Consider the following 57671-nt stretch of genomic DNA (forward strand, 5'->3'; position numbering starts at 1 on the left):
GCCGCCAGCAGCCCCGCCGTCCGCCTCATGAACCCGAGCCTCCCGACGCCGCCTTCTCCCGCTCCTTGTCCACGTTGATTTCGGTGACGCCCTTGTTGTCGATGGACAAGAGGAACAGCTGCTTCACCGCCTCGCGCTTCTCGTTGAACGAGGTGCGGCCGGTGGCGCCGTCGAAGTCCTTCAGGTTGGACAGCGCGTCACGCATCTGCGCGCGCGTGCGGGGCCCGCCCTCCTTCTTCTCCACCAACTGCCGAAGCATGCGCCCGGAGTCGTAACCAATGGCCTCCAGGAGCCCCGGGTCCTTGCCCGTCTCCTGCTTGTAGGCCTCCCGGTACTTGCGCACGAAGGTGCGCGTCGCCGGCCGCTGCGAGTCCACGAAGAAGCCGTCCACGTACACCGAGCAGGTGACGAACTTGCCGCCGCGCTCAATCAACTCCGGCAGGCCCGAGCGCCCCTTGGGGCTGCTCCACTGGTTGGCGCCGAAGAGCGTCACCGTCTTCAGCTCCTTCTTGCCCGTCGTCTTGCGGATGCGCTCCAAATCGCGCGGGTCGCACGCGTTGGTGACGATGTCCTCCACCGCCAGCGCCGGGGCGACCAGGCTCACCCGCCGCCAGTCGTCCGGCATGAAGATGGCCTCGAAGTCGATGATGGGCTCCACGCCACTCTTCACCTTCTCCAGCGCCTTGCGGCGACGGAAGGCGTCCAGGTTCTCGCCCTGCAAGTCCCTCACGCCCTCGACGTAGTCGCCGCGGTCCTCCAGGTAGTAGCGGCCCACCAGCTTCTTCGCCTCGGTGGTGAAGGTCGTCTGGTCATGCGAGTAGCGCTCCGCGCCCCGCACGACTCCGCCGCGCTCCGTCACCTGGTCCCAGAACGAGTCCGCCAGCTCCACTCCGTAGGGGATGTTCGGGTACAGGAGGGCGAACTTCTTGTAGCCCTTCACGTTGATGGCGTAGTCCGCGATGGCGTCCGCCTGCGCGGCGTTCGTCAGCATGTTGCGGAACACGTAGGGGCCCAGGTCCGTGACGCCCTCCTGGCGCGTCATGGTGAGCAGCGGAAGCTGGAGCTCCTCGGCCACCAGCGCCGCGCGCTTGGAGTCGTCACCGAGCAGCGGCCCCAGCACCGCGATGGCGCCGTCGTCGAAGGCGAGCTGCTCCATCGCCTGGCCCGTCTTGTTGACGTCGCCCTGCGTGTCCTTCACCACCAGCTCGATGTCGCTGCCCTCCAGGCCCAGCTGGATGCCGCGCAGCACCGCCTCGCCGATGGGCTGGTAGCGGCCCGTCATGGGCAAGAGCACGCCCACCGTCTTCGGCTTCGCCTCCACGCGCCGCGTGGCTCGCGCGAGCAGCTCCCGCGCCTGGGGCGCGAAGGGGCTCTGCGGCGCCTCCGCGAGGAAGCGGTTGAGCGTCTCCTCCAGCCGAGTCCACTCGCGCAGGTGGTAGTAGACGCGCGCCAGCTTGAAGGTGAGCACGGGCCACGCCGGGTTGGACGCGGGCAGGCCCTCCGCCACGCGCGCGATGTCCACGAAGTCCGCGCGGCCCTCCACCAGCGCCTCCACCCGGGCCACCGCCGCGTCGCGCTCCTGCTGCGTCTTCGCCTGCCCCGCCTGCTCCACCGCCAGCGTCAGCGACTGCCCATACAGCCCCGCGCCCTCGGCCGCCCGGGCCGCGTCGCGCAGGAGCTGCTCACGCTCGGCGCCCTCGGCGCGCTCGGCGAGGCTGGACAGCGTCTGGTACGCGTCGCGGTAGGCGCCCACCTCCATGGCGGACAGCGCCAGCTTGCGCTTGGCGTCCTCGGCCTGGTTGTAGAGGGGGTTCTCGAAGAGCAGTTCGTTGAAGGACTTGCGCGCGTTGACGTAGTCCTTCGACTCGAAGAAGAGGACGCCGGCCTGGTAGAGCGCGTCCTGGCCCGCCGTCGTCGCGGGGTACGCCTTGCGCACGGACAGGTAGGCCTCGGCGGCCTTCTTCTTGTCGGGCGTGGCCTGGGCCGTCTGCCTCGCCTGGGCGAGCGCCGCGTCCGCGGTCGCGTCCTTCCTCGCCTCGACGGCGGGCCGCTTGGGGAACGGATCTCCCGTGGGGACATCCTCTCCCGTGTCGCCACCGGCAGGCGGGGTGCGTGAGGGTCGAGGACAGGCCGTCAGCAGCAGGGCCAGCGCGACGAGGAGCGAGCGGCGCAAGGTGGGCAGGACTTCCATGGCAGTGGGGTGCATAGCAGCGGCGATGCGCCTCCGTCGACAACGGAGCGGGGAGAAGATTCCGCGTGGAACCCCTCCCGCTGTGCACCCCTCGTGCCCGACCGCCCACGGCCCCTGGACGTTGACTTCCTCACGTTGGCGCGGCGCCAGGGCCACACGCACGCGGCCCCTGGGCCACGACGGGCCGGCCCAGGCCCTGCTCCCAGGGCGAGCGGCCGGCCGTGGCTCACCCGCGCACCGCGGCTTCGCTCAGCCGAACAGCTCCTTCACCTTGGCGAAGAAGCTCTTGGACTGCGGATGGGACTCCTCACCGGACAGCTCCGCGAGCTTCTCCAGGAGCTCGCGCTGCTTGGAGGACAGCTCCGTGGGCGTCTCCACGACGACGCGCACGTGCTGATCTCCCCGCTGCTGGCTGTGCAGGTGGGGGATGCCCTTGCTCTTGAGCCGGAAGACCTTCCCGGACTGGGTGCCCGCGGGGATGGTCATCTTCACCTTCCCATCGAGCGTGGGGACGTCGATCTTCGCGCCCAGCGCCGCATGGGTGAAGGAGATGGGCACCTCGCAGAAGACCTCGTACTCCTCACGCTGGAAGAGCGGGTGCTCCTTGACGATGACGGTGACGTAGAGGTCTCCGGCGGGGCCGCCGCGGTCTCCCGGCTCGCCCATGCCCGTCAGCCGCACCCGCGTGCCGTTGTCCACGCCCGCGGGGATGGCGACCTCAATCACCTCTTCGGAGGGCGTCTTCCCGGAGCCCTTGCAGCGCGCGCAGGGGTCCGGCACCACCGCGCCCGTGCCGCCGCAGTCCCCGCAGGGACGCGACACCGCGAAGAAGCCCTGCGTGTAGCGCAGCTCTCCGCTGCCTCCGCACGTTCCACACGCGCGAGGGCCCGCGCCGCTCTTGCTGCCCGAGCCCGTGCACGTCTCACACTTCTTCGGCCGCGGAATCGTCACCTTGGGACGGCTGCCGAACGCGGCCTCCTCGAAGGTGATTTCCAGGTTGTAGCGCAGGTCCGCGCCACGCGAGCTGGTGCGGCGCCCACCCCCGCGGCCACCGCCGAAGATGTCGCCGAAAATCTCGCCGAAGATGTCGTTGATGTTGACGCCCTGGAACCCGCCGCCGGCGCCACCAAAGCCCTCGAACGGGTTGCCCGAGTGCCCGAAGCGGTCGTACTTCGCCCGCCGGTCAGGGTCACTGAGCACTTCGTAGGCTTCCGAGGCTTCCTTGAACTTCTCCTCGGCCTCGTTGTTTCCCGGGTTGCGATCCGGATGGTACTGGAGCGCCACTTTGCGAAACGCGCTCTTCAGCTCCTGCGCGGAGACGGTCTTCTGGACGCCCAGGATCTCGTAATAGTCGCGTTTCTGACCGGCCGCCGCTGCTGGCATTCGCTTCAACCCCTGGAATTTGCTGGACTTTTTGACGCCGCGAAAAACTCTGAGTCACTATAACGCAGCGGAACGCGCCAGCAATCCAAGGGGCAAAACCAAGGCCGCCCGGGGGCCATGGAGGCCACCGGGCGGCTTGAAGAGAGACGGGGCGGTCAGGGTAGGGGCGGGAGGACTAGACGGTCCACACGCGGTTGGCGGTCAGCTCCATCCGGGCCAGCCTGCGTTTGAGCGCCGGATCCACCGCTCCGTTGGACGCCCACTTGGGCACCACGAAGTGCAGCTCCGCGTTGTAGAGCTTGGCGGCGCTGGCCAGCAGGCTCCACCGGTTCTCCGCGGTCGGCTCGTCCACCATGCCCGGGGTGACAATCTCCAGGATGATGGGCGTGCGCGCCGAGTCGGACTGGCGGCAGGTGAAGTCGGGACGATGGTCCTCGATGGTGCCCGACAGGATGGGAGGCGGCATGAATCCAGGGAGACGGGCCTTGATGTCCGTGTACCCGATGGTGCGGAAGTACTCGGCCATGAGCCACAGGAGCCGGCGACGCTCCTCGTCTTCAACCACCGGCTCGCAGCCCGGATTGAAAAGGACCTCTTTTTCGTTATTGGTGTCCATGGCTCCCCTGAACCTGTCCGCAGGGATGGAGGGGGGCAACGGAACGGGCCTGCCTGCTGATGACGGCTGGTGGGAAAGCAGGCGGCAAGGCACGACGTTTCACGTCCCTCTAGACTTGGACCTCTTGGCGACTCGGTGACAGAGTCCGCCGCCAAACAGTGGCTCCTCGTCCCTCCCCACACGTCTACCGCCGACTCCTCGGCTACCTGCGCCCCTACCGCCAACTGCTGGCGGCGGGTGTCTGCGCGTCACTCGTCGCCGCCGCGGCGACCTCCGCGTATGCCTGGGTCGTCGGGCCGCTGTTGCGCGCGGTGCTCACGGACCAGCCCGTCACCGTGGCCGGCGTGTCACTGCCTGGCGATGTGTTGTTGCGGCGACTGCCGCTGGTGGTGGTGGCGCTCGCGCTGGTGAAGGCCCTGGCCCAGTTCCTCCAGGGCGGGCTCATGCAGCGGCTGGGCCAGCGCGTGATGGCGGACCTGCGCGGATTTCTCTACGGGCGACTGCTCGGCCAGCCGCCCGCGTTCTTCGAGCGGCGACACTCCGGCGAGCTGTTGTCTCGCTTCACGTCGGACGTGCCGTTGGTGGAGTTCTCGATAACGCAGGCGTTGTCATCGTACGTGAAGGATGGGCTGCAAGCGGTGGCCCTGCTGACGACGTGCTTCCTCATCGACGCGAAGCTTTTCCTCTTCACGTTCATCGTGGTGCCGGTGACCGTGCTGCCCATCAATCGCTTCGCCCGCTCGCTGAAGAAGGTCGCCGCCCGCTCGCTGCAGAGCCTGGGCGCGCTGACGTCGCTGACGGCCGAGCAACTGCAGAACCTTCCGGTGGTGCAGGCCTACGGCGGGCAGACACGCGCGCTCGAGTCCTTCGACGTGGAGGCGGACAAGTACCTGGGCGAGATGCGCCGCTCGCTGTTCCTGCGCGGCGCGGTGAGCCCCACGGTGGAGCTGCTCGGAATCGCCGGCGTGGCCATGGCGGTGGCGTGGGGCGCGCGCGCGGTGTCCGCGGACCCCGAACTCGCGGGACGGCTCTTGTCCTTTCTCGCAGCCGCGTTGCTGTTGTATCAGCCGGTCAAATCCCTGAGCGGCACGCTGTCCCAGGTGCTCACGGGGCTGGCGGCGGCGGAGCGGCTGTTCGCCATCGCGGATGAGCCCTCGCCTCCAGACACGGGGGATGCGGCCCATCCGCTGTCACAGGCGCTGGTGCTGGAGGGCGTGAAGGCCACGTATCAGGACGGGCGCGAGGCGCTGCGGGGCGTGGACCTGGTGGTGCCCGCGGGCAAGCGCGTGGCGCTGGTGGGGCCGTCGGGCGCCGGCAAGACGACGCTGTTCTCCGTGCTGCTGGGCTTCCTGCCATCGTCGGGCGGACGGGTGCTGTGGGACGGCGCGCCGCTGGAGTCGCTGAAGCCGTCGAGCGTGCGCGGACAGGTGGCGTGGGTGCCGCAGGAGCCGGTGCTGTTCTCCGGGACGGTGCGCCACAACCTGCGGCTGGGCCGGCCCGAAGCGACGGACGCGGAGTTGTGGGAGGCGCTCGCGCTGGCGCACGCGGAGGACTTCGTGCGCGCGCTGCCTGGAGGGCTCGACGAGTCCGTGGGCGAGCGAGGCAGCCGGCTGTCGGGCGGGCAACGGCAGCGGCTGGCGCTGGCGCGCGCGTTCCTGTGCAAGCCGTCGGTGCTGCTGCTGGACGAGCCCACCAGCGCGCTGGACGCGGCGAGCGAGGCGGCGGTGGGCGCGGGGCTGGAGACGCTGATGCGCGGCCGCACGGTGCTGGTGATTGCACATCGGCTGTCCACCGTGCGCGACGCGGATGTGATTGCCGTGGTGGAGGAGGGCCGCGTGGTGGAGTCAGGCACACACGCGGAGCTGCTCGCGCTGCGGGGCCGCTACCTGCGGCTGCTGGGCGAAGGCGCCGTCGCGGCGTAGCGACGTCGGCGGCACGATGGGTTCTCGTTCACTCAGACGTTGATGGCGACCGCGCGGGCCTGGCGGAAGCGGACCCGGGGACATTCCCCCACCGCGCCGCTTGCCTGCACACGCGGGCTCTGCCAGCGTTCCCCTGTCTGATGCGTCATCGGGAGCCCTTGTCCCTCAACGCGTTGCTGCTCGTGCCCGCGCTGGCCCTCGCGGCCCTGGCGTGTGTGGCCGTGTCCGCGCGCCACCTCGCGCTCGCCGCCGCGGCCACCGGCACCCTGGTCCTGGTCCCCATCGTCTTCCGATTGTGGACACGCACCTGGTACCGGGGGCTCGTCGTGCGCGGCGCCGGCATCTTCCTCATCGGCATGCACGTCCCGCTGCTGCTCGCCGGCGCCCTCGCCTACAGCCGCATCGGCTGCACCGAAGGCGACTGTCCCGGCCTCTACCTGCTGGGTGTGCTCGTGTCTCCTGTCGCCGGAGCCCTCTCCAGCGTCGTCTACTGGCTGGTCGGTCGTCCCCCAGTCTGAATTCCAAGAATTACCCGGAGAGACTAGTCTCTCCTGGAATGCTTGTTACTCTGCGGCTCCGCTTCATGCCCGGGCTCTCGGTGGCCTCGTCCGTGCCCGTTACCGTGTTCCTGTGGTGCTTCACGCTTGCACCTCTGCTGCATGGTCCCGAGGCCCTTGCGGGCACGGTGGATGCCGCCGGTCCCTTCGCCGCCGTGGTGGCGTTGGCCCTACTCATTGAGTTGCCCCTGCTGTCGCTCGCGTTGGCTGGCACGGGGCTGGGGCGGCGTGTGCCGCTCGCCGTCATGTTGGGCATGGCCACCCTCCCGTGGATGGTGGGGCTGCTGGGCACGGAGGTCCTGGTGGGCCGCGCCATGTCCGGCCTGACGCGCCTGTCCACCCAGGCCACGGTGCTGGACGTCGCGACGAGCACCGGCCACGCCATGGCGCCCCGGCTGCTGGGTGCGTGGACGAGCGCCGCGCTGCTCCTGGGGCTCGCGCTGGGGCTCGCGCTGGCGCGCTTTGGTCCGTCGTGCGCGGAGGAAGCCGGAGGGCGCAGGCGCGGCCGGGGACTGCTGCTCGCCAGCGGGGTGACGGCGGCGCTGGGCTCGGTGGCGGTGGTGGGCGCGCTGGAGGCGCGGCACTTCCTCGAGATGCTCACCGGGCTGGGACAGGTGCCCGAATCGGCGCGTGAGGAGTGGGTGGCCACGGGCATGGAGGTCGCCACGCGACTGCGTGAGGTGCGCTGGCTGTGCACGTCGGTATTGGCGGTGCTGGGCATCATGCTGGTGGTGCGAGGCAGTGGCCGCGAGGCCTCACGTCTCACGCCTCGCTGGGCACCCCGGCTGGTGCCCGCGGCCGCCGTGACGGCCCTGCTGGTGATGGATGTGCACCCGGTGCAATCCGTGGCCGAGAACGCGCACATCACCCTGCCCCGGAACCGGGGCGCGGTGCCCACCACGCTGGACATGCTGCGGCTGCTGGGGCTCGACGTCGCTCCGGCTCAGAGCAGCCAGATGAGCAACAGGACCCCGGCCACCACGCCCACGCCGAACACGACGAGCATGATGACCCCCTCGGAGCCACGAGCTTCCGGCGGTGTCACCTCCTCCGGGTGAGGCGCGCCGTGCACGTATCGCAGCGGAGCCGCCGGCGCGAGGGCGGGCGCGGGTGACGGCGCCTCCAGCGAGGGCAGCGTGGGCTCCGACGGACGCTGCGCCTCGCGCAGGATGATGCCCGCACCCGCCATCTCCAGCCCCTCGCGGGCCAGCGCCAGCACGCGCTGCATGTGCAGGATGTAGCGGTCCTGCCCGGTGTACGTGCCCATCGCCTGGGCGGCTCGCACCAACCGGTGGGGAACCAGTTGAGGGTCCGCCTTCACCACGGCCGCCGCGGGACGGGCGCGCTCACCTTCGGACTCCACGCGGCCGGTGCGCACGCCCTCGCCGCTGGCCCACATGTAATGGTCCTCCAGCAGCGTCAGCTCCTGCCGCCGCACCCGGCCGTCCGAGTCCACCTGGGACATCAGCTCCGCGCCGTCGGTGCCCATGTGCCAGACGGTGCGCAGGCCATTCTCTCCCGGCGGGCCCTCCACCGCGTGAACGCGGGAGAGTGCTTGCACCGCGGTCTTCAACGTCTCGGGCGAGGACTCGGCCATCAGGAGCCGGAGACTAGGGGCGTCGGGTCGGAAACGGAAGGCGGCCGTGCCCACGCCCGCTCGCTCCCACCCGCTCCCGTGTCCGCGTCCGCCTGCCCAGGTTGAACGACGAAGCACCGGGCGCGTGCGCCAGCGGACATCTGGCGTCAGAGCGCCTCCGCGCGGAGCCCCACCATGGCCATCATCATCCCCGACGAACCCCTGGACACGCCCTTCACCGTTCCCGGCAACCGCGCCGAGGTGACGGGTGAGCCGGACGAACACTTCCTCACCGCGCAGGTGAGCTGGGACGGCGAACGCCAGCACGGCGGCGGCTACGTCCCGGAGGACTTCGAGTGGACCTCCAATCCCAAGGAGCGCCAGGACGCGCTGATGGGCGAGTGGCCCGAGGAGCACTGATGCCGCGTGCGCTCGGCTGTCCGCCGGGGTAAGCGTCCCCGCCGCCATGAGCCGCTCCAAGGACAGAGGTGCCGATTTCACGCGCGAGTTCGAGGGCGCGCAGACACTCGACGGACTGCTGGAGGTGTCCGGCAGCCCCTGCGACACCGCGGAGGTGCTCGCCCGCATGCAGGCGGCCCACGCCGAGGGGCGCCCGCACAGCGACGTCATCCCCGGGCTGTTCGAGGAGGAGCCGCGCTTCCCCTCGCCCGACATCGCCCGGCTGCTGTACCAGAACCTGCTGGGCCTCTGGGACCTGGTGGAAGAGGGGCGCGCGGTGCGCCTGGAGGATGGCCCCCGGCCGCCCCGGCCGAAGAAGGTCAAGGCTCCCCTGCCGCAAGCCTTCCACCCGGACGAGCCCACGGGCGAATTCGTCGAGGCGGCCTGGCGTTACCTGGAGGACGACGAGAAGGCGCGCACGCGGCTGATGCACTCCTTCGAGAACCGGCAGGATGCCTTGCTGGGCGCGCTTGACGCCGCGGGGCTCACGGACGAAGGATACGGAGTCGCCCGCCACCTGCTCTTCGAGCTGTACGCCATGCTGGAGCTGGGGTGGTCGCCGGGAGTCGCTTCGGTGCGCCCGGCGGCGCTGGTGGCGGACACGACGGCTCCACCGGTGCCCCAGTCCCTGCGGACGTATGCGGACGAGGCGCTCTTCGAGGCGGAGCAGGACGAGGAGCAGCCCCTGACCGCACAGGAGCTGGAGGCGGTGCGCACCCTCGTCCGCAGTGGACTCGCGGCGCTCTGGGGCGCACGCAAGGGGAGATGAAGGATGGCCAAGGACAGGGACGACAACGGCGGCGGCGGCTTCTCCGGGAAGCGCGACAAGACGTGGCGAGAAATCGACGCGGGGCGCGCCAAGGGCAGCAAGTACCACTCCCGCCAGGATGACCCCGCGCAGCAGAAGATTGAGCGCAGCGCGAGCTACCAGAAGTACAAGACCGCCGCGGATGCGCTCTTCACCGGCGGCGAGCTTCCCGAGGGACTGGCGAAGACGTTCGACCCGGAGGGCAAGCGCAAGGCCCAGAAGCAGGCCATGCAGAAGGTCACGGAGTCCGAGACGCGCGCCGACTGGGTGAAGGCCGTGGTGGACTACCTGGAGAAGTACCCGGAGCTGCCCGAGGACGCGTACTTCCTCGACAGCCTGCTGGACCATCCGCGCGAGCGCATCGTCGACAAGGCGCTGGCCCGGCTGGAGGGACTGGCCGAAGAGGGCAAGCTGCCGAAGAAGGTGCCGCAGAGTCTGGACCAGCGACTGAAGTCGGTGGAGCTGACCAGCATGGACCCCGACATGCAGGGCCGGGCCAAGACGCTGCGCGAGAAGCTGCGCGCCTGAAGCAGGAGGCCGCGAGCGGGCGTTGGACGCCGCGCCGTCGCGAGCAACAAACCTGACACAAGGCTGACAGGAACAGAGGTCATGGTGACTCCCATCGGCACTTCCGCCGAGTTGGAGACCTGTCATGGCCCACCGACTGAACTGGTTCGAGATTCCCGTCGTCGACCTGGCGCGCGCCACGCGCTTCTACGAGTCCGTCCTGTCCACCACGCTGAAGGTGGAGGACTTCCACGGCACGCGCATCGCCGTCTTCACCCGGAAGCAGGAGGGGGATGTGACGGGAGCGCTCATCCACTCGCCGCACATGCGTCCCTCGCTGGAGGGGAGCCGGGTGTTCCTGGACGCGGGCTCCGATTTGGATGGCGCCATCCGCCGCGTCGCCCAGGCGGGAGGCAAGGTGTTGGTGGAGAAGACGTCCATCGGGGCCCTGGGGTCGTTCGCGGTGCTCCAGGACACCGAGGGGAACGCGGTGGCGCTTCACGCGCACGCGGGGCACTGAGGGCTCGGAGTGGACCGTCACTATGGCGCGGGGGAGCGGCCCCGGTGGACGAGCACGACGGAGCGCAGACCGCCCTCCGCGGGCTCGTGCACGATGCGCAGCTCTTCGCCCGAGCGCGTGTACACCGTCAGGTCGCCGTCCTCGCGGCGCCATCCATCGCGGCGCAGCGCCTGGGCGTAGAAGGCATCCACTTCGCCCGCGGACATGGGCACGAGGAAGGACAGCGTCCTCGAGCCCTCGTCATTCACGCGCAAGACCTGTCGGGCCCCTGGGGGCAGTGACGCGACATCGCCCTCGGTGCCTGGTTCACGGCGCAGGGTGTGGTTGGCCTCGCCCAGGTAGACGAGCGTGACGCCGACATCCTGTGGCTGGAGGATGACGGTGAAGGTGATGCCCCGGTACATGTCGATGGCGGTGAGCATGGCCGCGCCGCTCGCGAGCTGGGGTTGCTCGGCGCCTGGAGGGACATGGAGGCCGCCGGCACGGAAGGCATCCGCGAAGCGCTGGATGAGGTCTTCCGCGCGCTCCTTCACCACCACCGCGCGAAGCACCACCGGCACGCCGCCCGCTTCCACCACTTCACTCGCGTCCACCTGTTCCAGGACGCGCATCGACGGCCAGGCGAAGCGGGGCGCGCTGTCCGGCGATGGCGCGCCCGTGGGTGCGCTGCTCGGGCCGGCTCCAGACTTGGGGCTCGTGGGCACGGAGCCGGGCTTCGTCGCGGCGCTCGCGCCTGCCTCGACCTTCGGACTCACGGATGCGGCGCTCGACTTCGCGGCGCTCGCGCCTGCTTCTACTTTGGGACTCGGAGAAGCAGCGCTCGACTTCGCGGCGTTCGCACCGGATTCAACCTTCGGACTCGCGGACGCGGTGCTCGCGCCCTCCTCCGGCTTGGAGTTCACGGGCGCGGCATGCACGGCGGCCACGCTCAGCAGCACCAGCGCGGCGAACACGGACCTCACCGCACCCGCACTCCGCCCAGCCACCGGTTCTGCCGGGCCACGTTGTACGGGCGATTCAGGTTCGGCGCACTGAAGGGCGTCGTCTCCCAGACCGACTGGCCACCCGCGTGCGTCCCACCGATGTTCTCCTGGTAGCGGTCCTCCTCGCCCCGGAAGCTCATGAAGAACTGGTCCTCGTTCACCGACTCCGAGCCCACCAGCGCCGCGAGCGCCGACCCCGCCCCACCGCCTCCACCATTCGTCCGGTACACACGCTCCGCCCAGAGGTAGTAGTCCCGATTGCCGCAGACCGCCCCACTGTTCATGCTCAGCGGACAGGCCCGTCCCTCATCCACCGTCGACAGGCCCCAGTCATCCAGGAACAAGCCAAACCGCCCCCGGCACTCGCCGCCCGTCGCACGCCCCGCCGCGCACACCCGGAAGGTCGCCGCCGCGCGCCGCTGCGACGCCTGGAAGAAGCTCGGCTCCATGAAGCGACCGATGCGCTCGGCGCGAAGCTGCGTGGACGCCGTGCACCGCATCCCCTCCGACAACACCCGCATGGACGCCAGCGGCCCCTGGGCATCCGCCGGCCTCAGCGTGGGCACCCCGTCGGGCAGCTCCGCCTCACAGTCCACCCGGATGGGCTGCGCGCGCGCAATCGCCAACTGGAGCGGCACTCCACCCGCGCCATCCATACGGCTGCGGCCGTCGTAGTCCACATAGCGGCCGTTCGCCTCCGCCAGGGCCCCCGTCACCGCCGAGGGGCGCTGCCACTCACGGTCCTCCGGGTCATGCATCACACGGCCCGTCGCGTTCCACATCGCGAAGTTCGCGGCCTCCTGCACCTTCAGCGTCAGCGCCCCCACCTCCGCGAAGTAGATGCCGAACAGGAGGATGGTGATGAACACCATCAACCCCAGCGACGTCTCGATGAGGGACTGTCCTCGTGCCGCTCGCGAGCGCATGTCAGTACCCCGCTCCCCGCCGGCTGCCGCCGCGATAGCCCGCCTGCTCCAGCTCCCTCAACACCCGCCCGTGCTCGGCGAAGCCCGCCGCTTCCAGACTCGCCGCGGGCCTGTCATCCGTGGAGCCCTCTGGACTCACCAGGGTGGCGCGCCAGAACGGGTTGAGGAAGTTCGGCGGCTCACGCCATCCCCCCCCCTGCCCCGCCGCGCGCGGCCGGTGGTAGTAGACGATGCCCGCCGACAACGCGACCTGGTTGCGCTGCACGCTCTCACGCCCCGTGGGACGCGAGCGCCCCAGCGGAATGGCGTTGTCGAACTCCGTCGTGTTCTCCGCGGAGAACTTGAACCGGAAGAAGAGGTTCCACGGGTCCGGGCTCCGCCGCCGCGCATCGCTGCCGTAGTCACGGTGCAGCACCGAGTACAGCTTCGGCTGCCCATAGTGGTTGCCCGCGCCCCGCTGCAGCGAGTCCACGTTGTAGCCCATGGCGAACGGCCAGATGCCCGGGCAGGAAACGCAGGCGCCCAGCGTGTGCCGCTCGAACAGCGGCTCGCCGGCCTCCGGCGCCTGACCGGGCGGCAGGCGCAGGCCATACACGTGCTGGTCCTCGGGCGTCTGCTGCTCGTCGGACATCACCCACGCATCCGTCACCGGCACCGGAATGGGGGGCGGGTTGCTGGCACACCGCGTGGGCAGGATGGCGGTCGCATGGTCATGCCCCGAGGAGTTGCGGCCCGACACGGTGGTGTACGTCGAAGGGTCCATCTCCGCCGACGCGCTGTAGCGCCGGAAGGCCGCGGACCGCGCGGCCCCGCCCGTGCCAAACCCCGCGCCGCCCGTGGGCCGGTTGTGCACCCACGTCCAACCCAGGCTGCCCATGGTGGCGTTGAGGTGCGCCGACGTGCTGCCGCCCACCGCGCACACCGCGCCACTGCCACACCCGCCACCGCCGCGTCGTACCGCGTTCATCAGGTCTTCGTGGTTGGGCACCGCGTCGTCGCCGTTGAGTTCCTGAAAGCTCTTGCCCGAACCATCCGGCGTGGCCTCCAGCTCCGGGTTCGCGCCCCGGGCGATGCGCAGCGCGAGCCGCTGCTCGGAGATGTGCTCACGCAGCAGATGGCCGTAGATGTTCAGCCCCGCGCGGTAGAGGTTGCCCGCGCTGCCCTGGAGCACCTTCACCTGCGTGGCGGCGGCCTTGTCCATCAACTCCCACACCACCGGCGTGAAGACGGGCGTGCAGACCAGGTGGGCCGCGTAGACCTGGCTGCTGCGGCTGATGAGCGCCTGCGTGCCGGCCATGGCCACCATGTGGGCCACCTGCGCGCGGTTCATCACCGAAATCGCGTTGAACGTGCGCGCCGTCGCCACCGCCTGGCTGTACGCCGCCGCGTCCGCGGCCATCTGGATTTCGACGCGCTCCTTGGCGCGCATGCCGAAGCCCAGCGTCATCAGCACCATCAGCGCGAGCAAGAGCAGCGTCAGCGCGAACAGCACGAGGGCCTGCCCTCGCGAGGTCTTCAGAAGCCGGTAACGGGACATTCGGCACCTCGCGAGAAGTTGTCGGCCATCACTGGCGTCATCATCCGCATCGCCGCGTGGACCTGGATGGGGAAGACGAAGTGTCCCCGGTTGCTCCACGTCACCATGCGCTCGTCCAGCGCGCCACCCGGCCAGTCATTCGGCCCGAGCGGCGGCGCCTCGTCGTTCCACCAGTCCGAGCGCTTCTGCGCCGGCATCAGCGGATTGGTGGCCGTGTAGTTTCGCAGTCCGAAGTGGGCCAGGAACATCCGGCTCATCACCCAGTTCGCGAAGGGGATGCGCATGTAGTACCAGGCCACCATGCGGATCTCCAACGTGCGGTTGTCGAGCGCCGCGTCGTTGTCCGTGGGCTGGTCGAAGAGCAGGTCCTCGTTGCCCGCGAGCGCGTTCACCCACGCGGGGTCCGGCGAGTCGCGGACAATCTCCACCATGGGCCCGTTGAAGAGGTTCCCGTAGGAACTCATCACCCGGTACTCGTTGTCCCGCCGCATCCGGAACGCGTCCGCCAGAATCTGGGGGCTGTCCGTGCGGACGATGGACGGCAGCATCGTCACCATCGCCGCGTGCATCATCGGCAGGCAGTCACCGTGATTGAGGCTGCCCGCCCGCACCGCCCGGTACACCGCCACCTGCGCGAGGATGCGCGCCTGCAGCATCATGAAGAGCTGCAGCGTCCCCAACACCAGGAACACGACCAGCGGGAGCGTCAAAGCCGCTTCCACCGCTGCCTGTCCGGATTGCTTGGATGTGGGTGACGTGGCGCGGGGAACCATACATCACTCAATTCCCTGAATCTTGTTGATTGAGGAATCGGTCAAGTGGACCGGTAACCAAAGTCAGTACCCAGTCCCACTGTCAACGACACAGTGGGACTGTCTGCATCAGCAAATTGACACCTCGCGTCACAACTTCTTTCCCGCCGAGAGGATTCTCAGCGATTGATGACGAACCCGCAGGCGGAGTCGAGAGTCACCTTGGACCCACTCAGGGCCTGGAGCAACCGCTCGTAGTGCGAGTGTTCGGCGCCGAGCTGGGCAGCGAGAGCATCGTCGGACAGGCCCTGATGGTCCAGGGACAGCCGGAGGCGCTCCAGGGCGGAGTCCCGCTCGGCTTCAATGGCCTCGCGCGCGGAGGTGGTGAGCTTCGCCAGGGCCGCCTCGGCGCCCCGCTGGCCCACTGGCACCGCCGCGTCCACGAAGGCGTCGAAGCCCGGGAAGGCGCGTGACACCTCGTCGCCCTTGAGCGACTTGCCGTCGGCCTCCAGCGCGGGGATCAGCGAGTCCTCCACCTTGGGCCCCGCCGCTCCGCCGTCCACCACGGCCACGTGCAGCAGGGTGCGCTCCAGGAAGCGCGCCAGTTGACGGCTGGGCACACGCGCACCCGGGGAGGTGTCCTCCGGCTCCGGGAGTTGCACGTGGTAGAGCAGCTCCACCCCACGCGCCTTCAGCGGCCCGCGCTTCTCGATGAAGCGGAAGGCGCTGCGCCCATAGGGGCCGTCGCGCAGGAAGCCGAAGAGGGCCTCCACCAGGGGGTGCCCGGTGGCGAAGTACTCCAGCTCCTCCGCCTCCACCGCCGTGTCGCGCCAGAAGGTGCCCAGCCGCGTGTGGTCCTCCATGACGTCCAGCCCCGGCAGCCCGTCCACCTTCAGCGCGTGACCGAACTGGAAGGCCACCTGGAAGGCCTCCACCTGCTCGTCGATGTCCACGCCAATGCCCACCCGCCGCGCCAGCTCCGCGACGGTTTCTTCCAGCCGCTCGTCCAAGTCGCGCGCGACGCTCCACAGGCCGTCCTCCACGCCGGGCGCCTCGCCGTCCTCGTCCTCGTCGGGTTCGAGCCCCATCCGCTCCTGCGCGCGCTTCACCAGCCGCTCCACCGCGGGCCGGTCGAAGCTGCGCACGTCCAGCAGCGGGTCATACGCGCGCTTCACCTGCTCGCGCGCTGATTCGACCTTGGCCTTCAGCTCGGCGGCGTAGGACACGCGCGCCTCGCGCGGCAGGAGCGCCAGCTCCGCGAGCCGGTCCTCCACCTCCTCCAGCACCGCGTCCAGGCCGCCCACCGTCTCGCCGAAGACGCCGACGGCGTCCGCCAGCAGCGTCAGCACGTCCGACGCCAGCGTGCCCACCGAGTCGAAGACGTGAATCTCCACCGGGTGCGTCTGGCCGATGCGGTCCAACCGGCCAATGCGCTGCTCCACCGTGGCCGGGCTCCAGGGCAAATCGTAGTGGACCAGGTGGTGCGCGAACTGGAAGTTGCGGCCCTCGCCGCCCACTTCCGTGCACAGCAATACCTTCGGACCTTCCGGCCCCCGGAAGCGCGCCACCTGCCTGTCGCGCTCCAAGAGCGGCAGGTCGCCGTGGTAGCCCAGCGCCTCCACGCCCTCGCGCCCCAGCTCCGCCTGGAGCATCTCCAGCGTGTCCCGGCTCTCCGTGAAGACGAGCACCTTGGCCGCGGGCTCCGCCTTCCACACGCCGCGCAGCACCCCCAGGAACGCGCCGAACTTCGCGTCGCGCGAGGGCAGCTTCAGCACCTCTGACTGCGCCTTCAACACCGGGTTGGACCGCACCGCGCCCGCGAAGGCCGCGGGACTCGACTCCAGCCGGCGCAGCACGTTGCCCAGCGGCGCGCCCCGCAGCGTGCCCGCCGCCAACGTGGCGAGCGCCGCGTCGCGGACCTTCAGCTCCTCCGCCGGCAGCGTCACCGGGTGGCGATGCAGCCTGCGCGTGGAGAAACCACCCACCACCGCACGACGGTTACGCACCAGCCTGTCGCTCAGGCTGTACGTCTCCGCCAGGTGCTGGAGCAGGGCTTGCGGCTCCTTGAGCGTCTTGAGCCGCGCGTCCTCGGGGAAGCGCTTCGCCAGCGCCTTCACCGCCGCGTCGGGCTTGCCCTTGCCGCCCTCCATGAGTGCGCGCACCGCGGTGGACAGCTCCTCCTGGCGCGCCAGGCGCTCCTCGAAGCCCGCGACGCTGGGCGCGGTGGCCGCGTCAATCAGCGTGAGCAGCCCGTGGTACTCGGCCGGGTCCAGTTGCATGGGCGTGGCCGTGAGCAGCAACAGGCCCCAGGAGTTCTTCGCCAGCACCCGCGCGGCCTCGAAGGCCCGCTCACCCTTGAGGTGGTGCGCCTCGTCGATGATGACCAGGTCCCAGAACGCGCCCTCGGCGCCGAGCTCCTGGCGGTGCTCCTCGCTGCGGGAGAGCAGCTCCAGGCTCGTCACCACCAGCGGGAAGCGCGCCCACGGGGAGACATCCGGCACCTCCTTGAGCGACTGCGCGTAGCGGTCCGAGTCCATCAGCGTGAAGAGCTGGTTGAACTTGTGGAACAGCTCCACCAACCACTGCACGGTGAGGTGGCTGGGCGCCACCACCAGACACCGACGCACGAGGCCCGACAGGCGCAGTGCGCTGAACACCATGCCCGCTTCAATCGTCTTGCCCAGGCCCACCTCGTCGGCGAGCACGAAGCGCGGCCGGCGAGCGGACAGCACGCGCTGCACCACGCCCACCTGGTGCGGCTTCACCATGATGCGGCTGGCCAGGAGCGCGCCCAGCGCGTCACAGCGGCGCTCGTCGTCCAGGACCAGGGCCTGCTTGCGCAGCGTGAAGGCGCGGGCCTCACCCACGCGGCCCTCGCGCAGCGTGGACAAGAGGTCCGAGCGCGGGGGCAGCGCGCGCACCTCCGACTCCGGCAGCTCGTCCTCCTCGCCCGTGTCCGCGTAGCGCAACACGTAGCGGCGCAGGCCTCGCGCGCCCGGCTCCTCGGCCACGACGAGGGCCAGCCGCCCCTTGTACGTCAGCACCGGCTCACCCGGTGGCAGCGGATACGACACCAGGGCGCCGCCCTTGGTGGACACCAGCACCGGGGCGTCCTCCCGAGCGGGGAAGACGACGAGCGCCTTGGCGCCTTCTTCCTGGAGCGACAGCAGGTGTCCCACACCCCATTCGGGCTGCGGGAGGTAGCGGACCTTCAGACCTTCGACGAGGGACATAGGCGGTGCGGGACGACCCGAGCAAAGAGGGGGTCCGCCTCATAACCCCCTGCCCTGGCGATGGCCATTCCTGATGGGCCCCCGCGCCCGCCACGCAACACCCCCAGTTGTCGCGTCCGACGCGCGCCGACCCCGAAACAGGGGTCCCCGCGTGGTCCAACTTCCACCCTGGGAGAGTCACGAAGCGCCCTGGGGCGACTCAGACTTTGTCCAACCGGGCAATGTTCCCGCTCCCTCACATCAGGGATGCTGGACGTCGCCTTCCTGATGCGGGTTCCCGCTAGGGATGGGGGGGAGTGCCACATGATGCGACGTTGGACGTTCGCTCAGCGAGTCGGGGCGGGTGTGTCCGCCTGCATGCTCGCCGGTCTGCTGCTCCTCGTGACACTCCTGTCCGTGGTGCACGGACTGCTCACACATACGGAGACCACGCACGTCGCGCTGCGACAGGCGCTGCTGGCCGGCTGCGTGGGCCTTGCCGGCGTGGGCGCGCTGGGCTTCGTGCTGCACCACGCGCTCGCGCCGCTGCACGCCCGGCACGAGCACAGCGAGCAGCGCTTGCGGCTGTTGATGGAGGCGGTGACCGACTACGCGCTGTGCTTCCTGGACCCCAACGGCCGCGTCACCGCGTGGAACGCCGGCGCCGAGCGCCTCACCGGCTGGGCGGAGATGGACGTCACCGGCGGCACGCTGGAGCCCCTGCACCCCGAGGACGCGGTCGCCGCGGGCGTGCATCAGGCCCACCTGGAGCGCGCCGCGCGCGAGGGGCGCCTGTTGTCCGAGGGCTGGCGCGTGCGCCGCGACGGCTCGCGCTTCTGGGCGGAGACGCTGCTCACCGCGCTCTGGGACTCGCGCGGCCACCTGCGGGGCTTCGCCGAGGTGACGCGCGACATCACCGAGCGCCGGCGCATGGAGCGCGCCCAGGCCCTCTTCGCCGAGGCGGGCCGCGTCCTCCAGCCCCTCTCTGGCGCCCGTGAAGTGGGCGAGGCCCTCACGCGCCTGTGCGTGCCCGAGGTCGCCGACGCGTGCATCCTCTTCCTGCCCTCCGCGGACGGACAGGTGCGTCCCCAGGCCGTGGCGTGCGCGGACGCGCAGGCGGCCAGCCGCATGTGGGAGCCGCTCCTGCGCAGCCCGCACGGCGACGAGGTGGGCCCCCACCACGTGGTGTGCACGGGCCGCGTGGAGCTGCTGCCAGAGGTGGACGCGGAGCGACTGCCGCAGGCGCTGGAGAGCACCGCGCACGGGGAGCTCTTGCGCGTGCTGGGCGTGACGTCCTCCCTCACCGTGCCGTTGGCGGTGGGCCCGCGCGTGCTGGGCGCGCTGTGCCTCTTGTCCACCGGCGCTCGCCGCTACGGCCAGGTGGACCGGGCCTTCATGGAGGAGCTGGCCGCCCGGGCCGCCCTCGCCCTGGACAACGCGCGCCTGCTCGCGGAGACCCAGGGCGCGCTGGAGCTCATCGGCGTGGCCGCGCATGACCTGGGCAACCCCTTGAGCTCGCTCCAGCTGAGGCTGCGCCGGCTGCGCATGCTGGACGTCACCGCGCACGAGCCCCGCATGCGGGACGGCCTCCTCGGCGCGGAGAGCGAGGCGCGCCGCATGGGCCGGCTGCTGCACAACCTGCTCGACTTGTCGCGCCTGTCCGCCGGCCACATGACGCTGGACCGCGAGGACATGGACCTGGCCGCCCTGGTGCGCGAAGTGGCCGAGCGCCACGCCGAGCAGGCCACCGCCGCCGGCTGCGCCCTCACCGTGCGCATCCATGAGGACGACACCTCCGGGCAGTGGGACCGGCTGCGCCTGGACCGCGTGGTGACGAACCTCCTGAGCAACGCCCTCAAGTTCGGCCACGGCCAGCCCATCGACCTGAGCGTCCACGGCGACGCCACCCATGTGCGCGTCACGGTGAAGGACGCGGGCCTCGGCATCGCCCCCGGCGACCAGCAGCGCCTCTTCCGCCGCTTCGAGCGCGTCCACGGCGAAGGCCATCACCACCCCGGCACCGGCCTGGGCCTCTACATCGCCCACCAGCTCGTCGAAACCCACGGCGGCTCCATCCTCCTTCGGAGCCGAATCGGGGAAGGCGCGGAATTCACCATTGAACTTCCCAGGACGCTCCAGGGCAGGTCCTGCCTTCCCCTACAAGTCAGCGCCTGACCTCCTGTAACTCCTTCAGTGAATTGCGAAAATTCCGACACTTGACGCCTTCCTGGGTTTGAGCCCAGCGGATTATTTTCCTAGAAGTTGAAGGCATCTGTTCAATCCAGATATTCTTCGTACGGCTAAAAAGGCTCGAACCGGGGAAACCCGGAAACGGGAGAGACCCGGCCCACATCGTCCCCCCGACGAAGGGCTACAGGGTCCACTGGCCGGGGCGCCAATGGCGGCGTCCGAAACCACACGTACGAGGAGATTCACCCATGGGTGGACTTGGAGCACCCTGGTCCCAGCGCGAGGCGTGTACGCACCGCCCGCTCGGTTACCCCACGACCAGCCAGACGTTGCTGCTGGCGGCGGTGACGGGGTTGCTGGTGGCCTGCGGCGGACCGGACCTGGACTCGCAAGAGGCTGTCGCGGTGGACGCGCTGGAGTCGGAGGCCCAGGCGCTGTCGGGCCGGGACGACTCGCGCCGCCCGCGCCCCCCCGAGCCCGTGGGTCTGGCGCTCGAGGTGAAGAACGGCCAGGGCGAATTGGTGCGCGTGCGCGCCGGCGGCACCTTCTTCATCAGCCAGATTGATATCCGCGCCACCGTCCAGGCGCTCGCGGACCACAAGGACTTGAAGACGCTGCGCACCACCAGCGACTTCGCCGGGCTGGGCTGGTCGGGCGTGCGCGCGGTGGACGAGGAGCCGGTGCTCCTGGGCGGGCCGACGGGCTTCACCCGCCGCCGCTTCTACCGGGGCGCGGCGTGGATGGACGTGCCCAGCTTCTTCACCGTGGAGCCGGTGGACTCGCGCGGCCGCCTCACCGGCCTGCCCGTGCTCCTCAACATCGGCGCCGAGCACCAGCGCCGGGACCGCACCGACGACTTCTTCATCCGCCGCCTGCGCGCCATCCACACGACGACCGACTGCCGCGCGCCCAACGACTGCACGGGCGCCAGGAGCTTCGAGGAGGAGGCGCTCGTCGAGGTCCGCAACGCGTACGAGCACGCCAAGCAGCGCACCCTCAAGCTGACCTCCGGCACCACCTCCCTGCGCCTGCGTTGGAGCCTGCGTCCCTTCGCCCCCTACTCCATCCCCGTGGAGCAGGTGCAGAACCCGGACTATGCGTACGGCTTCGGCATCGACGTGGCCGCCCTCACCCCGCCGCGCCACGACGGCACCTACGCGCCCGGGTCCGAAATCACCTTCCAGGTCACCCTGCGGGACGGGGAAGGAAAACGGCTTCACCCCTCGGGAAGTCTGCCGTCCTACAATGAGGTCGCGCCCGTCGGCGGAAACGCGGCGGGCATCCAGTACTATCGGGCCTTCTTCGATGCGACGACGACGTACTACCGCCGCAAGCACCGGGAGCGGATGCTGATGACGCAAATCATCGGCCCCGCACAGAACATCCAGCCCATCCGCTCCATCATCGACATCGACGCGTTCCTGGACCCGGAGGTCGATGAGCAGGTGGTCGCCACCGAGGCGCGCGATGGCGTCTTCTCCCAGTTCGCCATCCTGCCCTTCGCCAACATCGTCTTCCGCGGCGCGTTCTTCCCCAGCGAGGGCCTCTGGGACCGCCCCAACACGGACACGTGGCAGTACAAGATTCCCGCCGACGCCACGCCGGGCACGTACCTGGTGACGGTGAAGGGCCGCCGCGTGTACCTGGGCGAGGACGTGCCGGGCTCGCGCACCATCGAAATCCAGGTGGGCACGAAGAAGCGCACCGAGGCGACGCTGACGACGGGCCCGTGCAACAGCTGCCACAGCGAAGGCGGAGAGCTGTCCGAAGTGCTGCACGGCAACGACAACCGCGCCGCATGCAACGGGTGCCATTCGCCGCTGGGCTTCGAACTGGAAGGCCCCATCTTCGTGCGCACGCACTTCATCCACTCGCGCTCCAACCGCTTCGACGCGCCCCTGGAGAAGTGCTCCTCCTGTCACCTGACGAAGGAGAGCATCCAGCGCACCAGCAAGGCCGCGTGCCTGTCGTGCCACACGAGCTACCCGGACAGCCACGTGGCGAAGTTCGGCCCCATCGAGAGCATGTACGTCGGGGGAGGCAGAGAGTCCTTCCAGCAGTGCACCGGCGCCTGTCATACCGAGCACCCGCGCGCCGGCCTCTAGCCGCCGCCAGTCCCCCCGGAGGTCCTTCATGGCACAAGTGAAGATGCAGACGGCTCGCACCACGTTGAAGGAGCCCGAAGCCGCCGCGGAGGACCTGTTGAGCCAGCTGGGCACCATCAAGCCCGTGCTGGTGACGATGTTCGCCTCGCGGGACAGGGACCCGTACGCCCTGAACCGCGCGGTGCGCGCGCGGCTGCCGCCGGGCACCCGGCTGGTGGGCGCCACGACGGCGGGCGAACTGGACAACACCGGCATCCACGAGGGCAGCGTGGTGTTGTCCGCGCTCTCCGGCGACCTGGAGGTCGGCCTGGGCCTGGGCACCCAGCTCTCCGTGGATGCGATTTCCGCGGGACAGGTGGCCATCAGGCGCGCCTGCGAGGATTTGGGCGTGCGGCAGCAGGACCTGGATCCGCGCCGGTATGTCGGCCTCGTCATCGACGACGGCTTCCGTTACAAAAAAGAGGAGCTGCTGCTCGGCATCCTCGAGCGCAGCCAGACGCTGGTGCTCGTGGGCGGCGGCGCCAGCGACGACAACCGGGACCCGGCCAGGCAGTCCGCGCTGGTGCATGTGGACGGCGAGGTCGCCACCGACGCGGTGCTCGTCGCCCTGTTCCGCACCAGCGCCCCCTGGGCCGCGCTGCGCTCGCACTGGTACGTGCCCACCGGCGAGAAGCTCACCATCACCAAGGTGGACGAGAGCCACACGCGCGCGCTCGAAATCGACGGCCACCCCGCCGCGAAGCGCTACGCCGAAATCCTGGGCGTGGAGGACGTGAGGGACCTGGAGTTCGGCACGCCCCGGGGCTTCGCGGTGCGCCCCACGGCGCTGCGCGTGGGCCGCGAGTACTTCATCCGCGCGGCGTGGAGGCCCCAGGAGGACGGCTCCATCCTCTTCGCCAACCTGCTGGAGGAGGGCACCGAGCTGGAGCTGATGAAGCTGGGTGACATGGCGGGAATGACGCGGAGCTTCTTCACCGAGGAGATGCCCCGCCGGGTACACAACCCCCAGGCCGCTCTGCTGTTCCACTGCGGCGGGCGCATGTGGTACGCGCATGCGACCAACTCCGTGGCCGAACTCGCGGAGACCCTGAAGGCCGCACCCACCGCCGCTGGGATGAACGTGCACTTCGAAATCTACTCGGGGTTCCACATCAACACCACGTTGACGACGCTGGTGTTCGGGGCGAACTGAGCCATGGCCACCTCCCTCACCTCCTCCGTCCCTCCGACGGACACCGCCACCCTCCTGCTCGTGGCGAGCGAGCGCGAGTGCCAGCGCGTGGAAGAGGCGCTCGGCCACGCGGGTGTCGTCGCCCGGACGGAGCGCGCCACCAGCACCGAGGCCCTGACGGCCGCGCTGGGGCGCTCCTGGTCACTCGTCGTGTGCGGTTCGGAAGTGCCGGGCCTGGGCTTCGCGGAGGCGCAGGCGCTGTGGCGTCAGCACTCGCGCGAGCTGCCCTTCGTCGTGCTGTCGCGCGACTGGAGCGACGACACGCTGGAGGCCAGCACCCGCGCGGGCGCTCGCGACTACGTCAGCGAGGACCGCTTCAACCGGATGGCGCCCGTGCTGCGCCGCGAGCTTCCCCTGGCCGGGGACAGGCTCCGCCATGACGCCACCGCGGAGGAGCTGCACCGCACCAACTGGATTCTGGGCAACATCATCGACGCCCTGCCCTTCGTCCTCTTCGTGAAGGACGCGGCGACGCGCCGGCTGGTGGTGGCCAACAAGACCTTCGCGGACGCGTTCGGCGTCACCAAGGAGTGGCTGCTCGGCAAGCTGGACCACGACTACTTCCCGCAGGAGCAGGCGGACTCGTTCGTCGCCATCGACTCCGACATCCTCGCCACCAAGAAGATGCGCTCCTTCGAGGAGGTGGCGCGCGCGGGCGGCGTGGACCGCATCTTCGCCACGCGCAAGCTGCCGCTCCTGGATGGCGGAGGCGAGGCCCGCTACGTGCTGGGCGTCACCGAGGACATCACCGAGCGCAAGCAGAACGAGGAGATGCTGCGCGCGTCCAAGGCGGAGCTGGAGGCGGCCAACAAGCAGCTCGCCGCCAGCCTGGAGGAAATCAAGCGCACGCGCGCCGTGTCCGCCCGCTCGCTGGCGTCCTACCAGCAGCGCGCGCTGCAGATGGAGATCATCCGCCAGCAGAACGAGGACCTGGACCGGCTGGCCCAGGAGCTGGCGGTGGCCAAGCGCAACGAGGAGGAGCGCGCCCGCGAGGCCGAGGCCGCCGCCCGCCTCAAGAGCGAGTTCCTGGCCAACTTCAGCCACGAAATCCGCACGCCGCTCAACGGCATCATCGGCTACTGCGACCTCTTGATGCGCGAGGAGGGCTCGCGCCTGACGGCCCATGGCCGCCGCGACCTGAACGTCGTCAAGACGAACGCGAAGACGTTGCTGGCGCTCATCAACGACATCCTGGACCTGTCCAAGATTGAAGCGGGCAAGGTGGATGTCGTCACCGAGCCGGTGGACGTGCAGGAGCTGGCCGACGAGTGCATGGCCACGGTGAAGGAGTACCTCAAGGGCAAGGACGTGGCCCTGACGACGCACATCGACGGCCAGGCGAGCATGCTGCGCACCGATGCGCTGAAGCTGCGGCAGATCATGCTCAACCTCCTGAGCAACGCCGCCAAGTTCACGGACACGGGCGAGGTCGCGCTGAGCCTGGTGCCGTCCGGCGACGAAGTCGTGATGACGGTGGAGGACACCGGCGTCGGCATCCCCGCGGACCAGCTGCCCTTCATCTTCGAGAAGTTCCGCCAGGTGGACGGCTCCACCACCCGCAAGGTCGGCGGCACGGGCCTGGGCCTGGCGATTGTGCGCGAGCTGTCGCGGGTGCTCGGTGGCACCGTCAACGTGGTGTCCACGCTGGGCCGGGGCACCACCTTCACCGTGCGCCTGCCCAACACTGCGAACCGGCCGACCAGCGCGCCTCAGGTGGCCCACGAGCGCGGCGTGCCCGTGGCGGAGGTCGCCCAGCACGTGGGCGCGCTGGCGCAGCCCGGCAGCACCGTGCTGGTGGTGGATGATGATCCGCTCATCCAGCAGCTCGTCACCGGCCAGTTGGAGCCCGCGGGCTTCAAGGTCGTGGTGGCCGAGGACGGCATCGCCGCGCTCAAGCGCGCCCGGGAGCTCAAGCCCCAGGCCATCCTGCTGGACATCCACCTGCCCAAGCTGGACGGCTGGTCCGTGCTCAGCCAGCTCAAGGGTGACCAGGCGCTGGCCAGCATCCCCGTCATCCTCATCTCCGTGGAGGAGCAGCGCGCCCGAGGCTTCTCGCTGGGCGCGTGCGAGTACCTGGTCAAGCCGGTGGAGCCCGAGCGCCTGGTCGAAGTGGTGCAGCGCTGCCTGGGCCAGCCGTCGGGGACGTCCGCCGGAGTGGGCGAGGTGCTGGTGGTGGACGACGACTCCGCCACGCGCGAGCTGGTCAGCCGCAACCTGCGCCGCGCCGGCTTCTCCACCGCCGAGGCTCGCAACGGCGAGGACGCGCTGCTCAAGGCGCGCGTCTCACCGCCGTCGCTCGTCGTGCTGGATTTGATGATGCCCAACCTGGATGGCTTCGAGGTGCTGCGCCGGCTGCGCGCGGAGAAGCTCCAGGTGCCCGTGGTGGTGCTCACCGGAAAGTCGCTCACCCACGAGGAGGAGTCGCTCTTGCGCGACGGCTTCGCGGGCTTCGTGAAGAAGGGCGGCCATGCGCTGGAGGACGTCATCGCCCAGGCCAAGGGCCTGCTGTTGTCCCAGCGTGCCGCCAGCGCCGGCAGGCTGCCTCGCATCCTGTATGTAGAAGACAGTGCCCAGAATCGCGACATCGTCCGCCGCTACCTGGGCGGACTGTTCGAGGTCATCGAGGCGGAGGACGGAGAGCATGGACTGGAGCGCGCGACGCGCGACAATCCGGACCTCATCCTGATGGACCTCTCCCTGCCACGGCTGGATGGTTGGGAGGCAACACGTCGCTTGCGTGCGGTACCCTCCGTGGCCAACGTGCCGGTCATCGCGGTGACGGCTCACGCGGGGCGGGAATATCAGGACAAGGCACACGCGGCGGGCTGCACCGCGTACCTCACCAAGCCCCTTGATCGTGACCAGTTGCTCGAGATGATCCGCAAGCATCTAGGGAGAAGCCATGGCTGAAGAAAAAGCACGCGTCCTGGTGGTGGACGATGACCCGGACCTGCTCGACCTCGTCCAGCGCTCGCTGAGCTCCTATGGGTTCGAGGTGCTGACCCACACCTCGGCGCTGGGCGTGTCGAATCTGGTGAGCGCCTCCGAACCGGACTTCGTCCTCATCGACGTCAACTTCCCCGCCCTCAAGGGCGACAAGGTCGTCAACCTCGCGCGCCAGTACGCGTCCGCGAAGACGAAGTTCATCCTCTACTCGGCCTCGGACGAGTCGAAGCTGCGCTCGCTCGCGCTGGCCTCCGGCGCGGACGGCTACATCTCCAAGAGCGTCCAGGGCGAGGAGCTGGCCAACCGGCTGCGCACCTTCCGCCTCAAGCCGCGTCCGCCACCGGCCACCTGAGCCGTTGTCCTTCCGTGCTCCGGGCCACCCAACGGCCCGGGGCGCGACACCCGCCGTACCCACCGTCGTAGCGAGCCACGTCCGCTGTCCCAAGTCGGGCACGTCTCCTTCGCGCTCCCACCTCTGAATGCCCACCTCTCCCTTCGGAGGGCACCATGCACACGCCACATGGTTACAGTTATGCGGAAAAGTTGCGGCAGGAACTGGATGAGCCCCTTTTCAACCCGATGTTGAAGAAGTGGGTCGGCCGCGGAGAGCTGGACTATGAGGTGTACCTCAAGACACCGCAGCTCCTGGCGTTGCAGGCGCCGGAGGAGCAGCGCGTCTCGCATGACGAGCTGATGTTCCAGGTGGTGCACCAGGCGCAGGAGCTGTGGCTGAAGCTGGCTTCGCGCGAGGTGGTGGAGGTGGTGGCGGAGCTGGACCGCGACGCGTTGTGGGCGGCGTCCGCGAGGCTGGAGCGGGTGTCGCGCATCGTCCAGGGCCTGAAGTCGGAGCTGGCCGTGTTGGAGACAATGACGCCGGATACCTATCAGGTCATCCGTCGCAGCCTGGGCAATGGCAGCGGGCAGGAGTCCCCCGGCTACAACATGCTGCGCAAGGCGGCGGAGGGGCTGGAGCAGGCGCTGGAGAGGCTCCTCGCGCGACGCGCTCGGACGTTGCTGGCCGTGTACCAGGGCGGACCGGACGACCTGAAGCGGCTGTGCGAGCAACTGGTGGACGTGGACGAGGCCTTCCAGGGCTGGTTGCACGCACACTTCCAACTGGTGCGGCGCACCATCGGCGTGGACCGCGCGGTGAAGGCGCTGGACGGCCTGCCCACGCAGGTGCTGGCGGGGCGCATGACGCTGCCCCTGTTCCGTCAGCTCTGGGACGTGCGCGTGGAGCTGACGTCCGGGTGGCGACGCGAGGGAGGCCATGCGCCGGGCGCTCGTCGCGAGGGCTGCATGGAGGGCGCGCTGGAGGCCTACGCCGCGCCTCCGGCCAGCGCCGTGTGTCCGGTACACCACGCGGGCTTCCCTCCGCCCCGGGGCGAATCGTGACGTCGAAGCCGCGCACGGTGGCGGACTCTCCGCGCGCGCTCTTGCACCTGCTCTACAACGGCGCGAAGGCGGTGGACGTGGTGGAGGCGTCGCTCCAGCTGGGTCTGCTCGACTCGCTGGAGGGGCCCGCCCCCATCTCGCTGGCGGAGCTTTCCGCGAGGCACGGCCTTTTGCCGGGCCGGCTCTACAAGCTGCTGGACTGCCTGGAGAGCCTGAGCCTGGTGACGCGCGAGCAGGACACGGACGCGCTCGCGTCGGCGCGCTACCACGCGGTGCCGGGGCTGCGCGAGGCAGCCGTCGCCGTGGTGGGGCCGCGGGGCCGGGAGAAGGACCGCGAGAAGTTCGCCTGGCACAAGCTGCACGGGCGGCTGCCCGAGGTGCTGCGCGGTCAGCACTCCATCTCCCCCGACGACTTCGACTGGCCCCTGCGCACGCCGGAGCAGTTGGAGGGCTTCGAGACGAGCATGGCCGCGGGGCTGCCTCCCATCCTGGAGTCGCTGCGCCTGCACGCGCCGAGGCTGTGGAAGGACGGCGTACGCGTGCTCGACGTGGGTGGCGGTGACGGCAGCCTCGCGGCGTTGATGACGCGCGAGCACCCCGCCGCGCGCGTGGACGTCTACAACCTGCCGGCCACCCAGGCGCTGGTGGAGCGCACGCGCGAGCGCTTCGGCCTGGCCGCATCCCAGCTGGGCTTCGTGGGCGGAGACTTCCTCACGGAGCCCCTGCCCTCCGGCTACGACGTGATGACGTTCGTCCGCGTGCTGCACGACTGGTCCGCGCAGACGGCGCAGGCGCTGCTGAAGGCCGCGTGGGAGGCGCTGCCCTCCGGGGGACGCGTCGTCATCTGCGAGGAGTTCCGCACACCCGAGCGGCTGGCCGCGCAGTTCTTCTGGACGTACTTCCTCATCGGCGTGGACTCGTGCGTCAGCCGGCTGCGCGAGGTGGAGCTCTACGTCCAGATGCTCGAGGGCGCGGGCTTCCAGCGCGTCGACGTGCTGCGCGGCGGGCCCTTCGAGCTGGTGACGGCCGTGAAGCCCTGACGTCGTCGTCCAATCCCGGAGACGACAGCACGGGCCAGGGCAGACACCACGTCCTGCTCTGCCCTGGCCCGCTGGGGACCTTCCTCGCGACGACCCGTGCGCTTGGGGGGAGGGGGGAGGAGCGCCAGGGTCTTCACACCCTGACACGCCCGCGCGCACGTGCCCATTGCCTGCAAGTGCCGGCCCCGGGGACTCAGACTCCTGCCGGGCGGTGAACACCCAGCTGACATGCGAGCACCGCCAGCTGCGTGCGGTTCTCCGAGCCCAGCTTCTTGTAGATGCTGGTGATGTGCGCCTTCACCGTGCGCTCGGTGATGCTCAGACACGCGGCGATTTTGAGGTTGTCCGCGCCCGCGGCCACGTAGCCCAGCACCTCCCGCTCGCGCGGCGTCAGGAGCCCCAACTCCACGCCGCCCATGGGCACCTCCTCCTGCGGCATGAAGCCGGGGACGGAAGGGACCCAGGACAATCCCGTAGGCATCAGCCGCTCGCCGCGCGCCACGCGCGTCACCGCTTCCACCACCTCCGCGCAACCCACGTTGTGTTTCCAGAGGTACCCCGCCGCGCCCGCCTGGAGACACTGCTCGACGACTTCGGGCTCGTGGTGGCTCGACAGCACCAGCGCCTTCACCGTCGGATAGAAGTCATGCAGACACTGCAGCGCCGTCATGCCCGTGGTCGTTCCATCCTGGTCCGGCGGCTCCAGGCGTAAGTCCAGCACGGCCACGTGCGGCATCTGCTCCCGCACCCGCGCCAGGAAAGGCGGTGTCTGCGCGCAGCGCGCCACCACGTCCATCCCGGCGCTCTCCAGTACCAATACCAGACTCTCCCTGAAGACCTGCTGGTCTTCCAGGAGGGCCACTCGGATTCGCTCGTTGGAAATGTCTGTTGTCATCACCACTCCAGATGCAGTCCGTGCTCTCGCGATTCAGCGCGCCGAGCACCGCACCAGTTGCCGTGTTCATCAGAGGATGTTCAAAGAGTGTTCAAGGAACGTTCAAGGTGAGGAGTTTCCATCGTTCCTGGGGCCCTCCATTCACAAGACGAAATCGATGGCGGACCTTCATCCGTATGTCAGACATCCAGACTCCGCGCAGCGGGATTTGGACACGCAGTCCACACAACCCATACCCGTGCGGGCTGAACGTCCGCACTCGTGGGTCCCCCGCTCTTGCCGCTGTCCACGGCCTGGGTTACAGCTCAAATCATGTCACCCGCGTCTTTGCCTGAGAATGAACTCTCGGCCATCGCTGAAAAGGTGAGGAAGACACACGGCCCTGACTTCGCGCACGAGCCCCAGGCGCCCGCCAGACACTCCTGGGCCCTGGAAGGTGTCGCGGGAGCGCTCGCGGTGCTCCGAGAGGACGTGGTGCTGTGGGTCAACCTGCGATGGCAATCCCTGACACTGGCGCGAGGTCCCTGGCGCCATGTGACGGACAGCGGGCAGGAGGAAGGGCCCGCACTGCTCACCCTGCGCAGCGTCGTGGCCGCGGAGGCCCGCGCGCTCGGGGTGGAACAGACGGCCCGCACCGCGCGCTACAGCTACGCGGGAGGTCACCAGCAGATGGAGGTGCGGGTATGTCGGGTGAGCCGGGAGGCGCCCGTGGTGCTGGTGCTCGCCCGGGACGTCACCGAGCAGGTTCACTTGGAGGAGGCGCTGGCACGCGAGCGCCGCGCGCTGGCCGAGCGCGAGCACCTGCGCATGCTCAGCGAGCAGGCCTCCGGCATCGCACATGACCTGAGCAGTCTGCTGGTGGCGATGAAGCTCCGGCTGGAGATGCTCCAAATGAGCGACCTCAAGCAGGCGGCCCCCGCGGCGGCGCCGCCCGCGCACGTGGACACGCTCTTGCGCATCGTCGCCGACGCCACCACCCGCCTGTCGCGCCTGCGTGACTTCGCGCGCCAGCGGCCGGAGTCCCCGGTGGAGCCCGTGCAGTTGGCGGACGTGGTGCGCGACTCGGTGGAGATTGCCCGCGACGAGCTGGAGTCCCGGGCCGCGAAGCAGGGGCTGACCTTGCTGTTGGACGTGGACGTGCCCCGGCTGCCGCTGGTGGAGAGCTCCGCGGCGGACCTGCGCTGCGTCTTCCTCAACCTGCTGCGCAACGCGCGCGACGCCATGCCCCAGGGCGGCACCCTGCGCGTGCGCGGACGCCCGGCGCTGGGGCACTCCATCATCACCGTGGAGGACGAGGGCACCGGCATCCCCGAGGAGCACCTGCTCTCCATCTTCCAGCCCTTCTTCACCACCAAGGGCCAGCACGGCACGGGCCTGGGCCTGTCCATGGCCCATGACGTGGTGACGCGCGCTCAGGGCACCCTCACCGCCGCCAACCGCCCGGAGGGGGGCGCCGTGTTCACCATCACCCTGCCCGCCCTCCAGAGGAAGGCGGCCTCCCGGGAGCGCCCCGCCACCTACCGCTCCGGCTGAAGACGGCCCGGGTCCATGAGGCAGCGGGGCGGGTGGAGACACACCCGGACACCCCGGCACGTCCTGCCGCCAGCACGAGAAAGTCGGGCCCCCGGAGGACAGGAGGGTGGCGACAGGGACGCGAGCCTAGGTGATAATCCGTAGGCCACCCGGCCTGGTGGCGATATCCGGTGGGCGGCGGCACCCAATCCGCGCTCTCAAGGGGGAGGCGTCATGTCGGAGATGAAGATCCGCGTGCTGGTGGTGGATGATGACCAGGAGCAGCTCACCCTGGCGGAGCGCTCGTTGTCCGCGTTTGGTTTCGATGTTCGGACGCACCGCTCGTCACTGGGCGTGTCCAACCTGGTGCGCACGACGCTGCCGGACCTGGTGCTGCTGGACGTGAACATCCCCGCGCTCACCGGCGACAAGGTGCTGACGCTGGCGAGGGGACAGGCGCCGGCGGGGACGCGCTTCGTGCTCTTCTCCGCCTCGGACGAGTCCAAGCTGCGCGCGCTGGCGCTGGCCTCGGGCGCGGACGGCTACATCACCAAGAGCACCCAGGGCGAGGAGCTGGCGAAGAAGCTCCACGCCATCTACGCCAAGGGCCGCGCCGTCGTGGCCGCGCCGGCCCCGTAGCGTCCGGCGCTCAGCTCAACAGCTCCGCCATCTCCAGGAAGACGCCGCGGAAGTCACCCCGCGCGCCGATGAGCCGCAGGTTCTGCGCCAGCCCTCCCGTGGAGCGGAAGAACATCACCGCTTCCGGCGGCGGCTTGATTTTGAGGAAGCGCGCCGCGTTGCGGGTGAAGTGGTTGCGCATGTCGCGGGTGATTTCGCAGGACATGTAGTCGTACGGCGTCAGCCGCATGGGCCTGCCGGCGATGTGGAGCACCTCGCGGATGAGGTCCGCGGCCTCCTCGCCCGGCAGCTCCACGGTGAAGCCCACCTCCTGGCTCAGCCGCAGGATGTCCATGGGCTCCAGCCGCATGGACTGCAGGAACATGCGCCGGTTGGCGTCCACGAAGCGCGGGCTGAAGCGCTTGATGGAGCCGAAGTCCAACAGCCCCAGCCGCCCGTCCGGCATCACCATGAAGTTGCCCGGGTGCGGGTCCGCGTGGATTTCGCCCGAGCCGAAGAAGGGCCCGTACGTCGCGCGGATGAGCTGCCGCGACACGCGGAAGCGCTCGTCGTTGGAGTCGACCGTCGTCACCCAGTCCTTGAGGGTGGGCCCCTCCAACAACTCCAGCGTCAGCACGCGCTCGGCGCTGTGGCTGGCGATGACCTGGGGGACATACAGGTCCTTCAGCTCCGCCACGCCGCGCGCGAAGCCCTCCGCCAGCGACGCCTCGCGGCGGTAGTCCAGCTCCAGCAGCAGCTCGTCGCGGAACTCGTTGAAGTAGGCCGAGCCGTCCATCAACCGCGACGCCTTGGAGACCGTCTTCACGACGAGGCCCAGGTTCTCCATGTCGTGGGTGAGCGACTCGGCGATGCCCGGGTACTGCACCTTCACCGCGACGACGCGGCCGTCCTCCAGCACCGCGCGGTGCACCTGTCCCAGCGACGCGGCGGCCAGGGGCTCCCGGCTGAACTCGCGGAAGGCGTCCTCGGGGGCCGCGCCCAGCTCCTGGCGCACCACGCGCGTCACCATGTCGTAGGACATGGCGGGCGCCTGGTTCTGCAGCCGCGCCAGCACCTGCCGCACCTCCGGGGTGAGCAGGTCCGGGTCCATGGAGATGGCCTGGCCCAGCTTCATGGCCGCGCCCTTCAGCTCTCCCAGGGTGGCGACGAGCTTCTCCGCGGAGCTCTTGCTGAGCAGTTCCGGCGTGCCGCCAGCCAGGCGCTTCGCGCTGCTCATGAGCACGTCGGTGCCCACCTGCATGGAGAGGCCCGCCAACTTGCGCAGCCGGGTGAAGCGGCCCTGGGGAGGAAGCGAGTCGTCGGAGTCGGAGGCCATGGGTACCCCTGGATTAACGAGGAGCCACCCCCCAGACGCAAGACACCGCTTCCGCGTTGCACGCGCCCGGCCGCCCGCCTAACGCGGTGTGGGCGTGTTGCGCAGCCGGGCCCGCAGTGAGCGCCAGCGCTTGAGGCCCTCCAAATCCAACGGGTCCATCCGCACCGCCTGCTCGTAGGCGGCGAGCGCTTCCTGGAGCCGCCCCACCGACGACAGCGCGTCCCCGGACAGCCGCTGCACCGCCGCGCGGCCATCCCGCCCGGGGTTCTCCGCGAGGAAGCGGCGGCGGCAGTTCTCCAACGCGGTGACGGTGAGGCCCGCGGAGAGGCAGCGCTCCACCCCTTCCACGTTGCCCAGTCTGGCGTCGTATTCGGCCCGCCGCTCCACGTGACCCAGCACGTGCAGCGCGGACGTCACCCGCTCGTTCACCCGCTCCAGCTGGGCACGCTGGCCCAGCGACAGGTTGCGGCTCTTGAGTGGCTCCAGCGCCGTACGAGCGCGCTGGGTACCGGCCCGCAGCGTCTCCGGGGTGGCGTCGCGAGGCACCTCCAGCACCGCGTAGTGGTCACCCGCCAGGCGGGCCCTGAAGCCCTGGAGCACCCGCTCCGCCACCGCGTCCTCCTGCATGGGGGACGGAGGGGGCGTGGGTGGCTCCAACCGCACGCCGGACTTCAGCCGGGTCAGCGCTTCCTGGAAGGCGGGCGATGTGTCGCGCAGCTGGACGCCGAAGCCCGGCGTCATGCGCCACCCTCGCGCCTGCTCCTCCGTCACGTGGCGCACCACCTGCCCCGTGCAGGCCAGCTCACCACCGGGCAGCCGCAGGAGGAAGCCCACGTCGGACAGGAGCGGCGGCGGCGACGCGGTGGTGTGGAGGAAGAGGCCGGCGCGGCCCACCCACTCACAGCGCAGCTCTTGCGAGTGCGGCGTGCCCGCCATGCGCACCCGCGCGGTGAAGCCGGGAATCACGGGCTCGGGCTCGGGCGCGAGCGCGGTGGCCAGCGCCGCGCGCAGGTCCGAGGCCTGGGCGAAACGGTCCGCGGGACGCTTGGCCAGCGCGCGGAGCAGCACGCGCGACAACGAGGGCGGCACGCCGGGTTGCACCTCGTGCGGCGGCACCGGCTGCTTCTGGAGGTGACCGATGAGCACCTCCGCCGCCGTGCGGCCCGCGAAGGGCACGCGCCCGGTGAGCAGGAAGTAGCCCAGCACTCCCACCGCGTAGATGTCCGTGCGCGCGTCCACCACGTCGTCGCCGCACTGCTCGGGGGCCATGAACTCCGGCGTCCCCAGGAGCACGCCCACTTCCGTGGTGTGCAGGCCCGCCGGACGCGACAGCAGCTTGGCGATGCCGAAGTCCAACAGCTTCACGCGCTGGCGGCCCAACAGGCCCGGCACCAGGAAGACGTTGGCCGGCTTCAAGTCGCGGTGGACGATGCCGTGCGCATGCGCGGCGCCCAGCGCGTCACACACCTGCGAGAGCAGATCCACCACCACCGACGGCGAAAGCGGCCCCTTCGCGAAGGCCGCCAGGCTCTGCCCCTCCAGGTACTCCATGACGAGGTAGGGGCGCCCGTCGCGCACGTCCAAATCGTAGAGCGCGACGACGTTCTCGTGCTGCACCACCGTCAGCGTGCGCGCCTCCGACAAGAAGCGGGCGACGAGGTCCGGGTCCTGCGCCAGGTGCGCGTGCAGCACCTTGATGGCGACGCGCTTCTGGATGAGGGCGTGCTCGGCCAGCATCACCGTGCCCATGCCACCCCGGCCCAGCTCCTTCAGCAGCTTGAAGTGTCCCAGCTGCTGCCCCACCAGTGAGTTGGTGGGCGTGGCGGGCACCGGCGTGGGCTCCACCAGCATCGGCGGAGGCGTCCCCGCGTACAGCATCGTGTTGCCCTCCGCGGGCGTGTTCCGATGCGGGCGCACCCAGGTCGGGCACTCGCTGGGGTCGGAGTGCGAAGGCACGCAGGAGCAGGTGGCGTTCTGGAGGAACACGGGGAGCGGGATGGGGACGACTGGGACAGGGGTCTATTGCGCGGTGTCTCTGCGAGCCATGTGCCACCCACGATTCAACCGTGCTGGCGTTCAATCTTCATGCGGAAAGGCTGGATGGACTTCGGGTTCCGGACAGTGGCGGGAGAAGACCTCCCGTCTGACTGAAATTGTCCCCCTCTCTCTCCGCAGAAACTACAGCCATTCGGTTGAAAACATTACCGCCTGCCTCGCTTTCGGAGGCCTGGATGCGGGGAATCCATTTCTCTCTGTCGCACTCTCATGTTTTCCGGAAGACGTTCCATGCCTTTCCGGAGTCCGCGCCCCATCCCCCACGTGAAGACGCATGGGGTGGGGTTCCTTGAGTCGAAAGATGTGACGGGAGTGCACGGGCGTCCGGAACGCGCCGCTACAGGTCGCCACGCGGGGTGCTCACGCCGACATGAGCCTGGGGCTCGCGACGCGAGGAACCGTGCGCGGCGCGCACGCGGGTGACGGCCTGGACTGAAACGGGAAGCGCCTCCGAGCGGGGCCTCGTGGGCACCGCGGGAGGGCCTCGACCGGGAGTCTGCTGCTTCGCGAGGGCGACCCGCGCGGGGCCACGCGCTCGGGCCCTGGCAACATGGTGGGAGGGCCGTCCCACTCCAGGATGAGCGGGACGGCCTCCTGAAGCGACCTCAGCCGATCATGGGCTCGCAGTAGCCCGACTCGGAGCAGGTCAGGCCTTCACAGCACGTGGCGCCCGTGCCACAGGCGCCCTCCTCGGATACACACTCGGAACCCGCGTCCGGCTCGCCCGTGCCCGCGTCCGGCTCGCCCGTGCCCGCGTCAGGTTCGCCCGTGCCCGCGTCCGGCTCACTGTCACATGCGCCCAGCGTGTCGCCGTGCTTGAGGTGGGCATTCAACGCCGGTGCGCCCACGGAAATCGTGTGCGCGTTGGCCGGGTTGCCCGGGGGAATGTGGCAGATGTCGATTTTGGTCGGATTGAACACGCCACCCGAGCCGCCCTCGTTTCCGTCACCGGTGTCCCCGCTTCCCTTCGAACCCGGCGCGCCTTCCAGTCCACCCGTTTGAGGATCTCCCGGAAGGGAGTCCCCTTCGGGCTGGGGCGAGCCACCACACCCGCTCACCAGCAGCGTGCACAGGGCCACCGCCAGGGCGGGCTTCGCAATGAAATCCAGACTTCGCATGAACGTTCTCCGGTTCCGGGTGTACGGGTGTCGAGCGTCGCGTGCGTGAAACATCCGAGACAGACGCCAGTCCGTTCGCGCACTCGTGCCCCACGGCCTCCGCCGGGACATGCTCGAGCGTCACTCCTGGAATCAGGGCTTGGGCCCCTTCAACCGCCTGCCCCCGCGAGCACATCCACCACGCAAAAGAGACCCGCGCTCGCGGCTCGCGGCCACGCCGTCCAGGGGGCGCGGACAGTTCCGGACAGGATGTGTGCGGACGAGCCCGGATGTCACCGCGCGTCCTTGGGAACCTTTCTCACGGAGAGGGTGTCTGGCGCGCGGGGCCGTATCGGGAGGTGGATGTGGAACGCGCGCGAGTCCGGCGGATGCCGGCCTGGATGGGTTGTGTCTTCGCGGTGGCGCTGATGCTGGGTGTCTCGGGGCGTGCATTCGCGCAGGAGCAGTCCCTCCCGCGCGCGCAGCCCGATGCGGCCCTGGAGAACGCCGCCGTGCTGGGCCGCGTCTGGGGCACGGTGAAGTACGTGCACCCCGCCCTCGCCTTCCGCGCGGTGGACTGGGACGCGGCCCTCGTGGAGTCACTCCCGGGCGCGCTCGCGGCGAGCACCCCGGAGGCGCTCGCCACCTCCGTGAGCGACATGCTGCGCCGGCTGGAGGACCCGCTCACCCGCGTCGAGCGCGAGCCGGGCGCGCCCCCATCCCCGCGCGAGCCGTCCGGCCCGCTCTCCCGCTGGTCCGGTGACGTGCTGGTGCTGGACCTGGACCGGCGCTTCTCCAACTTCAACGCGCTGTATCCGGCGATGACGGCGCTGGGGCCTGAGCTCGAGCGCGCGCGCCGCGTCGTCGTCGACCTGCGCGCCAGCGGTCCCGAAGAGGCCGTCTGGATGGAGCTGGCGCTGGGCTTCCTGGAGCGCTCGCTTCCGTCGGACACCGTGACGGCTCCCGCCGAGCGCTTCCGCGTGTACTCCGGCTTTCCCGTGCAGCTGGGGCCCAGCTCGGGCGGCTACAGCGCCTCGGTGGAGACTCGGCTCGCTCGGACCTTCACGCCCGCGCCCAGGACGCCGAAGCGCTCGCTGGTCCTCCTCGTCAACGGCCGCACGCCCCTGTCGCCGTTGCTGCTGGCCCTGCTCTCCTCGTCACGCACGCGCCTCGTCGCGCAGGGCGCGCTCGATGAGTCCTCCGCCGTGAAGACCCGCACGGTGCCCTTGCCCGGAGGCCAGCGCGCGGTGGTGCGCGCCTCGGAGCTCGTGTTCCCCTCGGGCTCATCGGGTCTGCGCGCGGACGTCACCGTGCCCGCGAGCGCGGACGAGGGCGACACCGGCCCCGCCTTCCAGGCCGCGCTCCGGCTGCTGCGCGCGGGGACTCCGAAGGCCTCCGCGCGCGTCTCGGCGAAGGACGCGGTGCTCCCCACGGGAGGACCGGACGACGCCTACGAGGCGATGGCGTATCCCTCCGAGCCCTACCGGCTGCTCGCCGTCATCCGCTTCTGGAACGTGATGCGCTTCTTCCATCCGGACCCGAAGGCCCTGAAGGACTGGGACGCGGTGCTGCCGGAGTTCCTCGGCCGCGCTCGCACGGTGGAGGATGCGCGCGCGTACACGCATTTGCTCTACACGCTGTCCGCGCGGGTCTCCGACGGCCACGTCTTCATCGCGGAGCAGGGCCAGCCCCTGCGCTCGCTCGCCGAGGCCACCGCGCCGCTCGTCCTGCGCTCGGTGGAGGGACGCTTCCTCGTGTCGGAGCTGCCCGTGCCCGAGGCCGCTCGCGCCGCCGGCATCGGCGTGGGGGACGAGGTGGTGTCCATCGACGGCGAGGCGGTGACCACGCGCGCCGCGCGCTTCCGGGAGCTGCTCGGCGCCTCTCACGACGCGGCGCGAGCGGAGCGCGTGGCCAGCCTGCTGCTCGCGGGCGCGGACGGAAAACCCGTGGAGGTGATGCTCCAGGGCGTGGATGGACGCATGAAGGAATCGCGGCTGCCTCGCTCGCGCGACTTCCTCCCGTTCCTCCGTCCCCCCGTCCAGGACGACACGCCGTGGAAGCGGCTCGACAGCGACGTGGGCTACGTGGACCTGCGACGGCTGCGCGCCGACTCGGTGCCCGGCATGTTCGAGGCGATGAAGGACACGCGCGCCCTCGTCTTCGATTTGCGCGGCTATCCACAGGGGAGCGCGTGGGCGCTGGCTCCGCGCCTCAACACGCGAGGCGCCACCGCGTCCGCGCTCATCGCCCGCCCGCTGGTGGAAGCGGGAGAGGCCCGCGAGGTGCGCTTCCCCGCCACCCTGCCCTCTGGCGACGGGCCTCGCTACGCGGGCCGCGTCGTCGTGCTCATCGACGCGCGGACGCTGAGCCAGGGCGAATACACGGCGATGATGATTCAGGCCGCGTCCGGCGCGCGGCTGGTGGGCAGCGCCACGGCGGGCGCCGTGGGCGACACCACCAACGTCTGCCTGCCCGGCAACGTCTGCGTCCTCTTCACCGGTCAGCGCTTCGAGACCCCCGACGGCCGCACGGTGCAGGGCGTGGGACTGCGCCCGGACGTGGAGGTCCACCCCACCGTGCGCGGACTGCGCGCCGGACGCGACGAGGTGCTGGAGCGCGCCCTCACCCTGCTGCGCGAGGCAGGTGGACGGTGAAGACGGAGCCCACGCCCTCGCGGCTCTCCACCTCGATGCGGCCGCCCATCGCCTCCACAATCTGCCGGCTGATGTAGAGCCCCAGGCCCAGCCCTCCATAGTGCCGGTCGCTCACCGCGCGCTCGAAGCGACCGAACAGCCGCGGCAGGTCCGTCTCCGAGATGCCGATGCCCTCGTCCCGCACCGACAGCCGCACCACCCCGTCGCCGGCCTCCGCCGCGGTCACCTGCACGGGCCTGCCCGCGCCGTACTTGGCCGCATTGGTCAGGAGGTTCACCAGCACCTGGTCCAACCGCAGCGAGTCCCACCGGCCCTGGAGCGGCTCCGGGATATCCACCCGCACCGAGCACCCCGCCACCGCGAACACCTCTTCCATCCGCTCCACCGCGTCGCGCACCGCCTGCCCCAGGTCCACCTCCGTGGGCTCCAGCGCCAGCCGCCCCAGCGACACCCGGCTCACGTCGAGCAGGTGGTCCACCAGCGTGGCCAGCCGCTGCACCTGTCGCATCGCCGTGGAGAGCCGGGGCGCCACCTTCTCGCGCGAGTCCGGGCCGAGCGCGCGGTCGATGAGGCCGTGCTGGAGCTTGAGGCTCGTCAACGGCGTCTTCAGCTCGTGGCTCGCCACCGACAGGAACTCGTCACGCAGCCGCACCGCCGCCTGCGCGTCGCGGTACAGCGACGCGTTCTCCAGCGCCACCGCCACGCGCCGCGCCAGCTCCTCCATCATCGACACGTCCGACATGGCCAGGGGCCGCTGCGGCGGCGACGTGCCCAGCGTGATGACGCCCAGCGTGCGCCCGCGCGTGCGCACCGGCACCACCAGCAGCGACGCGGGCCTCAGGGCTTCCAACAGCGCGCGCTGCTGCTCGGAGCGCTCCGCCAGTCGCTCGCACAGGGCCGCGTCCACGTCCGGCACGAAGCGCGGCTCGCCCGACTGGAAGCACTCGCGTGACAGGGACAGCGCGCCCTCGCCGCCCAGCACCGAGAGCACGGACGCGTCCCGCGACGGCTCCTGGTGCGCGGACGCCACGCACCGCAGGGTGCCGTCCGGCCCCACCAGCTCCACCAGGCAGCTGGACGCCACGCTGCTGGCGGCCACGCGGGCCACGTGCTCCAGCGTCCACTCCACGTCGTCCAGGTGCTCCGCCAGCGCGCGGCTCGCCTCCAGCAGGAAGAACAGCCGCTCCTCGGCCTCCTTGCCCATCTGAAGCGCGTGGTGCAGTCGCTCGCCCCGCTCGCGCAGCGTCCCGTACAGCGCCGCGCGCTCCAGCGCCTGCGAGCACTGGTGGGCCAGCGCGTCCAGGAACGCGCGCTCCAACGGAGGGAACATGCGCGGCTCACCCCACGCCAGCGCCACGAAGCCCAGGATGCCCCGCTCGGTCAGCAGCGGGAGGAACGCGCGCGAGCCCTCGCCCAGCGCCGCCACGTCGCTCTCCACGAGACCCGCCGAGGGGAGCAGCTCCTCCAGTCGGGAGAACCACTGCGCCTCGCGCTGCTCCGCCGCTCGCGCGAGCACGGGCAGACCCGCGACGCGCTGACCATCCAGGCCCTCCATCCACGCCTGTGAATAACCGACGGAGCCCAGCACGCGCAGGCACCCGTCGGCACTCAGCTCCGCGATGGCGACCCGCGCCGCTCCCGAGGCCTCCAGCCCGTCGCGCACCATCACCCGCGCCACGTCCTCGGCGGTGGCCGCGCGGGACAGCGCCGCCGTCACCGTCTGCAGCCGCGCGGAGAAGGACTGGGCCGTGCGCGCCTCCTCGTACAGGAGCGCGTTGTCCATGGACAGGCTGGCGCGGCGGGCCAGCTCCATCGCCACCTCCAGCTCCGGCGCATCGAAGGACACCTGCTCGTCGCCTCGCACCAGCGACACGGCGCCCAGCACCCGGCCCCGCGCCAGCAACGGCAGCACGAGCCCCGCCCGGATTCCCAGGCGACGGACCACATCCAACTGCGCGGGCTCTCGCACCATCGCCGGGAGCATCTCCTCCGTCACCACCGGCATCACCACCGGACGTCCGGTGCGCAGCGCCTCGGAGATGCCACCGGGTGACACCAGGTCCACGGGCCGCAGTCGGGACAACTCGTGCACCAGCGCCGTCTTCTCCGGCTCACGGTGCGCCGCGGCCACCCGCTCCACGCTCCCGTCCTCCGCGATGACATCCACCGAGCACCAGTCCGCGAGCACCGGCACCGCCAGCTCCGCCAGCCGGTGCAGCACCGTGCGCCACTCCAGCGACGCGCCCAACAGCTCGCCCGCGCGCGACAGGAAGGCCAGGCGCGCCGCCTCGGACGAGGCCGCCTCCACCCCGTGCTCGGGCTCCGGCGGCGCCGGGGTGGGCCGGGGTTTCCCGGCGACATCGAGAGAAGCTTCAGGAGGAGAAATCGGCTCGGCGGGCATGCAGGTGGACCACGATGGAAGAGAAGCGCCGCGCGACATCAGACCCCGAGCTAAAAGCGTCCCGGACGCGGCAACAATGCCGCCCGTCTCCGCGGACGGGGAGACTGTCCAGTGTCGGACCCGCGGGACGTTGAGTGCCTTTCGAGTGAAGAGCCCCGCGCGCGGCGCGTACGGAATGACTCGGGCCGGGAGGTCGCTGACTCAGCCCACGTCGGACGCCATCGGCGGGTTCCACCACACAGCGCCCTTCCCATCGATGGCCGCCTTCGCGCGCTCGCGCACGTCGGTCAGCTCCTCCACGGACAGGGGCCGCGCCGAGTGGACCGCGCCGAGCGCCGCGTCCTGTTCGTTGGGGTGGCTCATCCCCATCAGCATGACGTCCGGGTCCAACGTCAGCGTGTAGTGCACGCACTCCTCCACGCTCAGGTGCGGCAGCACGGGCACGTCGCGGTCCTCGCGTCCGCCAGAGCCCACCTTGCCGCGCGGCCGGGCCTCCAGCGGTCGGCCATAGCCCTCCGTGTCGCCCAGGAGCTTGCCCGCGCCGAACGTCTTGAACGACACCACGCCCACGCCGCGCGAGCGCGCCAGCGGCAGCACGTCCCGCACGTAGCGAAGGTCCACGAAGGGCCCCAGCGGAAACATCACCACGTCGCACAGCCCGGAGTTCACCGCCACGCGCAGCACGTCCGGGTGGTGACTGGAGATGCCCCGGAAGCGCGCCTGCCCCGCGCTCACGCACCGGCCCAGTTGCTCCAGGCCGCCGCCCGGCGCGGCCAGCTGCTCCCACGCGGCCAGCTCCGACACGGCGTGGAAGGCGAACAGGTCCACCGCCGCGTGGCCCAGCCTCCGCAAGCTGGCCTCCACCTGCGGCGCCACCGGGGCGTCGAGCACGTCCACCTTGTCGATGAGGAAGACGCCCTCGCGCCGGCCGCGCAGGGCCTCGCCCACCACCTCCTCGCTCAACCCCTCCTCGTAGTTGGGCGCGGTGTCGATGACGTTCAGCCCCGCGTCCAGCGCGCGGCGCAGCGTGGCGACGAGCGACTCCCGGGGCGCCGAGCGGTCGGCGATGTCACCGATGCCCACCGCCGTGGCGACGAAGCCGGTGCGGCCCAGCGCGCGGCGGGGCGTGAAGCGGGGAAGCGGATTCGCGGACATGCCTCCGGTTGTGCAAGAGCGCCCCTCACGTCGTCAAGGCGCTCGGCGCGGGAAGGTTCAGCGGAAGGGACCGGAGACCTCGAACGTCACGCCCGCGTTGCTGGAGTTCGTCGCCCCGCGCTGCGAGCTGAAGTACAGCCTGCGTCCATCCGGGCTGAAGGCCGGGCCCGTGAGCTCCGAGCCCGCGTGGCCCAGCACCCGCAGGAAGCTGGCGACGATGCGCTGGGGCCCCGGGGTGATGAGACAGATTTCCCGGTTGTCGCCGTCCTCCGCCACGAACAAATCCCCCGAGCGCGACACCACCACGTTGTCCACGCCCCTCAACGGCGAGCCCGGATACAGGGACGCGGCGTAGATGACCTCCAGCTTCCCCGTGGCCGGCGTGTGCGCCCACACGCGGTTGTCGCCCTTGGTGGTGACGTAGATGACGCCGCCGTCGTACCAGCAGCCCTCGCCGCCGTTGAACACCGTCGTCCGCGCCGCCACCTCCGGCTGGAGCGACGCTGGCTTGTTCGCGGCGCAGGCCACCCAGCTCACCGTCGCCGTTCCCGTCAGCGCATCCCCCGTCACCCGGGCCGCCTCCAGCGTGCCCGCCGCCAGCACCGGCCACGCGGACGGAGTGAAGCGGTACAGGCGCCCATTCGGTTGGTCCTCCGTCAGGTAGAGCCGTCCACCGTCCGGGTCCACCGCCACCGCCTCATGGGGGAACGTGCCGAGCGCGCCGCGCACCACGCCCTGCGAGGCCTTGGCCGGGTTGCACTCCCAGACGCGCCCGCCGCTGTGCTCCTCGCACGACAGCCACGTGCCCCAGGGCGTCGGCCCTCCCGCGCAGTTCATCCGCGTGCCGGACAGGATGCGGTACGCCGCCACCACGCTCCCGCCTCCGCTGAAGCGCAGCGCGCTGGCGCCCCCGGGGAGGCCCTCGCTGTTGGACACGTACACCCAGCCGCCGTCCGGCCGCGCGAAGCAGGCACCACCGTCCGGCGCGGTGTGCCACACGTAGCCCGTGTTGCCGACCGTCTGGCCCGAGCGGGCGATGATGCGCGAGGTGAAGCCCGCGGGCAGTCGCAGGCCGTTGACGTCCGCGCTCCCGGACATCGCCCCGTAGGGACTGGGCCCCGACTGGGCCGGCGCCGCATAGGCCTCCTTCCAGAACGAGGGGCCCCAGGCGAGCGCTCCACTTCCGAGCGCGGAAAGACGAAGGAAGCCACGGCGACTCAGACGCATGTGCGGGTTCTCCTGTGCGAGCAGGAAAACCACCCACCCCTCCCCTCACCACTGAACGCGACGCGAGCGTGAGGCCCGCGACATCACCCGCGTCGACTCGCGCGATTCTTGTCCCAGATGGCGTAGAGGATGATGAGGAAGGCGACAAGCCGCGCCACGTAGAGGTAGTAGCGGCGCTCGTCCAACGAGTCCATCAGCGACGACACCGCCGAGTTCGCGCCCAACAGCGCGAAGGCCACCGCGAAGAAGCCGAACAGGCGCTCGTGCGACTGCTTCCAGAAGCGCAGGAAGAACAAGGCGCACGCCAGCCACCCCATCGCCGTCGCACCGTTGAGCATGGACCTGAGCATGGGCGAGCTACCTCACGAGGCGTCCCAGATGAGGCCGAACAACAGGATGGAGACACTGGCCAACGTGGCCAGCAGGCGCGGCATGTACAGGTCGATGGTGGTCGGCAGAATCACCAGGTCCACGAAGAGCAGCACGTTGCTGACCGCCATGCCCACGAAGCACAGCCCGCTCCACAAGAGCAGTCGGGACTGGCTGCTCTTCCAGGCGCGCAGCAATAGCACCGCGCACGCCACGCTGGTCAAGGCACAGAGGATGTAGACCGCCTCAGCCATGGTCGCCGTCCTTGTCCTTCTTGAGCACGAAGGCTTCCGCGAAGCCCCGGACCTTGTCCAACGGCCGGGAGAAGATGAAGGAGATGACCGTCACCCGCCGCGCACCGTACACCGCCGCCAGCTCCGTCACCGCCTGCACGTCTTCGGAACTCTCGGGACTGAAACGATAGACGGGCACGGCTCCGCCGTCGCTCACCAGCAACCTGCTCGCGGTGAGGTCCGCCAGCCTCGCGGCCGCGGAGGGTTCTGTGATGCGCAGCTCCAGGCTCACCGATGACGCGGTCCACTCCCGTCCAGGCTGGGCACGGAGCAAGAGAAGCACCTCCAGCTTCTCCAGCGAGTCGATATGCGTCGTGATGAAGCGCTGGACCCGCGGGGGTAGTCCGGCGTCGCTCACGAAGCCAACATGCTCCCGTTATTTTGTGCGTCAACCTTTTCCCGCATGGGGGTGTTCAGCTTCGGTCGCGGGGAGGTCCTTCGGCTGGTCGCTCCGCATCGTGGGGAGCGGGCCCTGTCCGGCCTCCTGCTCCGTCGGCGTGGAGACGGGGGGCACCAGGTGTCGCAGGCCCTCGACGAGCTGCTGTGTGGCGCTGGGGCCCGTCACGTCGAGGAGCGCGAGCAGCACCGTCTCCGGATGCCCGTACATCTTCGGCAACAGCGTGCTGTAGGCGCGCACCGAGCCCCGCTGCCCACCCAGCTCCCAGTCCACGTGAAGCCCGTGGAGTGCCTCGCCCCGGGCCGCGCGCATCAGCGGCTGCGCATCCTGGGGCAAGGGGTCGCCACCGCGTCCCCGGACGATGACGCCTTCATGCAGGCCCGGCGCTTCGCGATACGCCAGACATCCGCCGGCCAGTCCCTGGGCGGCCCGGTTGGCCAGCAGGGTGTGGCCGCTGCCCGGCTCCACCAGGGCCAGGGGCGTGGGCAGCGCGGCGAGCACGGCTTCCAGCCAACGCTGCTGGTTGCGGTGCGACTCCATCTCCCGGCGCAGGTGCTCCTCGCGCGTCCGGGTCCGCTCCGCCTCCATGCGCCGGTGGGCCTCCGCCAATTCGCCCTCGTGCTCGCGCCGCTGCGTCTCGCGCAGCGCCTCCGCCTGACGCCGCACCAGCTCCGTCTTGCGGAACAGGTCCACGAAGACGCCCACCTTGGAGCGGAGGACTTCCGGCTCGTAGGGCTTGAGCAGGTAGTCCACCGCGCCCACCGCGTACGCGCGCAGCTCCGGGAGCTGGCCGCGCGACAGGGCGGTGAGGAAGAGGATGGGCGTGTTGCGGCTGCGCTCGCGCTCGCGGATGAGACTCGCCGTCTCGAAGCCGTCCATTCCCGGCATGACGACATCCAGGAGGATGGCGGCGAAGTCCTGGGTGAGCAGGTGGCGCAGCGCCTCGCGGCCACTTCGCGCGGAGACCAGCTTCTGCCCCAGCGGGGCCAGCGTCGCCTCCAGCGCCAGCAGCCCCTCCGGCTGGTCGTCCACCAGGAGGATGTGGGCGGGCTCCATGGAGAACACGGGGCCGCGCTCGCGCGAGGGCGCGGCGCTCATGGCTGCACCCGGCCGCGCGGCACATAGGCCAGTCGCGTCAGCCACCCTCCCACCTCGGAGAGAGACAGGCGCTCCACCTCGCCCTCCTGTCCCTCGCCGCCGTCGGACTCGCCCATCACCACCGCCACGCGTCCGCCCCGGCCCCTCAGGAAGCTCAAGCCCTCCTGTCCGTCGTCGTGGCCGGAGAAGAGCAGCCCCGCGGCCGCGGCGCCGTAGCTGTCCGCCGCGGACTCGAAGAGGGCGTCGATGGCGGGACGACAGCCGTGCTCCGGCGACTCCACGGACAGCGCCACGCAGCCCCGGTCCACCAGCAGGTGGTAGCCCCAGGGCGCCAGGTACACGCGCCCCGGCACCAGGTCCTCCTTGTCATCCGGCTCCACCACGGGCAGCGCGCAGCGGCGCGCCAGCGGCGCGGCCAGCACGTCATGCGGCCCCCGGTGCAGGACAATGACGACGGGCGCTGGCAGCTGCGCCGGCAGTTGGGAGAGCAGCGTCTCCACGTCCGCGCCCGCGCTCCGGGGCGCCCCCACCACCAGCAACCCCACGCTCATGACACCCTCCGGAACATGCGACCGCTGCCTTCCAGCTCCTCGTAGGCGGCGACGTGTGGAGTGCGCGCCACCGACTCCTTGCGCCCCAGACACAGGAAGCCGAAGCGGGCGAGGCTCTCATACAGCCGCGAGTGCACACGGTTGTGCAGGGCGCGATTGAAGGACAGCAGCGTGTCCCGACACACGATGACGTGGAACTCGTTGAACGAGCCGTCGATGGTCAGGTTGTGCTGGGTGAAGAAGATGCCGTCGCGCAGCCTGGGGTGGAGCAGCGCCCAGTTGCCGTCGCGGGTGTAGGAGTCGGACAGCGAGCCCCGCCCACCTGACTCCGCGTGGCGGCGCGCGTCGTCCTCGCCGGGCAGGGGCAGCACGCCGGTGCGAGCATCCGCCAGCAGTCCCTCGCTGGCATCGGACGCATAGAGCCGGCAGCGGCTCCACAGGCCCTCTTCGTGCAGGAGGATGGCCAGGGCATAGGTGTCCTCACCGGTGCCGCAGCCCGCGTGCCAGACGCGCACGGACGGCCAGGTGCGCAGCACGGGCACCACGCGCGTGCGGAAGTCTCGGAAGAAGGCCGCGTCCGAGAACAGCCCGGGCGGCGTGCTGGAGAGCGCGCGCAGCAACCCCTCCAGCGCCTCGCCGTCGTGCAGCACGCGGGCCTGGAGCGCGGAGAAGGACTCCAGGCGCTCCTCGCGCAGGTGGCGCCGCAGCCGCCGCAGCAATTGCGGCCGGGAGTGGCTGCGCAAATCGAAGCCCCAGTGTCGGGCCACGCCCTCCAGGAGCAGGTCCGCCTCCAGGGCCTCCAGCGCCGCGACCGAGGCGCCCGCGCTCACCCGGAGACCTCCGTGCGCGAGCCACGCGCCTGGGCGCCTCGCGGCGCGTGCAGCCAGACGCGCAGCAGGCTGAGCAGCTTTTCGATATCCACCGGCTTGGTGATGTAGTCGGACGCGCCCGCCTCCAGGCACTTCTCCCGGTCCCCCTTCATCGCCTTCGCGGTGAGGGCGAGAATCGGCAGGTGCGCCACGCGCTCCATGCGGCGGATGGCGCGCATGGCCTGATAGCCATCCATCTCCGGCATCATCACGTCCATCAACACCAGCTCGATGTCCGCGTCCTTCTCCAAGAGCCCCAGCCCCTCGCGCGCGCTCTCCGCGAAGGCCACCTTCATGCCGTAGCGCTCCAGCACGGTGTTGAGGGCGAAGATGTTGCGCACGTCGTCGTCCACCACCAGCACCTTGCGGTTGACCAGCAACGGGTCTCTCTCGCGCGCCTTCTCCAGCATGCGGCGCTTGGACTCCGACAGGTTGGCGGGCGAGCGGTGCAGGAACAGGCTCGTCTCCTCCAAGAGGCGCTCGGGGCTCTGCGCGTCCTTGACGACGATGGCCTCCGCCACGCGGCGCAGCTCCGTCTCCTGCGCGCGCGACAGCTCGCGGCCCGTGTAGACGATGATGGGCGGTCCCCCCGCGCCATGCACCTCGCGCACGCGACGGATGAGCTCCGTGCCGGGCAGGTCCGGCAGGCCCAGGTCCAACACCATGCAGTCGAACCTGCGCTCCGCCAGCGCGGCCAGCGCGTCCGCCGCTGTGCCCACCGCCACCGTCTGCACGTCCTCGCTGCCCAAGAGCTCCAGCAGCGTCTGTCGGTGGACGCCGTCGTCCTCGACGATGAGCAGGCCCCGGCCCTTGCGCTCCACGAAGTCGCGCAGGGAGGCCAGCGCCGCGGCTGCGGCATCCGGGTCCGCCGCCGCGCGCAGGTGGCCGATGGCGCCCAGGTTGAGCGAGCGCTCGCGGTGGTCCTCGTCGGACACCGTGTACACGGGCAGCGCGCGGGTGCCCGCGTCGTGCTTGAGCCTGTCCAGCACCACCCAGCCCGCCATCTCCGGCAGGTCCAGGTCCACCGCCACCGCCACCGGCCGCGCGTTGCGCACGGCGTCCAGCGCGCCCTCCACCTCCGTGGAGACGAGCACCTTGAAGCCCGCCCCCTGCGCGGCCGCGCGCAGCCGCGCCGCGTGTTCGGCGGCGTGTGTCACCGCGAGCAGCACCCTGTCACCGGGCTGGATGGAGCCCCGGTCGTCGTCGATGCCCAGCGACGCCAACGAGACGGGGGGTGTCACTTCCTCGATGTGGAGCGGCGGCACCAGGGAGGCCGTGTGGGCCAGGGCGGCGGCCACGGGGACGGTCCGGGAGGTGTCCTGTCCCGGCCGGTCCGCGACGAAGTCGAGCGGCAGGTACAGGGTGAAGACGCTGCCCTGGCCCGGCTCGCTCTCCAGTCGGATTTCGCCGCCGAGCAGCCTCGCGATTTCACGGCTGATGGACAGGCCCAGGCCGGTGCCGCCGTACTTGCGCGCGGTGGAGCCGTCGGCCTGCTGGAACGCCTCGAAGATGATGTGGTGCTTGTCCTTGGGGATGCCGATGCCCGTGTCCCGCACGGAGAAGGACACCACCGAGGGCGCGGTGGAGAGCACCGGGTGGTCCGCCGTCCAGCCGCCCCGCGCCATGCCGATGTCGAGCGACACGGAGCCGGACTCGGTGAACTTGAAGGCGTTGGACAGGAGGTTCTTGAGCACCTGCTGGAGCCGCTTGGCGTCCGTCTCCACCTCGCCCGCCATGCCCGGCGTCAGGTCGATGTCGAACTGGAGGCCCTTCTTGTCCGCCACCTGCCGGAAGGTGCGGTCCACGAACTCGCGCAGGTCGCTGAAGCGCAGCGGGCCCACGTCCACCGTCATGGTGCCGGACTCAATCTTCGACAGGTCGAGGATGTCGTTGATGAGTTCCAAGAGGTCCGCACCGGAGGCGTGAATGGTCCGGGCGAACTCCACCTGCCGTCCCGTGAGGTTGCCCTCCACGTTGTCGCTGAGCGTCTGGCTGAGGATGAGCAGCGAGTTGAGCGGCGTGCGCAGCTCGTGGCTCATGTTCGCCAGGAACTCCGACTTGTACTTGGACGTCAGGCTGAGCTGCTCCGCCTTCTCCTCGAGCGCGCGCTTGGCCTGCTCGACTTCGCCGTTCTTCCGCTCCACCTCCGTCTTCTGCTCGGAGAGCAGCTTCGCCTTCTCCTGAAGTTCCTCGTTGGTGCGGCGCAGCTCCTCCTGCTGACGCTTGAGCAGCTCCTCGGACTGCTGGAGCGACGTGGCCTGCTGTTCCAGGCGCTTGTTCGTCTCCGTCAGCTCCTCCTGCTGCTTGCGCAATTCGTCGGTGAGCGCCTGCGACTGCTTGAGCAGCGCCTCCGTGCGCATGTTCGCGGCGATGGTGTTGAGGACGATGCCGATGGACTCCGTGAGCTGCTCCAGGAAGCCCAGGTGCACGTCGCTGAAGCGGTGGAACGAGGCCAGCTCGATGACGGCCTTGATTTCCCCTTCGAAGAGCACCGGCAGCACGACGATGTTGCGCGGAATTTCTTCACCCAGGCCGGAGGAGATGCGGATGTATGTATCCGGCACGTCCGACAGGAGGATGGGTTCCTTCTCCAGCGCGCACTGGCCGACCAGCCCCTCGCCCAGCCTGAAGGAATTGGAGAGCCCCTTGCGCTCCCGGTACGCGTAGGACGCCAGGAGCTTGAGAATCTGCTCTCCGGCCTCGGCGCGGTCCGAGATGTAGAAGACGCCGTGCTGCGCGTCCACCAGCGGCGCCAGCTCCGACAGGATGACCTTGGACACCGTGAGCAAATCCCGCTGCCCCTGGAGGACGCGGGTGAACTTGGCCAGGTTCGTCTTCAGCCAGTCCTGCTCCGTGTTCTTCCGCGTGGTGTCCTTCAGGTTGCGAATCATCTCGTTGATGTTGTCCTTCAGGGCGGCCACTTCGCCCTGCGCGGACACGGTGATGAACCGCGTGAGGTCGCCCTTCGTCACCGCCGTGGCCACCTCGGCGATGGCGCGCACCTGCGTCGTCAGGTTCGCGGCGAGCTGATTCACGTTGTCGGTGAGGTCGCGCCAGATGCCGGCCGTGCCGGGCACGCGCGCCTGTCCGCCCAGCTTCCCTTCGATGCCCACCTCGCGGGCCACCGTCGTCACCTGGTCCGCGAACACCGCCAGCGTGTCAATCATGCCGTTGATGGTGTCCGCCAGCTCGGCGATTTCCCCCTTCGCGTCCACGACGAGCTTGCGCTTCAAGTCACCGTTGGCGACCGCCGTCACCACCTTGGCGATGCCGCGCACCTGCGTGGTGAGATTGGACGCCATGGAGTTCACGTTGTCCGTGAGGTCCTTCCACGTACCGGCGACGCCCTTCACCTCCGCCTGTCCGCCCAGCTTTCCTTCCGTGCCGACCTCGCGCGCGACGCGAGTCACCTCCGAGGCGAAGGACGAGAGCTGGTCCACCATCGTGTTGATGGTGTTCTTCAGCTCCAGGATTTCCCCCTGCACGTCCACGGTGATTTTCTTGGAGAGGTCACCGCGAGCCACCGCCGTCGTCACCTCGGCGATATTGCGCACCTGCGCGGTGAGGTTGGACGCCATGGAGTTCACGTTGTCCGTGAGGTCCTTCCATGTGCCGGCCACGCCCTTCACGATGGCCTGGCCACCCAGCTTGCCCTCGGTGCCGACCTCGCGCGCCACGCGCGTCACCTCGGACGCGAACGAGTTGAGCTGGTCCACCATCGTGTTGATGGTGTTCTTCAGCTCCAGAATCTCGCCGCGCACATCCACCGTGATTTTCTTGGACAGGTCTCCATTCGCCACCGCCGTCGTCACCTCGGCGATGTTGCGCACCTGAGCCGTCAGGTTGGACGCCATGGAGTTCACGTTGTCGGTGAGGTCCTTCCATGTACCGCCGACGCCGCGCACCACGGCCTGACCGCCCAGTTTTCCTTCCGTGCCGACCTCGCGCGCCACGCGAGTCACCTCGGACGCGAACGAGTTGAGCTGGTCCACCATCGTGTTGATGGTGTTCTTCAATTCCAGAATCTCGCCGCGCACGTCGACGGTGATTTTCTTCGACAGGTCTCCGCGGGCCACCGCCATCGTCACTTCGGCGATGTTGCGCACCTGCGACGTGAGGTTGGACGCCATCGAGTTCACGTTGTCGGTGAGGTCCTTCCACGTCCCACCGACACCACGCACCACGGCCTGTCCACCCAGCTTCCCCTCGGTGCCGACCTCCTTCGCGACGCGCGTCACCTCCGAGGCGAACGACGAGAGCTGGTCCACCATCGTGTTGATGGTGTTCTTCAACTCCAACACCTCGCCGCGCGCATCCACGGTGATTTTCTTCGACAGGTCGCCCTTGGCCACGGCCGTCGTCACATCCGCGATGTTGCGCACCTGCGCGGTGAGGTTGGAGGCCATGGAGTTCACGTTGTCCGTGAGGTCCTTCCATGTGCCACCCACGCCGCGCACCACGGCCTGTCCACCCAGCTTGCCCTCGGTGCCGACCTCGCGTGCGACGCGAGTCACCTCCGAGGCGAAGGAGTTGAGCTGGTCCACCATCGTGTTGATGGTGTTCTTCAGCTCCAGGATTTCCCCCTGCACGTCCACGGTGATTTTCTTGGAGAGGTCTCCATTGGCCACCGCCGTCGTCACCTCGGCGATGTTGCGCACCTGCGACGTCAGATTGGACGCCATGGAGTTCACGTTGTCGGTGAGGTCCTTCCACGTGCCGGCCACGCCCTTCACCACGGCCTGACCGCCCAGCTTGCCCTCGGTGCCGACCTCGCGCGCGACGCGCGTCACCTCGGAGGCGAACGAGTTGAGCTGATCCACCATCGTGTTGATGGTGTTCTTCAGCTCCAGAATCTCGCCGCGCACATCCACCGTGATTTTCTTGGACAGGTCTCCATTCGCCACCGCCGTCGTCACCTCGGCGATGTTGCGCACCTGCGACGTCAGGTTGGACGCCATGGAGTTCACGTTGTCCGTGAGGTCCTTCCACGTGCCGCCCACGCCCTTCACCACGGCCTGGCCGCCGAGCTTTCCTTCCGTGCCGACTTCACGCGCCACGCGCGTCACTTCCGAGGCGAAGGACGAGAGCTGATCCACCATCGTGTTGATGGTGTTCTTCAGCTCCAGAATCTCACCGCGCACGTCGACGGTGATTTTCTTGGAGAGGTCGCCCTTGGCCACCGCCGTCGTCACCTCGGCGATGTTGCGCACCTGGGACGTCAGGTTGGAGGCCATGGAGTTCACGTTGTCCGTGAGGTCCTTCCACGTGCCCGCGACGCCCTTCACCCGGGCCTGTCCGCCGAGCTTTCCTTCCGTGCCGACCTCGCGCGCCACGCGCGTCACTTCCGAGGCGAACGCGCCCAGCTGCTCCACCATGCCGTTCACCAGGCGGGCGGTGCGCAGGAACTCGCCCTTGAGGGGACGACCGTCCACCTCCAGCGCCATCGTCTGGGACAGGTCGCCCTTGGCCACCGCGCCGATGACGCGGCCCATCTCCGTGGTGGGCTGGACCAGGTCCGCCACCAGCGTGTTCACCGACTCCACGCAGTCCGCCCAGGAGCCCACCGCGCTCGCCACGTTGGCGCGCTGGGTGATGCGGCCCTCCTTGCCCACCCCGCTGCCAATGCGCTCGAACTCGTGCGCCATGCGCTCGTTGAGCTCGATGATTTCGTTGAGCGAGTCGGCCACCTTGCCGGCGTTACCCACCTTGTCCACGGGCATGCGCACGGAGAAGTCCCCCTTGCGCACGGCGGTCAGCACACGCAGGAGCTGGCGCGAGTCCAGTGTGTCGGAGTCGTCCTCCACGGAGCGCGACGGCGGCGGAGGCGCGGCGCGCCGAGAGACACCCTTCTTCACAGTCATTGAGAGCCCCAGCGCGTTCCCGCGAGCACAGCCCCCTCGGCTGTCGGGAACGGAATGTTTCGGAAGGGCTCCGTTCTCCCGCGACTCTCCGGGCGGGGATAGTCCCCTCGGGAGGGCCGGCTGACAGGCACTCGACACTGCGGCTTCGCTTCGTGAGCCAGCCGACACTTGCCCCACGGACCCAATGACGCCGTGTGAAATGCGGAACGACTCCGCCAGAGCCCGTAAGCCTAGTGACGCAGCCGGGGCGCCGGGGCCCGGACATGGACCTCCATGCGCGCATCCCCCGCCACCACGCTGCTCAAGACTTCCTGCTGCTCGGGAGACAGCCGCGCCACGGCCCGCAGCGCGGCCACCAGCAGCAGCGCCTCCACCGAGGACGGCACGCCCACGCCCTCAGGCCCCGTCTTCAGCGGCATGGGCAAGCGGGGCACCCGGCCCGCGGAGGCCAGCGCCTCCACGGCATAGGCCGGCGACGTGTCCAGCGTGACGGCGATGGCGGGCAGCTCCTGCGCCGCATCGGCCTGACCTCGCGCCTGCATCTCCATCAACATCTGGAGCGCGCCCGGCTTGAAGTACAGCGCCAGCCCCGCCCGGCCGTCGTCCATGTTGAAGACGCACCCCTCGAAGGTGTGCGTCAGCGGCCCTGAGACCGCCACCTCGAAGGGCTGGCTGTCGTCCCAGTGCGTCCACGGCCGCGCGTCCCAGTACTCGGTCGCCGCCTGGACGAAGAGCAGCGCCTTGTCCGAGCCCAGCGCGGACAACCCTCGCTGTCCCCACGCCAGGAACGTGGCGATGGCCGCGCGCGACGAGAGGGCCGCCGGGGGAGGCTCCGCCACCGCCACGCCCAACACCGCGCCCGCCTCCGCGAGCTGGGGCTCACACCGCACCCCGCCCAGGTCCTCCAGTCCCTCCAGCAACACCCGCAGGCCCGCGGTGTCGTCCTGCTCGAAGACGGGCTGGGACGGCTCGCCAGTCTCGGTGATGCGCAGATAGACCTGCGTGCTCCCTTGAGAGAGCGGCACGGGACCGAGCTTGAGCAGATAGAACATGGGGCCTGTCGGCGGCGTTCGCGTCAGCCGGAGAGAGCGCGCTTGCCGTCCAGGGCCTTGCGGACCTGCTTCATCAGCGCGGGAATGTCGAAGGGCTTCTGGAGGAAGGGAATGCCCGGGTACTGGGCCCGCAACGCTCCCACGTCCACCGCGCTCATGCACAAGAGCGACACACCGGCCCAGTTCGGTTCCGCGCGGATGCGCTCGATGAGGGCGGGGCCGTCCAGCACCGGCATCATCCAATCGGTGAGGACCAGGTCCGGACGCAGCTCGCTCATCCGCTCCAGCGCCTCACGGCCATGAGAGGCCGTCAGCACACGGTAGCCCTCCTCCCTCAGGAGGTCCGCGAGGGCTTCCAGGATGCCTTGCTCGTCATCCACCACCAGGACCGTCTCCATACGGGCGGGCTTCACTCCTCACGAATCAGGGATGGCCACCGGTCCGGTGTCGGGCAAGGCCCGTCAACAGGGTGTCCAGGGCAACGTCGAAGGGAGGCAGTACCTCGATTCCTTGTCGGGAGATGATGAACTCCCGGATGGAGGGGTCGTACTCGGTGTCCCTCAGCTTGAAGATGCTCAGCAGGCGGCGAAGTCGCCCCTCCAGCTCCACGTGCCTCAGGAAGAAGAGGTTCTCCGCCACGGCGGAGGGGCCGACTTCCAGCGGCATGTCGAGCGCGGGCCCGAAGAGGCGGGGCGTCTCCAGGCTGAAGATGGTCGTCGCGCACGACAGGCGCAGCTCCTGGGTGAGCGCCGCGAAGAACGAACTCATCCGCGAGCCATCCGGGGAGGCCTGGCTCATCGCGCTCAACCCATCCACGAACACCCGCGACACCTGGTGCCGCCGCACCGCGCTCAAGAGTTGGTCCGCCAGCACATCCAGGATGGATTCCGCGGGGGGTTGCCAGAGGATGTGCATCCTCCCGTCCTTGACCGCCCCACCCATGTCCATGCCGGCGGCAGCCGCCTTGTGGAGCAGCCGTTCGGGCGACTCATAGAAGCCCATGTACAAACAGCGCTCACCCCGCTTCAGCCCCTCGGCGAGCAAGCTGCTTCCCATCAGCGTCTTGCCACTGCCGGGAGGCCCGAGCATCAGCGACGTGGAGCCCTTGGCCAGCCCGCCCGGGAAGAGCGCATCCATCGACGGGATGCCGAAATGCACCCGCTCGCTCCCCGGGTCCGGCGGCGGGGTGCGCCGCATGCGCGCCTCCAGCCGGGGGAAGACCTCCAACCCATCATTGGAGATGCGGAAGGTGTGCACGCCGCTCAGGGTGGCGCCCCCCCGGAACTTGCGCACCTGGAGCTCTCGCCACGAGCGCACGCCCAGGGTGCGCTCGCGCAACTCCAGGATGCCGTCCACCATGGTGTATTCCGGATGGACGGTGGGGCCGTTGGAGCTGGTGAGCATCAGCGCGGTGAAGCGGGACAGGCCCGCGGACACCTGCAGCTCGTGGATGAACTTCTTGAAGTCGCGACTGCTGCCGGCCGCCTCCTGCGCCTGCACCAGACCGTCCAACACCAGGATGCTGGTGTTGTGGTTGCGCACCTCGCGCCGCAGCAACTCCAGCAGGCCGGGCAGGCCCTGCTCCTCCAGCGTGCGGAAGCCGCTGACGTAATAGACACTCTCCGGCAGCAGCGCGGAGTCGAAGAACGCCATGTCGCGCATGTTGGCGAGCATGCGAGCGTGCGACTCGGCCAGCAGCGTGACGTAGAGGCACCGCGCCCCTCCACGTCCCTGGTGGTAGCAGAGCTGGTTGGCGAAGAGCGTCTTGCCCGCCCCGGGCTCACCCACGACGATGTAGACACCCGAGGTGACGAGGCCACCACCCAGCACGCCGTCGAGGCCGGGCACGCCAGTGGTCACGCGCGCGTCCTGCCGCGGCGCTTGCTCGGAAGGAGACATGGACGGGCTCATACCGCAAAACCCGTCGTCCGCGCCCCTGGATTGGTTACAGGGTTCGACTCAGGGGGGACCGGCCTGGTCGGCGACCACCACGAAGTGCTCCTGGACGTGCCGCACATCCGAGGCGTGCGACACCCGGAACTCGTAGCGGCCCGGCTTGTCGATGCGCACGCGCAGGGGCGTGGCGGCGGCTCCGGTCCGCGCGGTGAACTCGTGCACGCAGCGGGCCTCGTCGCAGTCCACCTTCGCGAGCGAGGGCGCATCTCGCAGCCGGGGATGGAAATCCAGCGGGGGCGGCGTCTCGAGCCAGACGGTGGCGGGCTCTCCGGAGTGAACGCCGTGAGCCCAGGGCAACTCCAGCCAGCCGGCTCCATCGCCCGGAAGTCGAAAGGCGACCTCCCTCGCGGGCAGGAGCTCGGGACTCAAGGGTCCACTCTCATCCCCTCGCGCGAGCAGCAGCAGGGCCACCGCACCCGCCAGCGCCGCGCCCACCAGCACGCGCGCGGCGGGATGGTGCGACAGGGCTCGTGGGGAAGGTGACTGCGTTGGCTCGCGCCCACGGGAGTGCTCGGCCCGGATGAGCGCGGCCTGGAGCCGGGCCCGCAGGTGGGGCGAGGGCTTCTCGCCCCGAAGCGCCTCCAGCGCCGCGCGGACCTCGTCGGGAAGTGGCGGTGGCCTGCCCTCATCCTCGGTGCTCATGGACGGCCTCCCTCGCTGACGGTCTGAGCCTGACGGCTGGAGGCCGCCGTGAACAACACGCCCAGCCGCGCCCGGCCCCGGGAGTGTCGACTCTTCACCGTGCCCAGGGGCAGCGCGAGCACCCGCGCCACCTCCTCGTAGTCCAGGTCCTCCACGTCACACAGCAGCACCACCAGCCGGAACTTCTCCGGCAGCGCGTGCAGACACGCCAGCACCAGCTCCGCCTCCTCGGCGCCACACAGCCGTGCTTCCGGGTCCGGCTGCTCGGTTCCGCCCTCGAAGAGCGAGCCCAGCACCGACGAGGCCCCTTCCAGCACCGAGTCCAACAGCGAACGCCGCCGCGCCTGCGTGCGCCGGTTCTCCAGGAACTGGTGTCGCGCGATGCCGCACAACCAGCCCAGCCACGAACCCGAGTCTCGCGAATCCCAGTTCAGGAAGGCCCGCACCAGCGAGTCCTGGAGCAGGTCCTCCGCCTCCTGCCGGCTGCGACACAAGGCCAGGCAGAAGCGATGGAGCCGGGGCAACAGCGGCTCCACCACGACCTCGAATCGCTCTCGCGCACCGAGCTCCGCGGGCGACTCACTCTGTTTCATTTTCAATCCAGACACGACACCGCCCACGAACCCATCCCCCAGGAAACCAAGACATCCCAGACGGGTGATGACCTGCTCATAAAGAGCGCGTCCCGCATCAGCCGTAAAAACGCGAAGTAAAGCAAGTCCGGGAACCGGAGCGCGTCTCGTTCCATCTCTCGCTGTCGAGGGGGCTGGGCTCGCG

Annotated in this window: 45 protein-coding genes; 17 read left to right on the top strand and 28 right to left on the bottom strand. The window is 69.9% G+C overall.

Going from position 1 to position 57671, the window contains the following annotated elements:
- Positions 1-25: 25 nt before the first annotated feature.
- The 3 genes from FJV41_RS07800 to FJV41_RS07810 all read right to left on the bottom strand — a co-directional run bounded on the left by FJV41_RS07800 (position 26) and on the right by FJV41_RS07810 (position 4190).
- Positions 26-2191, bottom strand: a complete 2166-nt coding sequence (locus FJV41_RS07800; protein WP_174457410.1) for a penicillin-binding protein activator — start codon at positions 2189-2191, stop codon at positions 26-28.
- Positions 2192-2440: 249 nt separating this feature from the next.
- The gene (gene dnaJ, locus FJV41_RS07805) at positions 2441-3574 is read right to left on the bottom strand and encodes a molecular chaperone DnaJ (RefSeq protein ID WP_141641789.1); all 1134 of its coding nucleotides are present in this window, start codon (positions 3572-3574) and stop codon (positions 2441-2443) included.
- Between the two features lie 175 nt (positions 3575-3749).
- A complete protein-coding gene (locus tag FJV41_RS07810; protein ID WP_141641790.1) occupies positions 3750-4190 on the bottom strand; it encodes a hypothetical protein in 441 nt (146 codons plus the stop codon).
- Positions 4191-4348: 158 nt separating this feature from the next.
- Here FJV41_RS07810 and FJV41_RS07815 point away from each other — a divergent pair, with 158 nt between their 5' ends.
- The 3 genes from FJV41_RS07815 to FJV41_RS07825 all read left to right on the top strand — a co-directional run bounded on the left by FJV41_RS07815 (position 4349) and on the right by FJV41_RS07825 (position 7727).
- Entirely contained in the window at positions 4349-6112 is a 1764-nt protein-coding gene (locus FJV41_RS07815; RefSeq protein ID WP_141641791.1) for an ABC transporter ATP-binding protein, read from the top strand.
- 158 nt (positions 6113-6270) lie between these two features.
- Entirely contained in the window at positions 6271-6630 is a 360-nt protein-coding gene (locus FJV41_RS07820) for a hypothetical protein (protein ID WP_246137075.1), read from the top strand.
- 38 nt (positions 6631-6668) lie between these two features.
- Complete coding sequence (locus tag FJV41_RS07825; protein ID WP_141641793.1) at positions 6669-7727, top strand: hypothetical protein; 1059 nt, start codon at positions 6669-6671, stop codon at positions 7725-7727.
- On the opposite strand, the gene FJV41_RS07830 is transcribed toward FJV41_RS07825, so the two are convergent.
- Positions 7613-8320, bottom strand: coding sequence for a hypothetical protein (locus FJV41_RS07830; RefSeq protein ID WP_246137076.1), 708 nt, complete (start codon positions 8318-8320; stop codon positions 7613-7615). The two genes, FJV41_RS07825 and FJV41_RS07830, sit on opposite strands and share 115 nt — an antisense overlap.
- 120 nt (positions 8321-8440) lie before the next feature.
- Here FJV41_RS07830 and FJV41_RS07835 point away from each other — a divergent pair, with 120 nt between their 5' ends.
- The 4 genes from FJV41_RS07835 to FJV41_RS07850 all read left to right on the top strand — a co-directional run bounded on the left by FJV41_RS07835 (position 8441) and on the right by FJV41_RS07850 (position 10539).
- A complete protein-coding gene (locus FJV41_RS07835; protein WP_141641795.1) occupies positions 8441-8665 on the top strand; it encodes a hypothetical protein in 225 nt (74 codons plus the stop codon).
- Positions 8666-8711: 46 nt separating this feature from the next.
- Positions 8712-9473: a hypothetical protein gene (locus tag FJV41_RS07840; protein ID WP_141641796.1), complete on the top strand. Its 762-nt coding sequence runs from the start codon at positions 8712-8714 to the stop codon at positions 9471-9473.
- Positions 9474-9476: 3 nt separating this feature from the next.
- Complete coding sequence (locus FJV41_RS07845; RefSeq protein ID WP_141641797.1) at positions 9477-10040, top strand: hypothetical protein; 564 nt, start codon at positions 9477-9479, stop codon at positions 10038-10040.
- A gap of 124 nt (positions 10041-10164) precedes the next feature.
- Positions 10165-10539, top strand: a complete 375-nt coding sequence (locus FJV41_RS07850; RefSeq protein ID WP_141641798.1) for a VOC family protein — start codon at positions 10165-10167, stop codon at positions 10537-10539.
- Between the two features lie 20 nt (positions 10540-10559).
- On the opposite strand, the gene FJV41_RS53530 is transcribed toward FJV41_RS07850, so the two are convergent.
- The 5 genes from FJV41_RS53530 to FJV41_RS07875 all read right to left on the bottom strand — a co-directional run bounded on the left by FJV41_RS53530 (position 10560) and on the right by FJV41_RS07875 (position 17970).
- On the bottom strand, positions 10560-11501 hold the full coding sequence (locus FJV41_RS53530) for a hypothetical protein (protein ID WP_246137077.1): 942 nt from the start codon (positions 11499-11501) through the stop codon (positions 10560-10562).
- Positions 11498-12448, bottom strand: coding sequence for a hypothetical protein (locus FJV41_RS07860; RefSeq protein WP_141641799.1), 951 nt, complete (start codon positions 12446-12448; stop codon positions 11498-11500). The genes FJV41_RS53530 and FJV41_RS07860 overlap by 4 nt, the downstream gene beginning before the upstream one ends.
- A gap of 1 nt (position 12449) precedes the next feature.
- Complete coding sequence (locus tag FJV41_RS07865; RefSeq protein WP_141641800.1) at positions 12450-13985, bottom strand: pilus assembly protein; 1536 nt, start codon at positions 13983-13985, stop codon at positions 12450-12452.
- On the bottom strand, positions 13964-14758 hold the full coding sequence (locus FJV41_RS07870) for a TadE family protein (protein WP_141641801.1): 795 nt from the start codon (positions 14756-14758) through the stop codon (positions 13964-13966). Before FJV41_RS07870 ends, FJV41_RS07865 begins: the two co-directional genes overlap by 22 nt.
- Positions 14759-14916: 158 nt before the next feature.
- On the bottom strand, positions 14917-17970 hold the full coding sequence (locus tag FJV41_RS07875; RefSeq protein WP_141641802.1) for a helicase-related protein: 3054 nt from the start codon (positions 17968-17970) through the stop codon (positions 14917-14919).
- A 303-nt stretch (positions 17971-18273) separates the two neighbouring features.
- Between FJV41_RS07875 and FJV41_RS07880 the strand changes: the two genes are divergently transcribed.
- From FJV41_RS07880 to FJV41_RS07910, 7 genes are all read left to right on the top strand, one after another.
- Positions 18274-20124: an ATP-binding protein gene (locus FJV41_RS07880; RefSeq protein ID WP_141641803.1), complete on the top strand. Its 1851-nt coding sequence runs from the start codon at positions 18274-18276 to the stop codon at positions 20122-20124.
- Positions 20125-20387: 263 nt separating this feature from the next.
- Positions 20388-22244 carry a cytochrome C gene (locus FJV41_RS07885; protein ID WP_141641804.1) on the top strand — a complete coding sequence of 619 codons (1857 nt, stop codon included), beginning with the start codon at positions 20388-20390 and terminating at the stop codon, positions 22242-22244.
- 28 nt (positions 22245-22272) lie between these two features.
- Positions 22273-23436, top strand: coding sequence for an FIST signal transduction protein (locus tag FJV41_RS07890; RefSeq protein ID WP_141641805.1), 1164 nt, complete (start codon positions 22273-22275; stop codon positions 23434-23436).
- 3 nt (positions 23437-23439) lie between these two features.
- A complete protein-coding gene (locus tag FJV41_RS07895) occupies positions 23440-26385 on the top strand; it encodes a response regulator (RefSeq protein WP_141641806.1) in 2946 nt (981 codons plus the stop codon).
- Positions 26378-26773, top strand: coding sequence for a response regulator (locus tag FJV41_RS07900; protein ID WP_141641807.1), 396 nt, complete (start codon positions 26378-26380; stop codon positions 26771-26773). The genes FJV41_RS07895 and FJV41_RS07900 overlap by 8 nt, the downstream gene beginning before the upstream one ends.
- Positions 26774-26928: 155 nt before the next feature.
- The gene (locus tag FJV41_RS07905; RefSeq protein WP_141641808.1) at positions 26929-27816 is read left to right on the top strand and encodes a tryptophan 2,3-dioxygenase family protein; all 888 of its coding nucleotides are present in this window, start codon (positions 26929-26931) and stop codon (positions 27814-27816) included.
- Complete coding sequence (locus FJV41_RS07910) at positions 27813-28856, top strand: methyltransferase (RefSeq protein WP_246137078.1); 1044 nt, start codon at positions 27813-27815, stop codon at positions 28854-28856. Before FJV41_RS07905 ends, FJV41_RS07910 begins: the two co-directional genes overlap by 4 nt.
- Before the next feature lie 193 nt (positions 28857-29049).
- Here the strand turns inward: FJV41_RS07910 and FJV41_RS07915 are convergent, their stop codons facing one another.
- Positions 29050-29751, bottom strand: a complete 702-nt coding sequence (locus FJV41_RS07915) for a response regulator transcription factor (RefSeq protein ID WP_217442439.1) — start codon at positions 29749-29751, stop codon at positions 29050-29052.
- Positions 29752-30114: 363 nt separating this feature from the next.
- Here FJV41_RS07915 and FJV41_RS07920 point away from each other — a divergent pair, with 363 nt between their 5' ends.
- The gene (locus FJV41_RS07920) at positions 30115-31284 is read left to right on the top strand and encodes a sensor histidine kinase (protein ID WP_181790474.1); all 1170 of its coding nucleotides are present in this window, start codon (positions 30115-30117) and stop codon (positions 31282-31284) included.
- A 213-nt stretch (positions 31285-31497) separates the two neighbouring features.
- On the top strand, positions 31498-31902 hold the full coding sequence (locus FJV41_RS07925; RefSeq protein WP_141641810.1) for a response regulator: 405 nt from the start codon (positions 31498-31500) through the stop codon (positions 31900-31902).
- A 10-nt stretch (positions 31903-31912) separates the two neighbouring features.
- Here the strand turns inward: FJV41_RS07925 and FJV41_RS07930 are convergent, their stop codons facing one another.
- From FJV41_RS07930 to FJV41_RS07940, 3 genes are all read right to left on the bottom strand, one after another.
- Positions 31913-33217 (bottom strand): ABC1 kinase family protein, encoded by a 1305-nt coding sequence (locus tag FJV41_RS07930; RefSeq protein WP_141641811.1) that lies wholly within the window; start codon positions 33215-33217, stop codon positions 31913-31915.
- A gap of 78 nt (positions 33218-33295) precedes the next feature.
- On the bottom strand, positions 33296-35134 hold the full coding sequence (locus tag FJV41_RS07935; RefSeq protein WP_246137079.1) for a serine/threonine-protein kinase: 1839 nt from the start codon (positions 35132-35134) through the stop codon (positions 33296-33298).
- A 743-nt stretch (positions 35135-35877) separates the two neighbouring features.
- The gene (locus FJV41_RS07940) at positions 35878-36390 is read right to left on the bottom strand and encodes a hypothetical protein (protein ID WP_141641813.1); all 513 of its coding nucleotides are present in this window, start codon (positions 36388-36390) and stop codon (positions 35878-35880) included.
- Between the two features lie 344 nt (positions 36391-36734).
- On the opposite strand from FJV41_RS07940, the gene FJV41_RS07945 reads away from it, so the two are divergent.
- The gene (locus tag FJV41_RS07945; protein ID WP_141641814.1) at positions 36735-39023 is read left to right on the top strand and encodes a S41 family peptidase; all 2289 of its coding nucleotides are present in this window, start codon (positions 36735-36737) and stop codon (positions 39021-39023) included.
- On the opposite strand, the gene FJV41_RS07950 is transcribed toward FJV41_RS07945, so the two are convergent.
- The 15 genes from FJV41_RS07950 to FJV41_RS08020 all read right to left on the bottom strand — a co-directional run bounded on the left by FJV41_RS07950 (position 38992) and on the right by FJV41_RS08020 (position 57487).
- Entirely contained in the window at positions 38992-41424 is a 2433-nt protein-coding gene (locus tag FJV41_RS07950; RefSeq protein ID WP_141641815.1) for a sensor histidine kinase, read from the bottom strand. The genes FJV41_RS07945 and FJV41_RS07950 overlap by 32 nt on opposite strands.
- 201 nt (positions 41425-41625) lie before the next feature.
- Positions 41626-42579, bottom strand: a complete 954-nt coding sequence (locus FJV41_RS07955) for an aldo/keto reductase (protein ID WP_141641816.1) — start codon at positions 42577-42579, stop codon at positions 41626-41628.
- Between the two features lie 57 nt (positions 42580-42636).
- Positions 42637-43806, bottom strand: coding sequence for an alkaline phosphatase PhoX (locus FJV41_RS07960; protein ID WP_141641817.1), 1170 nt, complete (start codon positions 43804-43806; stop codon positions 42637-42639).
- Between the two features lie 83 nt (positions 43807-43889).
- Positions 43890-44156 carry a DUF5985 family protein gene (locus FJV41_RS07965; protein WP_141641818.1) on the bottom strand — a complete coding sequence of 89 codons (267 nt, stop codon included), beginning with the start codon at positions 44154-44156 and terminating at the stop codon, positions 43890-43892.
- Positions 44157-44168: 12 nt separating this feature from the next.
- Positions 44169-44429, bottom strand: a complete 261-nt coding sequence (locus FJV41_RS07970) for a DUF5985 family protein (RefSeq protein ID WP_141641819.1) — start codon at positions 44427-44429, stop codon at positions 44169-44171.
- Positions 44422-44826, bottom strand: coding sequence for a hypothetical protein (locus FJV41_RS07975; protein WP_141641820.1), 405 nt, complete (start codon positions 44824-44826; stop codon positions 44422-44424). Before FJV41_RS07975 ends, FJV41_RS07970 begins: the two co-directional genes overlap by 8 nt.
- A 30-nt stretch (positions 44827-44856) precedes the next feature.
- Positions 44857-45963, bottom strand: coding sequence for a response regulator (locus FJV41_RS54545; RefSeq protein ID WP_141641821.1), 1107 nt, complete (start codon positions 45961-45963; stop codon positions 44857-44859).
- Entirely contained in the window at positions 45960-46514 is a 555-nt protein-coding gene (locus tag FJV41_RS07985; RefSeq protein WP_141641822.1) for a chemotaxis protein CheB, read from the bottom strand. Before FJV41_RS07985 ends, FJV41_RS54545 begins: the two co-directional genes overlap by 4 nt.
- On the bottom strand, positions 46511-47344 hold the full coding sequence (locus FJV41_RS07990; RefSeq protein WP_141641823.1) for a CheR family methyltransferase: 834 nt from the start codon (positions 47342-47344) through the stop codon (positions 46511-46513). The genes FJV41_RS07985 and FJV41_RS07990 overlap by 4 nt, the downstream gene beginning before the upstream one ends.
- On the bottom strand, positions 47341-53244 hold the full coding sequence (locus tag FJV41_RS07995; protein ID WP_141641824.1) for a HAMP domain-containing protein: 5904 nt from the start codon (positions 53242-53244) through the stop codon (positions 47341-47343). Before FJV41_RS07995 ends, FJV41_RS07990 begins: the two co-directional genes overlap by 4 nt.
- 230 nt (positions 53245-53474) lie before the next feature.
- Positions 53475-54296, bottom strand: a complete 822-nt coding sequence (locus tag FJV41_RS08000) for a hypothetical protein (protein WP_141641825.1) — start codon at positions 54294-54296, stop codon at positions 53475-53477.
- Between the two features lie 23 nt (positions 54297-54319).
- Complete coding sequence (locus FJV41_RS08005) at positions 54320-54694, bottom strand: response regulator (protein ID WP_141641826.1); 375 nt, start codon at positions 54692-54694, stop codon at positions 54320-54322.
- Between the two features lie 25 nt (positions 54695-54719).
- On the bottom strand, positions 54720-56156 hold the full coding sequence (locus FJV41_RS08010; RefSeq protein WP_246137080.1) for an ATPase domain-containing protein: 1437 nt from the start codon (positions 56154-56156) through the stop codon (positions 54720-54722).
- 99 nt (positions 56157-56255) lie between these two features.
- Entirely contained in the window at positions 56256-56894 is a 639-nt protein-coding gene (locus tag FJV41_RS08015) for a hypothetical protein (RefSeq protein WP_141641828.1), read from the bottom strand.
- A complete protein-coding gene (locus FJV41_RS08020) occupies positions 56891-57487 on the bottom strand; it encodes an RNA polymerase sigma factor (protein WP_141641829.1) in 597 nt (198 codons plus the stop codon). Before FJV41_RS08020 ends, FJV41_RS08015 begins: the two co-directional genes overlap by 4 nt.
- Between the last annotated feature and the right edge of the window lie 184 nt (positions 57488-57671).

It is taken from the genome of Myxococcus llanfairpwllgwyngyllgogerychwyrndrobwllllantysiliogogogochensis (genome assembly GCF_006636215.1).
Classification (GTDB): domain Bacteria; phylum Myxococcota; class Myxococcia; order Myxococcales; family Myxococcaceae; genus Myxococcus; species Myxococcus llanfairpwllgwyngyllgogerychwyrndrobwllllantysiliogogogochensis.

Coding starts and splice junctions, on each gene's coding strand:
- FJV41_RS07800 (WP_174457410.1), bottom strand. CDS start 2,191: ATGGAAGTCCTGCCCACCTTGCGCCGCTCGCTCCTCGTCGCGCTGGCC.
- dnaJ (WP_141641789.1), bottom strand. CDS start 3,574: ATGCCAGCAGCGGCGGCCGGTCAGAAACGCGACTATTACGAGATCCTG.
- FJV41_RS07810 (WP_141641790.1), bottom strand. CDS start 4,190: ATGGACACCAATAACGAAAAAGAGGTCCTTTTCAATCCGGGCTGCGAG.
- FJV41_RS07825 (WP_141641793.1), top strand. CDS start 6,669: ATGCTTGTTACTCTGCGGCTCCGCTTCATGCCCGGGCTCTCGGTGGCC.
- FJV41_RS07835 (WP_141641795.1), top strand. CDS start 8,441: ATGGCCATCATCATCCCCGACGAACCCCTGGACACGCCCTTCACCGTT.
- FJV41_RS07840 (WP_141641796.1), top strand. CDS start 8,712: ATGAGCCGCTCCAAGGACAGAGGTGCCGATTTCACGCGCGAGTTCGAG.
- FJV41_RS07845 (WP_141641797.1), top strand. CDS start 9,477: ATGGCCAAGGACAGGGACGACAACGGCGGCGGCGGCTTCTCCGGGAAG.
- FJV41_RS07850 (WP_141641798.1), top strand. CDS start 10,165: ATGGCCCACCGACTGAACTGGTTCGAGATTCCCGTCGTCGACCTGGCG.
- FJV41_RS07860 (WP_141641799.1), bottom strand. CDS start 12,448: ATGCGCTCGCGAGCGGCACGAGGACAGTCCCTCATCGAGACGTCGCTG.
- FJV41_RS07865 (WP_141641800.1), bottom strand. CDS start 13,985: ATGTCCCGTTACCGGCTTCTGAAGACCTCGCGAGGGCAGGCCCTCGTG.
- FJV41_RS07870 (WP_141641801.1), bottom strand. CDS start 14,758: ATGGTTCCCCGCGCCACGTCACCCACATCCAAGCAATCCGGACAGGCA.
- FJV41_RS07875 (WP_141641802.1), bottom strand. CDS start 17,970: ATGTCCCTCGTCGAAGGTCTGAAGGTCCGCTACCTCCCGCAGCCCGAA.
- FJV41_RS07880 (WP_141641803.1), top strand. CDS start 18,274: ATGATGCGACGTTGGACGTTCGCTCAGCGAGTCGGGGCGGGTGTGTCC.
- FJV41_RS07885 (WP_141641804.1), top strand. CDS start 20,388: ATGGGTGGACTTGGAGCACCCTGGTCCCAGCGCGAGGCGTGTACGCAC.
- FJV41_RS07890 (WP_141641805.1), top strand. CDS start 22,273: ATGGCACAAGTGAAGATGCAGACGGCTCGCACCACGTTGAAGGAGCCC.
- FJV41_RS07895 (WP_141641806.1), top strand. CDS start 23,440: ATGGCCACCTCCCTCACCTCCTCCGTCCCTCCGACGGACACCGCCACC.
- FJV41_RS07900 (WP_141641807.1), top strand. CDS start 26,378: ATGGCTGAAGAAAAAGCACGCGTCCTGGTGGTGGACGATGACCCGGAC.
- FJV41_RS07905 (WP_141641808.1), top strand. CDS start 26,929: ATGCACACGCCACATGGTTACAGTTATGCGGAAAAGTTGCGGCAGGAA.
- FJV41_RS07915 (WP_217442439.1), bottom strand. CDS start 29,751: ATGACAACAGACATTTCCAACGAGCGAATCCGAGTGGCCCTCCTGGAA.
- FJV41_RS07925 (WP_141641810.1), top strand. CDS start 31,498: ATGTCGGAGATGAAGATCCGCGTGCTGGTGGTGGATGATGACCAGGAG.
- FJV41_RS07930 (WP_141641811.1), bottom strand. CDS start 33,217: ATGGCCTCCGACTCCGACGACTCGCTTCCTCCCCAGGGCCGCTTCACC.
- FJV41_RS07940 (WP_141641813.1), bottom strand. CDS start 36,390: ATGCGAAGTCTGGATTTCATTGCGAAGCCCGCCCTGGCGGTGGCCCTG.
- FJV41_RS07950 (WP_141641815.1), bottom strand. CDS start 41,424: ATGCCCGCCGAGCCGATTTCTCCTCCTGAAGCTTCTCTCGATGTCGCC.
- FJV41_RS07955 (WP_141641816.1), bottom strand. CDS start 42,579: ATGTCCGCGAATCCGCTTCCCCGCTTCACGCCCCGCCGCGCGCTGGGC.
- FJV41_RS07960 (WP_141641817.1), bottom strand. CDS start 43,806: ATGCGTCTGAGTCGCCGTGGCTTCCTTCGTCTTTCCGCGCTCGGAAGT.
- FJV41_RS07965 (WP_141641818.1), bottom strand. CDS start 44,156: ATGCTCAGGTCCATGCTCAACGGTGCGACGGCGATGGGGTGGCTGGCG.
- FJV41_RS07970 (WP_141641819.1), bottom strand. CDS start 44,429: ATGGCTGAGGCGGTCTACATCCTCTGTGCCTTGACCAGCGTGGCGTGC.
- FJV41_RS54545 (WP_141641821.1), bottom strand. CDS start 45,963: ATGAGCGCCGCGCCCTCGCGCGAGCGCGGCCCCGTGTTCTCCATGGAG.
- FJV41_RS07985 (WP_141641822.1), bottom strand. CDS start 46,514: ATGAGCGTGGGGTTGCTGGTGGTGGGGGCGCCCCGGAGCGCGGGCGCG.
- FJV41_RS07995 (WP_141641824.1), bottom strand. CDS start 53,244: ATGACTGTGAAGAAGGGTGTCTCTCGGCGCGCCGCGCCTCCGCCGCCG.
- FJV41_RS08000 (WP_141641825.1), bottom strand. CDS start 54,296: ATGTTCTATCTGCTCAAGCTCGGTCCCGTGCCGCTCTCTCAAGGGAGC.
- FJV41_RS08005 (WP_141641826.1), bottom strand. CDS start 54,694: ATGGAGACGGTCCTGGTGGTGGATGACGAGCAAGGCATCCTGGAAGCC.
- FJV41_RS08015 (WP_141641828.1), bottom strand. CDS start 56,894: ATGAGCACCGAGGATGAGGGCAGGCCACCGCCACTTCCCGACGAGGTC.
- FJV41_RS08020 (WP_141641829.1), bottom strand. CDS start 57,487: ATGAAACAGAGTGAGTCGCCCGCGGAGCTCGGTGCGCGAGAGCGATTC.